The organism is Paracoccus marinaquae, assembly GCF_018860165.1.
In the GTDB taxonomy this organism is placed as follows: Bacteria; Pseudomonadota; Alphaproteobacteria; order Rhodobacterales; family Rhodobacteraceae; genus Paracoccus; species Paracoccus marinaquae.
This window is the reverse complement of record NZ_JAHKNG010000033.1, coordinates 1-42946: the sequence shown is the minus strand read 5'-3', so window position 1 is coordinate 42946 and position 42946 is coordinate 1. Positions and strand designations below refer to the sequence as shown.

Genomic DNA, 42946 nt, shown 5'->3' with positions numbered 1-42946 from the left:
CCTGGAACACATGCTTCGCCAGATCGAGCCCGACCGTGATAATCTCCGACATGACCGTCCTCCCTTGTGGATAATCGCAGACCCTCCTTGGCACATCAATGCCGTCGGGGGGCGGTCACATCATCAATGCCGATACACGGGGCTATTCATTCCACCAAGATTACTCGAACCCATACTCAAAACCTCCTTCCCCACCATTCACGGTCACCTTCCGCAATTCCTTCCCCTCCAGCCGATAGCCCAATATCCGCCGGCTCAGTTCCGGCATCAGCGTATTGGTCAGGATCGCGTCGATCATGCGGCCTCCGCTTTCGATCTCGGTGCAGCGATCCTTGATGACCTGCATCGCGCCTTCCCCAATCACCAATTCGGCCCCGTAACCCTCGCCCAGACGCCGCGCCAAGCTGCGCAGCTTGTGCCCCGCGATCGCCTCGATCATCGAATCCGACAGCGGATAATAGGGGATCGTCACCACCCGCCCCAGCAGCGCCGCAGGGAAAACCTGCAGCAGCGGCGCGCGTAGGGCCGCATTCAACCGATCGATATCCACGCCGGTCTTTCCATCCTCGGTCATCGTCATGATTTCCTCGGATCCCACATTGGATGTCAGCAGAATAAGCGTGTTCTTGAAATCGATTCGGCGCCCTTCGCTGTCATCCATCATTCCCTTGTCGAAGACCTGAAAGAAGATCTCGTGCACGTCGGGATGGGCCTTTTCGACCTCGTCCAGCAGCACCACCGAATAGGGCCGCCTCCGCACCGCCTCGGTCAATATCCCGCCCTTGCCATAGCCGACATAGCCCGGCGGCGCGCCTTTCAGCGTGCTGACGGTATGGGCCTCCTGAAACTCGGACATGTTGATCGAGATCATGTTGTCCTCGCCGCCATACATCAGCTCAGCCAGAGCCAGCGCGGTTTCGGTCTTGCCGACGCCCGAGGGGCCGCAGAGCATGAAGACGCCGACCGGCTTTTCCGGCGATTTCAGCCCTGCGGCCGAGGTCTGGATGCGGTTCGCGATCATCTCCATGGCGTGATCCTGACCGACGACACGCCCGGCCAGATTGGCGGCCAGCGACAGCGCCTTTTCGGTCTGGCTGGCCAGCATCCGTCCCATCGGAATGCCGGTCCAGTCCTGCACCACGGATGCCACCGCCGCCTTGTCCACCGCCGGCAGGATCAGCGGCGTCTCGCCCTGCGCGGCGACCAGATCGGCCATTCTTGCCTTCAGCATGGCCAAGGTCGCGGCACGGTCGAAGGGCGGATCCCCGGCCGGTGCTTCGCCCTCGCCCGGTGGTTCATCGGCCGGAACCTCCTCGGCATCGCCGATATCGCCGGTGTCATCCACGCGCGCGCCCGCCCGGCGCAATTGCGCCCGCAGATCGAGGATCCCGGCCACCAGCGCCTTTTCCGCCTCCCAGCGTTCCCGCGCGGCCTCCAGCGCCTGATGCGCCTCGGCCAGCCCGGCCTCGACTTCGGCCTTGCGCGCCTCGACCTCGATGCCGATGGCTTCCTCGCGCTCGATGATGCCCCGCTCGATCTGCAGGGCGGCCATCCGGCGTTCCAGGTCCTCGACCTCGGCCGGCGTCGCGTGCTGCGATACCGCGACCCGCGCGCAGGCCGTATCCAAGAGGCTGATCGCCTTGTCCGGCAATTGCCGCGAGGGGATATAGCGATGCGACAGTTTCACCGCCGCCTCGATGCTTTCGTCCAGCAACTCGACCTTGTGATGCTTTTCCAGCACCCCGGCGATGCCCCGGCACATCAGCACCGCCTTTGCCTCGTCGGGTTCGTCGATCTTGACTGTCTGGAACCGCCGGGTCAGGGCCGGGTCGGGTTCGATATGCTGCTTGAACTCGGCCCATGTCGTCGCGGCGATGGTGCGCAGTTCGCCCCGCGCCAGGGGCGGTTTCAGCAGGTTCGCGGCATCGCCGGTGCCCGCCGCGCCCCCGGCCCCGATCAGGGTGTGCGCCTCGTCGATGAACAGGATGATCGGCGTGTCCGAGGATTGCACCTCCTCGATCACCGATTTCAGCCGCTTCTCGAATTCGCCCTTCACGCTGGCCCCGGCCTGCATCAGCCCGATGTCCAGCATGTGCAGATCGACATTGCGCAATTGCGGCGGCACATCGCCGCGCGCCAGACGCTGGGCGAACCCCTCGACCACGGCGGTCTTGCCCACGCCCGCCTCGCCGGTCAGGATCGGGTTGTTCTGCTTCCTGCGCAGCAGGATATCGACGATCTGCCGGATCTCGGCATCGCGGCCCACCACCGGGTCCATCTTGCCGTCCCGCGCCCGCGCCGTCAGATTGGTCGCATATTGATCCAGCGCCGATTTCCCGCCCGGTCGCGGCTTGGCCCCTTTCGGTGCTTCGGCCTCGGCAGTGCTGGTCCGTTCCAGCGACTGCGCCAACAGATCGTCCAGCTGCGCCGACATGGCAGCCGGGGCCAGCTTGTCGAATTCCAGGCTGATCTTGAACAGCAACCCCTCCAGCACCGGCGCCTGCAGCGCGCCCAGCAGCACATAGGCCGAGCGCACCGTGTCATCGCCGAATTCCAGCGATCCGAAATTCCACGCCTCCTGTATTGCGCGGAAGATATGGTCCGAGAATTCCTCGACCGAACCCGCCCCATGCGGCAGCGCATCCGTGGCCTTCAGCACGTCCCCGTCAAAGCGGTGCCGGTCCACACCCGCCGCTTCCAGCAGGATCGCAACGTCCGATCGTTCGGTATCGGCCAGCGCGGTGATGAAATGCACTAGCTCGACATAGGGGTTCCCACGGCGCTTTGCGGCCTGCGCGGCTTCGGAAAATGCCTTCAGGCAGATCGGGTTCAGCTTGCCGACAAGTTCTTTTCTCTTGATGATCTGTTGTGATCCGCGTGCGGTCATTCGAAACGCCTCCGGAAACACCGGCCGAGTCCGGCGGTGATTGGCTCAGTTGCACAAATCGGCTGTAGGCCAGACTTCCCCTACGGTGGACAGACATATCCTACGGCCACCATGACGGGTCTGCCAAGGGCAGTGTAACGATCAGGCAAGCGAGACGACCCTGGATTCCCGCCAGCCGCCGCCCGAGGTTCCGGGCCATGAGAGATTGCCCCGGCAGCGGTTTCACAGGGTGCATCTGCCTTCGACGCGCCAGCGCCGCCAGACTGTGGGGCCAGGGGAACGCGACGCCCGCAGTCCCGTTGCGGGCAATGGCCCCCGAGACTCATTCCGGCAGGACGCCAGCATCAAAGCCGCCATTCCGCCAGCGTTCCAGCGCCTCGCTGAAATTCGGTCCCGGCAGCCCGTCCACATCGCTGGTGTAAAGTCCGGCCGCTGCCAGTCGCAGCTGAACCTGTGTCCTCGTGTCCCGCGACCAGTTCTCGGCTTGCTGGGTCAGTTCGGTCAGGATGGCGCCGTTATCCTCGGCCGCGCCCCGCAGCAGCATGTTCGCGGCTTCTGCCGGATCGCGGGGAACGAAGCCGCCGCCCTTGTCCAGCATGATCGCTGCCGCGCGATAGCCCAGATATTCGCCATCCCGCGCGGCGCGGCGAAAATAATCCAGCGCCTCGCCGGGTTCGCCGGTCTCGCCATTCAGCCGCAATACGCCCAGATTATAGGTCGCCTTGGCCGAGCCCTCGCGTGAGGCCCGTTCCAGGAGGGCGATGGCGCGGGCATCGTCCTTGGGCATCAGCTTGCCCTGGCTCAGCGTCACGGCGAGGTTGATCATCGCATCGAGGCTGCCGGCCTCGGCCGCCTTTTCGTAAAGCGCCAGCGCTCCGGCAATGTCCTGCGGCATGCCATTGCCGCTTTCCTTCAACTGGGCAAGGCTGACCATCGCCCGCAGATCGCCGCGCGCAGCCGCAGTCTCATAGAGCGGCACGGCCCGGCCCAGATCGCCCGACGCCACTGTCGCGCGGGCCAGAAGGGCGATGTAATGCGGCAGGTTCGGGGATTGCGTGACCGCCGCCGAACAGGCCTGGATGGCAACGACGGCATTGCGCTGCAAGCGTTCGAAGGGCACGCCGGAATTCTCGGCGGTGGCGTCGTTCGGATGGGTGGCCAGCCGCTCGCACAGGGCGGCGGGGGTGCTGTTCTGCAGATCGGGCAGAAGCTCAAGATACTTCCGCGCTTCTACCGCATTCTCACCGTCGGGATAGCGGTCGAGATAGAATTGCAGCAGCGGCCGCACGCGGCTGCGTTGCGCCAGGGTCCACAGCCGCTTGGCCTGTTCGGTGGAATCGCCGGGATCGATCGAGCGGGTCTGAGAGCCGGTTTCCAGCCATGCCAGCGCCTCGCCCAGATGCGCGCCCTGGGGATAGAGATCGACATAAAGCTGCATCAGCGCATTGTCGGGCGCGCCGGTCGCCACCTGATAGAACAGCGCCTCCTGCGAGATGCCGGGCGGGCGGGTGTCGAAGGTGAACTGCCGGGTCAGCGAGGAATTTTCCCAGGGGATCTGCTGACCGCCGGTCGCGGTCATCACGTCACGGCGGACAGCGATCATCATTTCCGAGATCGGCTGTCCGGGCGTATAGAGATGGTGCAGCAGCGCCTCGGAGAAAAAGCTGTTCCGCCCGGTCCCGTCATAGGCAACATTGCCGGGCTGGGTCGCATAGGCGAACATGAAATCGGCCTCGTTTCCGATCCGCGCAAGCCCGTCCGAGACGCGCGGATCGCCCTGCAGGCCGGCGCCGAAGGGATTGTTGCGGCAGGCATCCAGAAAGACCAGTTTCAGCGCCGGAGAACCTTTCAGCGCACCAAGCACCTCGGCCATGGCGACGGTCTGGCTGGTCGCCTCGTCGGGCCGGGTTATCCTGGCATCGGTCGGGACGAGATAGTTCTGGCCATCGACCTGAAAACCGTGACCGGCATAGAAGAACAGCGCCACATCGGCGTTCCTGGCGGCGGCAGCGAAATCGGCGGTCGATTGCTGCATCCCCTCGCGCGTCAGGTCGCGCCCAAGGATGACCTCGAAGCCTAGCCCCTCAAGTGCTACCGAGATATCCAGCGCGTCATTGCGTGGATTATCCAGCGATTCCACTGCCTGATATTCCGAATTGCCGATGATCAGGGCGACCCGTTCGGCCGCGAAAACCGCGCCGGCCCCGGTCCCGAGGACCACCAGCGCGACCAGTGCGGCAAGCCGCAGCGCGACCATCAAAGACCCACGGCGCGCGACAATTCGATGCCGACGGAATCGACGGCCTGGGCCACGCGGTTGATCGTCGCCGTCTGTACGCTGGCCAGTTCCGGGTCATCGGCGCGGACCAAGGTGATCGCCGCGCGGATCTCGGCCGAGGCGGTGGCGATGGCGCCCCGCGCCTCGGCAATGGCGTCGCGGCGGATCGCCTCGCGCTCGGCCGCGGTGGTGGCACCGGCAAGGCGCTGCTCGGCGCGGGTGCGGGCATTGTCGATATTGCGCCGGGCATCGCGGACGATCTGGGCGACATTCTCCATTCCCGGCGGCAGGTCGGTCGAGATCTCGTCCAGCTTGTTGGCGAAATCGTCCAGCGCGTCCGACAGGCAGGCCAGATAGCGGCTGACATCGGTATCGCTTTGCGAACAGCCTTGCGCGGCGATTTCCAGAACGGCGGCGAATTGATCCACCTGCTGCAATGTCCGGCGCGACGTCAGGACGGTCTGCGTGGTCGAAATCCCCGTCGTCAGGATCGTGCCCGGGATTGTCTCGCTGCCGGGGCCGAACTCAAGCTTGTCAATCGGGTTCGGCAGTTCCGTTGTCGGGAACGGGATCGGGCGCGGAATGTCGTCGATGTCGGCGGTGGCCACATCCATGCGGCCGGGCCGGTAGGTGATGGTGTAATTCGCCAGCCCGCTGCCCGAAGCGTCGGCGGCGTTGATCGCGTAAGAGCCGGCCGCAGCGGTCGTCGGGGCGCCATCGCTGGTCAGGGCAACCCGGTCGATGCCGTCCCATGACATCAGGCCGGAAGGGGTGAATTCGGTTCCGGCAAAGGCAAAGGTGTCGCCAAACGCCTTCGATTGATCATTCGCGGTGATGACAAGGCTGGCCGGATCGACAGTCATCGTTCCGTCGACATAGCTGATGTCGTAATTCGACAGACCCGTGCCGACGGCATCCGAGACCGTGATGTCAGAATCGCCCACGCTGGCGCGGGAACCGGCACCGTCGCTGGCCAGATCGACGCTGGTCAGCCTGTCGTCGTAGAACAGCCGCGTGCGTGTGAATTCATCGCCGTCAAAGACAAAGTTACCGCCATAGGTCTTGCCCTGGTCGTTTGCCCGGATGGTCAGCGGGGCAGGGGTGATTTCGTAATCCGCAGGCAGATCGACCACCCGATAGGCGTCACCGGCCGAACTGGTCAGCGATCTGGTCGCCAGGGTGAACTGACCGGTTCCGACATTCCGGCTGGGGAAGACCAGCCGGCCAAAGACGGGACCTGTCGCCAGTGTCTCTCCATCTTCGGCAAAGACATAGACCGAGGGGCCCCCGGCGACGGTGCCCGTCGCGCGGGCCGTCTCGGCCCCTCCATATTGCAGGGTCAGGTCATTCGGCCGGGCAAAGACCACGCGGTCGATCGTATAGATGGCGGGATGCGCCCCGCTGTCACCGGGCGCCCAGACATTGACGAAATCCCAGCCCTGCGATCCGGCCAGCGCGAAGAAGGCTGCGGTATCCTGAAACGTTCCCGTGGCCAGCGCCTGACCATAGCCCGGCAGGCCGTTCGGCGCCTGTCCGCTGGTGCCCCGGTCATAGAATGAGGCGGTGACGGTGGTGGCCGGCGCCCCCCCTGCGGAAGGGATTTCGTTATAGCCGATCAGCCCGCCGATCCGGGTCGCGCCCGTGCCGCTGGCGCGGACAGCGCCGCGGGCATAGGTATTTCTCACCTCGCCCTCGCCGGTAGACCCGATCAGCCCGCCGACATCCTGCGCGGCCGTCGAGGACGAGGTGACATTGCCGTCGGCATAGCTGTCGATGATGTTTCCGTTGTAGTTCTGTCCGGTATGACCGCCGACGCGCGTCGCCAATGACCCGCCGACGACGCTCACGTTGCCATGGGCGGCTGTCCGGATCATGGTCAGCCCAGTATCACCAGTTCCAGGAGGGATGGTATCAACAGGTGCGGGAGGGGTGGTATCGTGATAGCCGGCGAAACCGCCGACAGATACGCTGCCCGTGGCGGACGGAGCCGTAGCCGATTGGGTGAAGCTGACATTGCCGCTGCTATAGGCATCGGTGATCGAACCGCCCAGAAAACCGGTGAAGCCTCCGACGAAGCCATTCAGTGCATCGGGATGATCTGATTGCACCGTCACATTGCCGGTCGAGAAAGAGCGGGATACCTCGCCGTCCACGTCGATCCCGCCGGCGAGGCCGCCGGCGAAGATGAACGCCGGGCCATCTCCTCCTCCGAGATCGACGTTGACAGCCGCCGCCGAATAGGAATCGATAATACTGCCGCCCTGCATGGCGCCGACGAGCCCGCCCGCCACCTTGGTCCCGAATGAACCGGACACGGATACCGTACCGGATGCGCTGACATTCTCGATTGTGGTATCTTCGGCCACGACGACCAGACCACCGGCGTTGCCGCTGGCGCTGATCCGCAGGCCGGTCAGATCCAGGTTGCGGATCGTCGCGTTTTCCGTCTCGGCAAACAGTCCGCCGTCAGGTCTGATGTCGCCGACGAAAAGCTGGTCGATGCTATTGCCGCGACCATCCAGCGAGCCGGTGAATTCATTCTCGCCAACGCCGATTGGATCGAAGCCCCCGATACCGCCTAATGAATCGTCTCTGTTCCATTGGTCAGTAGCGCTGGCCTCGATATCGCCCGCCAAGGCGAAATGGCTGGCAAGCAAGGGGATCGAAGGGCCTTCACCACCATCGATATCGGCCGAGGAGTCCATGCCCTGCAGGCCATAGACATCGGTCAGCAGGTAAGGGTCGGTGGCCGTGCCGGTGCCGCCGCTGGCACGCAGGAATCGGGTGCTGGTATACAAGTCGCTGTCCAGGCGGAAATCCCTCACGTTGAAGGCCGGCAGCGTCGGATTGTTCTGGGTCCAGGTTCCGCCAAACATCGAGAAGACATCCGCCGTAACCGAGCCTGTCCCGCCGGTCTGGGTCACGCTTCCCCCGGACATATTGATCCCGGCGGCATTCATCGTCAGGCCATTCACCAGAACGGTTGCCGCCAGAAGATTGATGCTGTTCGTGGCGCCGAGGTCCAGACCGCCATTCGGCGCGATGACCGAGGTGTCGTCGACATTGATGTTATTGTCTGCCCGCAGCGCCAATGTCGTGGCGGTCGTCCAGTTCAGATCGCCCTCGACGTCGATGTTGCCCGCCGCCTCGCCCGCACCCCCGAAGGGCGGGGCCGACGTGTCCAGCGTCCAGTTGCCGGTGGCAAGGTTGGCCTCGACGGTGCTGGTGCTGACCGTAGCCCCCTCATCGTCGGAAATGATGATGTTGAGCGGGTCGAGCAGCAGCCTTCCCCATTCGCCCTTCGGGGCGCGCAGATCGGCGAGGCCTGCATATCTGACATCGCCTGCGCTGGAAACTTCGACAAAGCCGCCCTTGCCGCCACCGCCGCCGCCGCGGGCAGAGATGTTGCCGTGAAAGCCGGTCCGCCGATCCGACCACAGGGCGATCCGGCCACCACGGCCCTCGGTCAGGGCATCGGCAAGGATCCGGGTACCGGCATCGGCGCTGAGTGTGCGGGCATGGGGCATGGGGCCTTTGCCCGCGAAATCGCCGCCGATGCGCACCGTGCCACCACCCCCATCCCCGCGAACATCCAGCAGCGCGCCCAGCAGCATGATCTCGGCGCCGGTCATCTGGATCTGGCCGCCCTTCAGCCGGGGCGGCCGTTCCGACGTGTTCAGGCTGGTTCTGATCCGAGGCTGCCGGGGCGCCGCGGCCGAGACCTTGCCGCTGACCCGCACCGCGCCACCATTTCCGCCGCCCAGAACGATGGCGCCGTTCCGCATCGAGACCGAGCGCGCCTCGGCTACGCCCGACAGGTTGATCGCGTTGCGCGCCGCGTTGCGCGCGGTCGCGGCCTTCATCTCGATCCGGCCGCCATCCGCCGACAGCCGGCCCGAATTCTCGATCAGCGCGCTGTCGTTGCCATCATCCGCGGATGGCAGCGCGACCATCAGGAAACGGTCGCCCGACAGATCCAGCGTCACCCGCTCGCCCGCGCCCAGTCCGATCCGGCCAAGCGGTGCCGAGATCGTTCCAGCATTGTTGACCCGGCCACCGATCAGCGCCGCATAACCGCCGCTGCCGACCGTGATCGAGCCCTGATTGGTCACCGGGGCCGAGCGGCCATTGCCGCCAAAGGTCAGCCGGCCGGCGTTGAAATCCTGGTTCGAGACATCCAGCGTCGAGGCGACAAAACCGCCGCCGGTATTGATCGCACCGTTCCTGCCGATCAGAATGCCGTTCGGATTGACGATATAGACCTGACCATTCGCCGTCAGAGAGCCGTGGATCCGGCTGGTCGTGTCGCCGGTGACGCGGTTCATGATGGCGCTGCTGGTACCGGGCTGGCGGATATTGACCGAGGCGCCATTGCCGATGGAAAAGCTGTTCCAGTTGACCACGGCCCGATCGGATCCCTGCCGGATCACCATCAAATTGGCGCCGGGTGAATTGATCGAAACCTTGCCGCTGACGACCGACCCTCCGGTCGGCAGGTTCTGCGCGCGCGCAAGACCGGGCACGGCGATCAGCAGCGTCGTTGCAAGCAGCGCGGCCCTTGTCCTCAGCCGGGGATCAGAACCGAAAATTCCCGGAAAGGCTGACGCGTGAGTTGTCCGAGCCATATTCCCGATCTCCTCTGCCATATTCGATTCTCAGGGAATTCGACCGGAAGCGTGATCCGGTCTGCGACACAAGATCGACGCCGATCCCGAAGGCATCTGCCGTTTCCTTTGCTGCCTCGGAAATGGTTGGCTGTTCGATCCATACCTCTCCGATCCCGGCAAAGAGGTAGGGGCTGACGGTGAAGGGCGTTCCCCGGAACTCGACCGCGCGGGGCTGGGACACTTCGGCACGCAGGACCCATCCGCTGTCGCCGCGCAGATCCCCGGAATCAAAGGCGGACAGTTCGTTCGGGCCGGCAATGCTGAATTGTTCCGCCGTCACCAGAGGATCGCCGAAGGAGGTCTGGAACCGTCCCGTCACCCCAAGCGCAAAGCGTTCGCCCAGTGCGCGCTGATGGATTCCCGACCCGCCGAATTTGGTGAATGTCGCATCCGCACCCTGCCGCGACAGGCGAGGGTCCAAGGGATCGGAAAGATCGACATCCGATGCCGCTCGGGCGCCAAACGCATCGATCCCACGCGACAGGATCAACCCGGCTTCGGAAAATCCGCCATCGTCATGATTGTAGGACAGGCTCGTCGCCAGGCGCAGAACCGTGACCTCATCGCGGAAGAATGCAACCGGGGCTGCTTCCTGCGGTTCCATTTCGTCCTGTTCGAGATCCAGCATGAATTGCGAGGTCAGGTTCATCTTGCGCGACCGGATCCACGGATAGATCAGCCGGAAGGACTGGCGATCGAAATTCGAGCGGGTGGGCTGTTCGTCATTGTCCGGGGTCGTGTCGCTGGTGGTCACCTCCAGATTGAACGCCAGGCCCGAAGAGCCGATCGGCACGACCGCACCAAGCGCGAAGACGCGATACTGCGGATCGCTGGACAGCAGGTCCTTGGGTGAGACGGACAGCCGGCCATAGAGCGTCTCGCCATAGCCGAGCATGCTGTTCAGCTCGAATCCGGCGTTGAAGACCAGCCCCTGCAGATCGTCGGGCGCAATGACGCCCAGTTCCGGCGGGGCGAAATTGTCGAAGCCGACAAAGCCCGTGACCTTGCGGAACTGGGGATCAAGGGCGATGACCGTACCGCCGGGCCGCTGTCCCGTGGCCAGCGCCGAGCCAAGCGCCACGCCGGACACATCCCCCGCCAGCAAGAGCTGGCGTTCAAGCTGGGTCATGGTCAGGCCCTTGCGATCGATCAGCGGGCCGGTCAGCGTCTCGATCCGTCGCCGGATTTCGGGCGGCGCCTGCGAGGTATCGATGGATTCGACAAAGCCGTCGACGACGTTGACCCGCAAGGCTCCGCCGTCGCGCAGGGTCTGCTGCGGCAGGACCACCCGCGCCAGCACATAGCCGGCCCGGGCATAGGCCGCCTCGAGATCCGCCGAAGCGGTGAACATTTCCGAAACCGGGATCCGGCCTCGGGTCAATCTCTGTTCAAACGCGGCATTGGCGGCGGCCATCTGCGGAAAGCCGCCTTCCAGCGTCACCCCGGACAGGCTGATCCCGATCCGGTCCGATCCCGGCGGCGCCTGCGTTCCGGTATTTTCGCTGAACACCACCGAGCCCGCGAGGTTCTGCAAGGGCGGCTGGAATGTTTCGGGCGTGACCGAACTGGCCGTCTGGGACAGGGCCGACGGTGATGCGAGGCAAAGTGATGCGGCACAGGCCGTCAGAACCCGCTTCCAGGGAAAGGCGGTGCCAATGGATCTGGCGTCAGTGGTGATCATACTGAATCCATCCAAGCATTATATCAAATTGGGTGGATTTCAGAATAACCGGAACAGTGCTTCTGTCTAGCCGTCTCGCAATGGACATTCACGGCTTGTGGCCGTAAAAATATCTTTTTGCCGGTACTATATATACGCACGATAAATCATCGGCGCATAATGGCCGGTTTTATCGTCCAGATAATCGTCGATATCGTGTTTTCGAGCGCTATTTGCGGCGTCTGATTCATCAGTATCAGGTTAAGTCCGCGCGACGATTGTCCCCTCTTTGTCAGATCGGCTGGATGGTTCCGAAATATCATGCTTCGCGAATCGGCTACCTGCCACCCTAGCTGAGCGCCTGAAACTCGACCCGCCGATTTTCATCCGCGCGGGTATTTTCAGCGTTGAACGGAAGGCGTTCGCCCATGCCCACGGGGTCCAGCCTAGCGGCGCCGATGCCGCAATCATCGACCAGAAAGCGTTTAACCTCGTTCGCCCGCAGCAACGACAGCTTCTGGTTATATTCATCGCTGCCGGCGGTGTCGGTATGGCCGATGATGCGGAATACCTGCACGTCGCTTTGTTTCATGGCCTGACAGATTTTCTGCATCTTCGGCTTTTCGTTTTCAGCCAGGGCTGCGCTGTCGAAGCCGAAATTGATCTGGAGATTGACCTGCAATTCGGGCGCCAATTGCCCGACCAGCATGGGCTGGACGGCTGCGCTTGCCGCAACAGTTGTGCCCGCCGCGCTTGTCAGCGGCCTGTTCGGGTCGGTCGGGGCATCGGTCGCATCTGCGGTCGTTGGGGCGACGGCAACCGAGGCGCCGGCTCCGGGCTGGGCGGCGTCCCTCGCCGGCTCGTCGATGGTGATGATTTCAAGGCCGCGGGTCTTGCCCAGCCCGTTTGTCTGCGCCTCGCGAAAGAGGTCCTTCTGCTTGTCCCACAGCCCGACCAGATCATCGACAGACAGGTCATCCTGCGCCGATGCCGGGAGCGCCGCCGCCACCAAGCCGAGAGTTGCAGCGAAAGAGAAACAGAGCATGAAACGCATGTCGGCACCGAAAAGGGAAAAGCTGTGATATGACCGGCTCCTAGGCTATCATCAATCAGATCGAAATTCAGCCGTTTTCCGAGGGCCTGAATGACAACCGCGTCACCACGGGAAGGCAAGCGCTGGCCATGACCGGACCCGTCACCCGCCACCCGCCGATCCTGCCCACCAGCGCGCCCATCGTGTTCCGGGGCAGCGGCCTGACGCATGCCGGCCGCGTCAGGGAAAGCAACGAGGACGCGATCCTGACCGATCCTGACGGGGCGCTCTGGGCGGTGGCCGACGGGATGGGCGGTTATGGTCATGGCGACATGGCGGCCGATATCGTGGTCGACCGGATCGCGAATCTCGCCGATGACGCAATGCCAGCGCCCGGTCTGCGGATGCTGATCGAAGAGGCGAACCGGATGATCCTGGCACGCAGCGCCGAACAGGGCATTGCCCGGATGGGCGCGACGGTCGTGGCCGCAATGATCCAGAACTGCGTGGCAACGATTGCATGGGTTGGCGATTGCCGCGCCTATCTGTGGCGGGGTGGACAGTTGCGGCAGTTGACCCGCGATCATTCGGTGGTCCAGGAACTGATCGATTCGGGCCTGCTGCGCCCCGATCAGCGCGAGACCCATCCCCAGCGGAATGTCGTGACCCGTGCCGTCGGGGTCGATCCGCGAATCGAGATCGACACGATGTCGCTTCAGATGCTGCTGCGGGACAGGCTGATCCTGTGTTCGGACGGGCTGACGACCTGCGTCAGTGATGCCGAGATTGCCGCCATCATGGCACGACCCGCCGATCCCAGAACAACCTGCCGCGCCCTGGCCTTGCAGGCGCTGGAAAACGGCGCGCCCGATAATGTATCCGTGGTCAGCATCTTCGCGCAGGAGGCATGGTGATGCGTCAGGGCGCGCTGATCGGGCCCATTATCGTGGCTATCGGCCTGGTGATCGCCGCCATTGCCTTCGCCGTGGTCGGAGCCCTTCTGGAAACCGCCGATGGCAGCGCCGAATTGCGGCTGAGCCGGAACGAGGCGGAACTGGCCACGCAGCGCGGCGATATCGAAAGCCTGCGGGCCGAATTGCGCGATGCTCAGATCGCGATCGAGCGGCTGGCCGAGGATCTGGCGATGCAGGCCTCGCAGGCACCCTTCGTCGCGCCCGCCCCGGTACCCTCGGTGACGATAGCCACTCCCGAACTGGCCGGCGATGAAGAGGTCGAGGATCACGGCGGCACCGACCAGATGACCGAGGTCATGCGTCTGGCCAAGGCGCGCTTCAACATGGGCATCACCCAGCCCGGCAATCGCGTCATGCTGGAGGTCCTGGGCCCTCCGCGCGACAATTATTCCACCGAATGCCAGTCCGTGACCCAACCGCGCCTGAAATCGCTGCTGGAGACGCGCCAGATCGGGCCGATCAGGGTGACGATGGTCAAGCCGGCTCTGGACAGCCTGGGACGGATTCTGGCCGAACTGCAGCAAAGCGAGCCCGATATCTACAACGCGCTCGGCACCGCGGGGGCGATGTGCGCCCGGTTGATCCGGGGATCGCGGACGGCGGTATCGAACCATTCCTGGGGCACCGCGATCGATCTTAAGCTGGAAGGTCAACTGGACGGCTTTGCCGATGGTGGCACGCAATTTGGGCTGCTGCTTCTGGCCGAGTTGTTCAACAAGGAGGGATGGTTCTGGGGGGCCACCTATAGCCGCGAGGATTCGATGCATTTCGAGGTCGGCGTCGAGACGATGCGGAAATGGCAGGCCGAGGGCCAGATCTAGTCGATGGCCGTCGGACGCGTGCAGCCTTCAGCCTTTGATCGCGCCGCCGGGCCGATGCTGGACATGATCGACGATCTCGACCTGCGCGCCCGGCGCGGGGAGGCCCGCCTGATCGACGAGGCGCAAAGGCTGCTGGACCGGTTCGAGGCCGATGCCTTGCGCGGAGGCGTGTTGAAGCAGGCGGTCAAGCCGGCGCGATACGGGCTGGCGGTGCTGCTGGATCACCGGGCGCGCACCCTGCCGCGCATCGAACTGGGCACATGGTCGGTCCTGGCCCGGCGGCAGTTGTTCGACGGGCGCGACATGTCGCTGGCACGCATCCGCGATTTCCGGGGCACCGCGGCGGCGCAGGGCGACAGCTTTGCCGATCTGGAACGGTTTCTGGGCGATCTGCTGTCGCGTGCCGAAAGCGTCCGCGACGCCCATCACCGCCGGGACAGTGGCGGCTGGGGCTGGAAAGTCGCGGGTTTCGTGCTGGTACTGCTGCTGGGGTTGACCGGCTATGCCGGATTTCTGGAATATCGCTATCACCAGCGGATCAATGCCGGTTTCGACGCCGAGGCTCTGGTCATCGGGCTGGACCGGCCGCGCAGCGGTGCCGATCTTGTCCGCCGGCTGGACGACATGCGCGCCGCCGTCGGCCGGGTCTCGGATGCCGCCGCACAGGCGCCGCTGAAACGGATGATCCGGCTGCCGGTCTATGACAGCGAGGCGCGGGCCGAGGCGGCCTATGCCGAGGCCGTTCGGCGCCATGTTCCCACAGCCATCGCCGAGGGCATCGAGACAACCCTAGCCTCTGAAGGCGAGGGGCTGGTTCTTTACGACGCGCTGCGGGCCTGGGCGGTCCTGACCGGAGAGGACGCCTGGACACCGGGCTATCTGGCCGGCTGGCTGGAGGATAACGGCGCACGCGTCGGGCTGGCCGGGCTGGGCGCGCATGTCGGCCCGCTGACCGGTCCCGACACGGCGATCACACCGCGCGATACCGAACTGAGGGATCAGGCCCGGGACTTTGCCGCCGAAATCCCCGAGGCCGACCGCGCATGGCTGGAATTGCTGCGCGCCGACCAGATGCGGGCGCTGCCGGCCTGGAACCCCGAAATCCGGGTGCCGGGGCTGTCGCAGGTGTTGCTGCGCCGCTCGGGCCTGCCGCTGGACACGCCTTTGCCGGGGTTGTTCACGCAGGATGGATGGGATTATGCGCGCGATTATGGCGTGGGCGTCGCGGTGCAGAAGGCGCGGGCCATTGCGCCGATCGTCGTCGACAGGCAACTGCCAGCGCGGAACGCGACGCCGGATCTGCTGATGGACCGGCTGCTGGACCAGACCATCGCGACATGGGACGCATGGCTGGCCGATCTGAGGGTCCAGCCCTTCGCGCAGCGCGAGACGGCGATCGTCGTTTCGGGCGCGCTGGCCCGGCCCGAGAACCCGCTGACCCGCCTGTTCCGCGAGGTCTGGCTGCAGGCCGGCGGTCTGGACCGGCAGCGCAGCCACGAACAACAACTGGAACTGGCGCGCGAATTCGGACCGATCATCCAATATGTCGAACAGGGTCGCATGGCCGAGATCTCGGCGCTGTTCGCCTCGCTGAACGTGGCCCTTGGGGCGGTCGATCTGGATCAGCACCGCGGGCTGGACCGGCTGATGAGCATCGGCGATCGCGCACGTTCGATCACCGCGCTTCAGGCCGCGCCGCGCATCGTGGTGCAGATCGCCGAGGACGTTCTGGCCCAGTCCGCCGCGCCGCAATCGGCCATGGCAGAGGGTGGCAATCCGCTGACCCGGCAATGGCAGCAGGAGGTCTTTCCCGTCTGCCAGCAGATCGTGCAGGGCCGGTATCCCTTTGCCGATGGCGGCCCCGATACGACGATGCCCGAACTGGTCGCGCTGCTTGGCCCGCAGGGCACTCTCAGCCTGTTTCTCGGCAGTAACGCCCTGCCGCTGCTGGAAACGGATGAAACGCCCTGGCGCTGGAAACCCGAGGCGCGCTTCGAGGGTCTGACCCCGGAAAGCGCCGAGTTCTTCGAGCGCGCGGTGCAGATATCGCAAGGGCTTTTCGGTGCTTCGGGTCTGATCGACACGCCCCTGACGCTGAGCGCGCTTGCGGAACGCGGACAGACCCTGGTCGCCCTTGGCGGTGTCGCCCGGCCGGTGCTGGCCAGCGGCGCCCCGGTGGAACTGTCATGGCCTGGCCCCTCGCCCGATGCCGGGATCGAGGTCAGCTTTCGCGAAGGCACCGATGCCGGGCGGCTGATCCATTCCGGTCCCTGGGGCCTGCTGCGCCTGCTGGACACGCTGCGCTTGCGGCTGCGCGATGAGGGGATGCGGGTTCTGCTGGATCTGCGCAGCGATACCGGACGGGTATTTCTGGAAATGGCCTTTTCGGACAAGCTGAATCCGGTTTCCGTGCGAGGCGCGATGCGGGGATTTGAATGCCCGCCGAATCTTTGATCGTCTCGTTTCCCGAATTGCATATTCGGCTGTATAATCGAGCCGGAAACATATGGGCCTGAATATCTTGCGACTTTCTGGAAAGGAACGGCCGTGCCAATCGAAACCTTCGCCCTGCTGAAGACCCCTCTGCCGACCGAGGAGGCGCTGGATTCAACGCAGATGGTGGATTTCAAGGGGCTGGTTTTCATGGCGATGCGCGGCCATGATTCCCTCAGCCGTTGTTTCGAGTTCGATATCAGCGCGATCAGCGGATCACCCGACATCAGCGCGGATGATCTTCTGGGCCAGCCGCTCAGCCTGACCCTGCACGCAGATCCCAACAGACCGGAGAGGCCGCGCTTCTTCCACGGAATCGTCGACGGCTTCCGGTTTGCCGGCTCGGATGACGAGGGGCATTGGCTTTATCACCTGATTGTCCGGCCCCGGCTCTGGCTGCTTGGCAAGGCGACCGACAATCGAATCTTCCAGCAGATGACGGTCATCGACATTGTCAGCGAAGTGCTGGATCAGCACGGCTGCTCGGACTATCTGTGGGATTTGAACCGCAAGCCGCCGCCGCGCGAATATTGCGTTCAATATGGCGAAAGCGACCTCGATTTCGTCCAGCGGCTGCTGGAACATGAGGGCATCTTCTACTATTTCCGCTTCGAAGAGGACAAGCACACGCTGGTTCTCAGCGACAATCTGGACCTGCTGGAACCAGCCCCGGAATATGATGCGCTGAAACTTCGGGAAAGCCGGACCGGCCATGCCTCGGGAATCGGCGTGATCGCGGGGTTCAGCCGGCTGGACAGCATCGTTTCCGGCAGCCACGATCTGTGCGATTACGATTTCGAGAAACCATCGGCGGACCTGACGGCCCGGTTCCAGAACACGCTCAACCACAGCGACCGCGCGCGCTACAGCTATCCGGGGAACTATGTCGAGCTTGGGCGCGGCGACGCTTTGTCCAAGCTTCGCAATCAGGAAGATCAGTCTCATGCGCATGTGATCACCGCGCTGTCGACGGCGCCGGGACCCGCTTCGGGCAATATCTTCGCGCTGAAAGAATCTCCGCGCGAAAGCGAGAATGATACCTATGCGGTCGAGAGGGTCGAATACGACATTCGCGGCCTGCGCCTTCGCACACGGACGCGCGGCACCGAACAGCCAGCCGGCCAAAGCCTGTCGATGCAGGCCAATCTTGCGCGCGAGGCGCAGGGGGGCGGGTTCTCGGCGCTCTATACGCTGGTGCCGATATCGACGACCTATCAGCCGTCGCGCCTGACACCCCGGCCGATCATGAAGGGGCCGCAGACTGCGGTGGTCGTCGGTCCCGGCGGCGAGGAAATCTATACCGACAAATACAGCCGGGTGAAGGTGCAGTTCCACTGGGACCGCAAGGGTCAGCGGGACGAGAACACCACCTGCTTCATCCGCGTCAGCTCGGCCTGGGCCGGATCGGGCTGGGGCTTCATCCAGATCCCGCGCATCGGGCAGGAGGTCATCGTCGATTTTCTGGAAGGCGATCCCGATCAGCCGATCATCACCGGCCGGGTCTATAATGCCGAACAGATGCCGCCCTATGCCCTGCCGGGCAGTGCCACGCAATCGGGCTGGAAGTCCAATTCCAGCCCCGGCGGCGGCGGCTGGAACGAATTGCGCTTCGAGGACAAGAAGGGCAGCGAAGAGGTCTATTTTCAGGCCGAGAAGGACCATAACGAACTGGTCAAGAACAACGAATCCCGCCATATCGGCAATGACTTTTCCGAAGAGGTCGTCCGCGACGCGACGCAATGGGTCGGCCATGACCGGACGGAATCGGTCGATAACAACAAATCGACCACGGTCGGCGTCAACCGCACCGTCAGCATTGGCAACAACGACGATGAAACAGTCGGCAATAACCGGTCTCTGACAGTCGGCACCAACGAGACGATCTCGGTCGGCAGCAACTCGACCGAGACCATCGGGGTCAATCACAGCCAGAGCGTGGGCTCGAACCAGACGATCGTTGTCGGCATTGCCCGCAGCGACACGGTCGGCGCGGCCGAGACCCGCGTGGTCGGTGCCGCCCAGACCAATACGATCGGGGCGGCGCGGGCCGTGACCGTGGGCGCCGAGCAGCAGCATGTGATCGCCGACGACGACGGCTGGACCGTAGGCTCGAACCAGACCATCAGCGTCGGCAGCGACCGTTCGCTTGATGTGGGCAAGAACAGCACGCTGAACGTGGGCGAGAACAGCACCATCACCATCGGCAAATCGGCCAGCGAATCCATTGGCGAGGATCTTGCCGTGAAGGCGGGCAAGAGCATCTTGATCGAGGCGGGCGACAGCATTGTCCTGAAATGCGGCAGCGCCGCCATCGCGATGAAAAAGGACGGCACGATCACCATCGAAGGCAAGGACATCACCACCAAGGGATCCGGCAAGATCAACGTCAAGGCCGACAGTGATGTCACGATCAAGGGCAGCAAGATCAACCAGAACTGAGGCGGCGCGTCAGTTCTGGTCCATCTGTTGCAGAAAGGCGGCCGGGTCCACCGGCGACAGGCCCTTTGCCCAGATCAGAGGCGGGCTCGGCGCCGTCCCGTCTGCGGGCGGTTGCTGGCGCTCCAGCAGGGCGAACAGATCGTCGGCATCCAGATCGCCTCGGCTGGCGCGCCTCAAAGCGGGCAGGATCTGATCGGCCCAGGCATCCACCTGCGCCTGTCCGGTTTGAGGAACCCACGACACGGCGGCCAACGGAAATGCACGGCCCGACTTGTCGCGGCTTGGCAGGATCAGCAACGCCAGCACGCCCTCTCCGTGGGTGATCAGGCCGCGCAATCCATCCTCGGGCCATGCCTCGGGCAGCCGGGCCAACGGCGCCAGAATGCCCGTCAGCCAGCGATCCACCACCGCGCGGGCGCCCGACGGCAGGCCCCTTGTCACGAAATCGCCGCGCAGGGGCAGCTTGCCGAAGAAGCCTGTCGCCATTGGTCAGAACCCGACCGGGCAGTTGAAGCCTGAGAACATGGTCAGATCAAAGGGGTTCTCGACCGAATTGGCGCGCAGATCGAAGCTGGAGGAAAAGCCGCGCGCCGACAGTCGCAGGGCGAAGACATCGGGCTGCGCGGTCTTCGACAGCGCGCCGCCGCGGATCAGCCGCAGAAAGGCCCAGCTGCCGCTTTGCGAGGTGATGATCTCTGCCGCGCCATCGACCGGCGCAAAGCTGAGCGTGATCATGTTCGTTCCGTCGCGGCCCGGCCAAGTCATCGGCTCGGGTCGGGTTGCGGCGTTGAAATAGGTCAGCACCTGCCCATCGACGTTCAGCGTCACCCGGCTGGCATTGGCCGACAAGTCGGTGGCCTGAAGGGTGAATGCCATGACCGGCCCCGAGCCGCCGGGGAACAGCGCGTCGCGCATGGAACGGGCGCGCTGGAAGGGCGCCAGCAAACCGGCATCCAGACCGAAATCGGCCCGCCATTGCCATGGCCTGACGGTGTTGTCGACATAGGCTGCCAGATTGTCGTTGGTGAAGGTGTCGATCAGGCCGCCCGGCCCGAACAGGCGCTGGAAATCCTGTGTGTTCACGTCTATGGCCGAGGCCTGGTCGAAGGGATAGCGCCCGCCGGTCGCCGATCGGCAGAAGGGCAGCACATCGGCCCGCCAGCGTGCATTCAACTGGGCGATGACCGCCTCGCGCGTGACGCTGATCGTATCGCCGGCGATGCCTGCGACCCATTTGTCGATCGGGTCAGGCAGGCGTGCGGCCTCATTGGCGATGGCACCTGTCAGTTGCGGCAGACCGCCCCGCGCCAGCAGCGCCGATTGCGGATCGGGGCTGGCGGCGACCGTCTGCAATTCATTCGACAGCGCCGTCAGCGCGGCCACGGCATCACCCAGCAAGGGCGGCTGGCCATCCACCTCCTGCACGGTGCCGCGGATCGCGAGGAAATGGTCCGAGACCGGTTTGCCCGGCGGCGGTGGCGGCTCGGCATCGGCGCCGCCGCCGGTCTTCCGGGCGATCTTCGCCCCGGTCTTGACCAGTTTGCCCAGCTTGCCCAGTTTCGAGGCGGCCTTCATGCCGGCCTTTTGCGCCGCCGCATTGTCGCCGCCGCCTTCTTCCTCGACCGGCCGGGCCAGATCGGTTTCGGCCACGACCGAATCCAGGAGCCGCTTCAGGGCGCTGTCGGCGGATGACAGATCCTTCAGATTGGCCTGCGCCGCAGCCAGATCGCCGATCGGAGTCAGCCGGATATCGCGCAGGAATCCGTCCCATTGCGCAATGAAATCGTCGTAATAAAGCTTGAGGATATCGGCCTCCAGCGTGTCCTCGGAGGCCTCGGCGCTTTCATTGCAGCCACCGGCAAAGACGGCGCGGTCCAGGGCGGCCTGCGCCGCGACCTCGGGCACCAGCGGCAGGACGGTGTTGTGAAATCCGTCATAGGTGAAGGCACCGGGCAGACCCGCGCGCAGGGATTTCTCCGACAGCCGGGTCAGGACACGGGCGCCGTTCGGGCCGGTCTCCTCGGCGGGAACCCATTCCGGCAGCCCGGCCACGGCGGGGTCCGAGCGCAGGCTGCGATAGGCCCTGACCGCCAGCGGGATCGTGCAGATGCTTTGCAGCGCGACCGACAACAGTTGCGGATCGGGTTCGATCTTCGACTCCTCGGACCGCATCCGGTCCAGCGCGGCAAGCTGGTGGTCAACGCTCTCCTCGGTCGGGAAGGGGTCGATCGGGGCATATTCCGGCAGTGCCGTCTGCCACCAGACGCCCAGGAATTCGGCATCATAGGGCGCCTGTCCGGTCAGCATCTGATAGGCCTTCAGCGCGTCCAGCAGGAAATCGGGGTCGCGGCTGTGGCGCCACATCGTCGCCTCGACCATGGCAACCATCCGCGGCTCAAGGATGTTCCGCAGCGTCCGGTCATAGGCGATGGTGTGAATCTGTTCCAGTTCGGGCGCGGCACCGGGTCCGGCCATCGTCAGGGTATCGTCGGGGGCGGGTGTCTGGGCCAGCGCGGTCGCATTCGCCGCATCCAGCGCAAGATTCAGGTCCAGCGGATCGGTCGGTGCCTCGCGCGCGGCAACATTGGCCAGTCGCGCATTCAGGTCGGCAAGCTGACGTTCCTGATCGCCAAGCGCGCCGTTCCAGCGCAGATAGGAGAACAGGAACAACGTCCCCAGCAGTACGACCGAGGCTGCCGAGGCCGCCAGCGCGCCACGCCACAGCCAGCGACGGCGCTCCTCGGCGCGGGGGTCGAAACGGCCAAGACCGGCCTCGGGGAAGATGAGGTCGGTCAGCAGGTTGCGCAGGAAGAAACTGCGCTTGTCGCCATGGCGGCGTTGCTCGGGCGGCGGGGCGGACAGGCCCAGCGACCCGGCGATGCCGACGATCATCTGATCGATGGGCGATCCTTCCTGCGTGGCCGATGTCAGGTAGATACCGCGCAGCCAGGGACTTTCCTCGTAACGGCTTTCGCCGAAGGCGGCATCGATCAGCACTTTCAGCGGGCCGGTCAACTGGTCCAGTTGCGAGGGAAAGCGGAAGATCGCGGCGCGCTGTGGCAGGGGCAGGTCATCGGCGATGCGGTCGACCAGCCGGTTTTCCAGCGCCGCCTGCAATCCCTGCATCTCGCGCTCGACGGTCAGCCCGTCCACACGGTCGGCGGTGCCAAGGGTCGCGCCCCAGACCTGTTCGCGTTCGCGCGAATTCAGATCGCCGAAGAATTCCTCGAAGCCCGGGATCAGATCGGCCTTGGTGATCATCAGATAGACCGGCAGTTTCAGCCCGGTCTGTTCGCGCAATTCGGCCAGCCGCTTTCTGATCTCGCGCCCATGTTCGCGGATCGAGGCATCGTCGCCCGCCAGTTCCTGCACCGACAGCGTCAGGATCACGCCGTTCAGCGCCCTTCGCCCACGATGCTTGACTAGCAGATCCATAAAGCCCTTCCACTCGGCCGCATCGACTTCGGGGTCGGATTGCTGCTCTACATAGCGCCCGGCGGTGTCGATCAGGACTGCATCCTCGGTAAAGAACCAGTCGCAATTGCGGGTGCCGCCGACGCCTTTCAGGTCGTCGGAAAGGTCGATCGGGAAATGCAGCCCCGACTGGCGCAGGGCCGTGGTCTTGCCGGTGCCGGGGGGGCCGATGATGACATACCACGGCATGTCGCGCAGGAACTTGCGGCTGCCCAGCTTGGACCGCTTCATCTGTTCCAGAACGCCCTGGAATTTCGCCTGTACCTCGGCCAGATTTTCCTCGCCCGGCCCGCGTCTGACCTCGGGCGGCGGGGCGGCCAGTTCCTGCACGAAGACGCGATTGGCCTTTGCCGCGCGCATCTGGCGGATCAGCATCGACAGAAGCCACAGGATGATGATCACACCGATCACGACGATCCTGGTCAGGTCCGAGGCCAGCGGCTGCATGGCGCCGAAAGAGATCAGCGGGCCATAGAGCCAGATCAGCACGCAGAGGATCGCGACCCCGATCAGCGTCCAGAGACACCGCGAGAACAGGAAGCCGAAGATCTTCTTGAGCACCGTCATCGCCTAGACTTTCTTCTGCAGGATGATCTCGACCCGGCGGTTGCGGGCCCGGCCCTCGCGTGTGCCATTATCGGCGATGGGTTCGGTCGCGGCCTTGCCTTCCGAGGCGACCAGCCCGGCCGGTACGCCCGCCGCGACCAGCATGTCGGCAATGGTCTTGGCGCGGGCTTCGCTGAGGCCTTGGTTGGAGTGGAACGGGTTCGATGTCTGGACGGGGATGCTGTCGGTATGACCGACCACACGCACCGAACCGATCAGTTCGGCATTGTCCTTGATGACCGCCGCAACCGATCCGACCAGCGGCCCATAGATGTCATTGATATCCGCCTTGGCCGAGCGAAAGACCTCGGGGTCGCTGGCCTGCACGACGACGACTGCGATGGACACGTCCTCGCGCCCGGTCAAGGCACCTGCAGTATTCTCGGGCGCCGCTTCGGCAAAGAGCGGCAGCAGTTCAAACAGCAGGGGATTGGCCACCATCTGCGGCTGTTCCACCGTTTCGATCACGGGGCGGAAAATCGCGGTCCTTTCGGGCGGCGGCAGGACCCCGGCCAGGGTGAACAGATCCTCGCCGCGATCCGACAGGCGGACGGAGAGGCCGACATAGATCGCCGTGATCAGGGCAATGGCCATCAGCCCCAGTGACCAGATCGGGACGATGAACCTGCGCTCCTCGTCCTCGGCCGCCACACCCTGCCAGTTGGGCGACAAGGGCGCATCGGCGGCATCCCGGTCATGCATCACCCGGGCCATCTGGGCGCGCAGACCGGCGATCTCGGCCTCGCCCGCAGCAGCACCGATCCGGTGCTTGCCGCGAAAGCCAAGCGACAGGCACAGAAACACCAGTTCCAGCAATTGCGGATCGCGTTCGGGATAGCGCAGGAGTTCCTCGGCCAGATCAAAGAACCGCTCGCCGGAATCGACATTGCCATACATCGCGGCGACGATGGGCTGGCGTGGCCAGCCGCTGGACCCGCCCCATGGCGTGTTGATCGCCACATCATCCAGCAGCGCGCCCACGAACCACGCGCCCTGATCGGCGCGGGTCAGCGGCACGCCCATCGACACCGCCGCATCGCGGGCGTGGGTGAGGTTGTCCTGCAACCTCGTGCGCAGGACATCGGGGTTGTCGGGGGCGACGGCGCGCTGCAATTCGGGCGCAATGCCCAGAAGCGCCGCAAAGGCGCGGACCATTGGGTTGTCGCTGGCGCGTGCCGCCTTCAGCGGCGCGGTACGGGCGATGTCCGGCGCCGCCGAGGGCCGCGCATCGCCCGTGCGCCTCGGGCGGACCCGCGTGCGCCCGGCATTGTCATCCAGCCCAAAAGGATCCTCGTTGGTCATGTCGGTCCTATCGGTTCACCGCGTAACAATCGATCTCCGGTTCGCGATCCAGCTTGCCGGCCACGCCCAGAACGAAGCCCGGCGCGTCGGCCAGCGCGGCGTAATGGTCGGACCCGCGATCCAGTTCCAGACACAGCCGGTCGCCGTCATAGGGAATCTCGCGCGGCTGCGAATTCAGCGGCTTCAGGGCAATTCCGGGCAACTTGGATTTCCACAGCTTGTCGAAATCGCCCGCCGCACCCACCGTCGCCTGATCGACGAAGATCTTGCGCATCATCGCCTCGGACATGTCGCCGCCGATGCGCAGGACGATCCGGCTGGACTTGATGATCTGGGGATTGTCGATGCGGACGGTCCAGATATTCTCGGAATGGCGCGAAACCAGAAGCGCGCGGGACTTCGGCTCGACATGGCGCAGCGACAGCATCAGCGAACGCAATGTGTCGGCCAGCGCCGCATAGGCCGCCTGCGGATCGCCATGGTCATAGACCGGCAGTTCGGTCATCCGCCGCGACGAGGCGCCATAGGTCGCCATCTGTCCGGCCAGCCCGGCCAGTTCGCATATCAGATCCGAAGGGTGGCAATCGTTCTGGGCCAGCAGATGTGCGATCCTTGGCCGGGCGCGGTTGGCCAGTTCAAGGATCAGCAGGTTTTCCATTGAGGCACCCGCGCCGCCCAGAACCATCGAGCCATGCGCATCGGCGATCCGGTCCAGCCCCGTGACCAGTTCTTTCAGCAACTGCCCATACCAGGGCACCGCGCCGATGATCAGTGAGGGAACCAAAAACCCCTCATCCAGCGCAACCGCACCTTCGGCAGTCAGCCCGGTCAGGCGGGCCAGCGGCAGCGTCGTATAGCCCTGTGTTTCCTGCCCCGGCAGCAGCAGTTTTGGGGCCAGTCGGGCGATCTCGATTTCGCTGGGTTCGGCGCCACCGACGATGGAATCGCGGACAGTCGTGAACTCTCCGCGATAGCGCATCCCCGAAGGATCCTGATGGGCTGGGTCGATTTCGGCCCCGCCGGAGGTTTCGGACGGGATTGCAAGATGAACCAGCCCTGCTTCGGTCCTGGCCGTGACGGCCACCGGATCGACCGGCAGGCAGGTCTCGGTCGCCGAAAAGACTGTGCCATCGGGCATGACCCCATCGGCGACCTGCAAGGCGACCTGCCCCGCATCCAGCGCCGCCGCGTCAAGCTGCAGGGCGGTAAAGCCAAAGCTTTGCAGCGGCGTGGCCCTCAGGGCCTGCCGCACCAGCCAGCCCAGATGCCGGTCCTGCTGTTGCAGATGCTGGGTCCGCAGGTACAGTCCTTCGGACCAGACGACCTTGTTTCTATCCGTCATGCGTTTCCCGCCGCTCGGGCCTCAGCCACCACTTACCGACAGCCCGCCGGACCCGACCGAGATGGTCACCGGGGACGAGGCGGCGGGAACCGGAATTTTCTGACGCACGGTCCGGCCGGTCGGATCGCGGAAGCCGGCCGTGACGCCGATGGCGGTGACGCCTGCCTGCACGGGAACCGACCGCACCACCGTCGCGCCGGGTGCCAGCACGATCTGATCGGCCTTGACCAGATCGGATCCAAGCGCCGTCGCCGGATCCTGCAGGGCAAGGTAATCGGCGGCGTCGAAGGCGCCGGTGCCCGACAGCTGCAGCACATTCACCGTCACCGGGCGGTCGACGCCATCCGGGCCGGGATTCATGCCCGCCGATCCCTGCGCCGTGACGGCCAGCACAGTCGGCGGCGTCTCGCCTCCACAACCTGCCAGCAGCAGCGCGGCGGCGCCGGCAGCAGCAAGAAGGATTCGTCTGTTGAAATGGATCTTCATCGTGCTAACTCCTTCCACTTTCATAAGCTTCGCGAAAATCGGCCCCGACCTCGCCCAGAAACTGATCTTCGGCCGAACGGGCGATCTCGCGATAGCGTTCTTCGTAAAGGCGCCACAGCTTGGCGCTGCGGCCACCCGCGATCAGGCTTTCCAGAAGGCCGACATCCGCCATCGCCTTTTCGATCTCGGCCGGGTCGAACCGGTCGATCATCCGCCGCAATGCCGTCTGCAATGCCGCCCAGGTGCGCAGTTGATGGTCGGTGAGGTCGCGGAAAGCCTCGTTCAGCGCATCCTCGGCGCCAAGATAGCCCCGGCTGCGCGGCTGGACCAGACTGGTCAGCACATCATCCGGGGTGGCGAGGAATTTCAACGGGTTCACATCGGAACTGGCAACAATCGTCTGCGCGACCCGCGCCTTCTGCTTGGCCATCGCTCGGGTGCGCAACTGCTGCATCAGGCCTTCGACCAGAATCCGCATGGACCGGCCGATCTGCTCGGCCTGCTGCACCGGATCGCCGCCGAATTGCGCCGGGTCCAGACCCATGCCGCGCAGAAGTGCCTCATAGGGGTCTTGGCCGATGCCGGACGGCGTCGCGGCCTGCTGTTGCCGGAAGTGCGGCACCGGCTCCTGCGCCGGGGCCGCAACGGGCCGCGGGCGCGACGCCTCGGGTTCGGGCATGGGCGCAGGTTCCAGTTGCGGCGCCACGGAGGTGTGGGGAAGATCGGGCGGCAGATCGGCGGGCGCTCCGTCCCAGTCGGCAAAGATATCCGGCTTCCGGGCGGGCATCGGCGCGGGCGCTTCGACCGGCGTGTTCGGCGGCACCGATGGGGTCGGCGACGGGCTGTCGAAATAGTCGCCCGTGTTCTGGCGCGGCTCGGGGCGTAGGGGTGCCGGTGTCGCAGGCTGCTCGAAGGCACTGCGCAGATCGAGGCCGAAGGCATCCTCCTGATCCAGCGGCTTCGGCGGCGCGGCTGGGCGCGCGCGTTCGTGACTGCGGGCCTTGCTGGACAGGCCGAAGGGATCGGGCAGATCCTTCGGGCGCGGGACGGGTTCGGCGGCGGGTGGCTCGTCCTCGCGGCGGCTGAAATCGAAGACCATGCCGCTGCTCTCGGGCGCGCGCGGCGCGGGCGCGGTTCCGGTCAACGCCTCGACGCGCAGCACGAAATCGCCCATGCGCAGTCGCATCCCCGGCTCGATCGGCACCGATTTGCTGGCGCCCACGGGATGCGCGGCGTTGTCGATGAACAACCCGCTGCTGGAGGCATCCGTCGCCATCACCTGGCCGTTCTGTTCGGTCAGGATGCAATGCTGGCGCGAGACATACATGTCAGGGTCGTTCAGCGACCAGTCGGCATCATCGCTGCGCCCGATGACCAGCCGCCCGCCGGTAAAGACGCGCTCGGTCACTGCCTGCGCGTGGGGAGAGGACTCAATGACCAGTCTTACACTCATGCCGCATCCCGTTCCGCTTTGGGCACCTCAGCTTCGCCGTTGACCCGAGTATAGCAGAGATCATCGGCATCGCGGTTTTCCTTGGGGTCGATCCATGTGGTCAGGCCCAACCGGCAATGCCCAAGCCGCGCACGCGGCACCTCGCCGGCCGCCAGAACCAGCCGCAGATCGAAATCGATATCGTTTCCCTGGGCAAACACCACGGCCTGCCGCAGGCGTGCCCGGTTGCGCGGATCGTCTATGAAGTGGTCGAACTGTGCGCGTGTCAGGGGGCCAAGCCGGATCTCGGCCCGGGACTGGCGGTCGAAACGCCGCCCACCGACCATCGCGCCGGCATTCAGCCGGTTATGCTGAACCCCGATCCGGGTCTGCAGGTGATCTGGAATATCCAGCCAGACGCCCACGAATTCCGACAATGCGACCGGAACGCCCAGCACCGATTGCAGGAACGAGATCAGCCGGTCGGGTCCGCGCACCTCCTGCGCCAGCGATGTCGCATGCCGCAGCTTCGCGCCGTCGATGCGCGGGTCGCTGCTGCGGCTGCCCGGCAATCCGATCCCGGCCAGCGCCCGCATGATCGCCAGGACCCGACCGCCATCGTCGTGGGCGATCTGAACCGAAGGCCGGGCATCCGCCCAGGCACGCCAGTAAAGCGCCATCATCCGGTGCTGCATCATGTTGATGAAATCGAGAAAGGACGTATCCGCCGTGGCGCCGCTGCTGTCGGCGCCGGCGAACCAGCGGCTGGACTGGCGCGCGATGATCCAGCGGGTCAGATGCAGGGGCATCGGACCCTCGGGGCCGATCAGGCCCAGCACGTTCACCGCGATCTGCGGCTTGCGCCCGTCGCGGCCCGGCGTGAACTCGGCCAGATCGCTGGCGGCGAAGGATTGCCGTGGCTGCTGGGCCAGCCGCGCGGGTTCGGCCGCCGCGCCGCCCGCCCGGCCAAACCGCATGGTCGCGGTTTCAAGCTGCCGCAGCAGTTCGAAGAAATCCATGTCGGCAATCTCGGGCACCGTCGCGTCGTTGGGATCTGCGGTCAGATCAGCGCCCGGGTGCCGGTCGTCATCGGCCATACCACCTCCATCTGCGACTGAACCAGCCTCGTCTTCGACCGGACAAAGGAATTGATCGCCGCCTGCCGGCTGAACAGCCGTGCAAGCAACGCCGAAAGCAGCAACTGGCTGCCACCGGACAGCAATGCTTCGTTGATGCCCAGCGTGATCTCGGTCCCATGCGCAAAGCAAAGCGGCCCGCGAATATCCAGCCGGTCCACCACGGCGCGGGATGTCACGCGGGTCAGCGCCTCGCCATGCTGGGCCAGGGCCGGATCGCCGCGGTCGGCATAAAGCCGGATCAGGGCGCGCAGCGGCTCGGCATCCTTGTCATCGACCGCCAGTGACAGGTGATTGAGGCTGAGCTGCGAGATCCAGCGCCAGGTCAGATCATCCATCTTCCGGTCGTCCGTCGCCCCCGAGGGCAGGCTGGCACGCAGCGAGGGGCGCGGACGCCGCATCGGGCCAAGCAGCCTGACCTGCTGGACCGGATCGCCCGTTTCCAGCGTCAGGGTCGGTCGGTCGTCAAGGATCGGCAGGTCGCGATTGGTGCAGAGCGCGCGGATATCCAGTTGCGTGATCGGCGCGGCCCGGGGCGTGCCGGCGGGGCGCGCGACGGAGATATAGAAATCGTCCCCGGAATAGCTGGACCGGGTCTGTCCACGCCGCACCTCTTCGGTGTCGGGCCGGCGCGGGCGGCGCTCGGTGGTATAGACATGGCCATTTTCTGTCCGCGCCTCGACCGAGATCAGCGGGGCAAGACTGGCTTGCGCGCCTTCGGCGGCGGCATCATCGACGCGCAGCAGCCGGAAAATCTCGAAATCCTTGGGGCGGGTCCGGTCGGCATGGACCGGATGGGCCGACCGGCCCTGCCGCAACTCGACGATATTGCATTCATGCTCGAACAGATTGACCAGAGGGGTGGCGAACAGTCTGAAATCCGCGGCTGAGATCCCCGTCAGTTCAGCCCTTGGCCGGGACAGCAGGATCACGATCTCGACCGCCATCTGGACCTGGCTGCAAGCCTGCACGGCGCCCGACAGGCCGTTCAGGCGGACAAAGTGAAACCGCTCGGGCATCAGGAAATATTCGCGCAGCAGCCGGTAGCCCTCGAAGGATTGCCGGACGCGGGGAAGCAATGCCTCGTCATCCTTGATCCCGACCATCGCGGGCTGTCCGATCATGGTAAAGACCGACTTGCCATCGGCCGGTCGCGCAACCGCGCCCGCGCCGAAGCCGAAGATCGCATCGAAGATCGCCCCGCCACGCTGTCCGGCGCCGAAAAAGACCGGCAGGGAATCCAGCGACAATTCCGACAGCGGGCCGACGCCGCGGCGCGTAATCTTCAGCCGCAGTCCGGCGCTTGCATCGCGGGTCGCGCGCTCGGACAGACCGGCCTGCATCAGCGCGCCCTTGTCCTGCAGATAATCCGCAGCCATCAGCCGCAGCGGCCACATCCGCACCGCCTGCGCGGTGGTATAGGTGCAGCGGGTCCTTGTACCCTCGCGCAGCGAAGATACCAGCCGCGTTCCCCGCCGCACGACATGGCCTTCGACCATCACATCGACCTGCGGCCCCGGCGCGAATTCGGCAATCGTCATCGCCGGGGCCGGCCCCGCCAGATCGGGATAAAGCGTGTCGATCATGTCGCGGACAAAGCGGCTGGATTCCGCATCGACCTTCAGCCGGGTCCGCGCCGCCAGAAAGGCCACACCTTCCAGCAACCGCTCGACATAGGGGTCGGGGCAGGGCACCGAATCCATCGACAGGTTGCGCGCGACATTGGGATGCAGCGCCGAAAATTCTGTCGCAAGCGAACGGATATGCTGCAGTTCTTCTTCGTAATAATCCAGAAAGACGCGGTCCATCACCGCTCCTCCATCGAGGTCACGGCGCGGCCATTGTCCAGATCGATCATGGTGGACAGCCGCAACCGTTCCGGCACCGGCGACAGCATCAGAAGCGCGTCGATCTCGATCCGCAGACCCGTCTTGTCGCTGGTCGAAACCTTGACCTTGATCGTGTCGCGCCGCAGACGCGGCTCGAAGATGCGCAGCACCTCGACCAGTTCCCGCGACAGGGCGTCGGGATCGAAATCCGACCCGTGCCGTCCCGAAAAGGACGGAACCCCGTAATTCACCACCGAACGGCGCACCTCGGGGTAATCCCGCAGCAGATCCTCGGGGATGGTGGTTCCGCTCAACTCGCGCTCGCTCAGCAGATAGGCGGCCTCGAAACGCTCGATATTGAACAGCATCTCGATGTCGCGGCGCACGGCCTCGCGCAGGACATCGGGCGTGACGATCACGCCGCCTTCCTCCAGCCGTTGCTGACGCTGGACAAGACGGGCCAGCCGGTGCGCCCGCCGTTTCGTCTCGTCATCCAGTGTATCGTCGGCCTCGATCGCGCGCGCGCCTTCGGCCAGCAACGCTGCGACCGGCTGCTCTCCTCCCAGCTTTCTGGCCAGATCTCGCCGCAGCGCCGCCGTTTCAGCGCCCAGCCCATGCAACTCATCCACGAGGCGATCCCACAAAGAGGGTTGAACCGCCTCGCGAAGGGAAGGCTGCATGTCAGTTCGCTCGGCCACCTGTCAGCCCTGCCCGCGGGCAACGCTCATTTCGCGGCCAACACGTCGTATTCGACCTCATGTTCGCCGCCGGCCGTCAGGTCGTCGGCATCCTGCACATATTTGACCTTGATCGAGTCGAAGCTGAGCGACAGGCTGTCGACCGCGTTGCCGCCACCACCGCCCGAGACCTGATAGTTTTCGACCAGCGTATTGGTCAGGGTCATGGTCAGATAGTCGGAATGCTCGTCACCCTGGTCCTTGCGCAGGGTCAGCACCACGTCGCCAAGGTTCTTGGCCTTGATGCAGGCCAGTGCCAGATAGGGCGATGAGGCGTCATAATCCTTGCTGATCGACACGGACTGAACCTCGGGCAGACCGCTCTCGCGCTGGCCGCCCGAATTGCGGAAGGCCGCCCGCATCGCCCCCCAGGAAAATGACGAGATGACGATCTCGTCCTCGTGGCCCGCGCGCTTGCTTTCGCCGGGAACGTCTTCGATTTGCAGATAGCCACTGAATGCCATTTACTTGTCCTTTCACTACCAGGTTGTGGGTCTCAAGGTCCAAACTCGACCGCCGGAGGCCGCCGGAAAAATGACAGGCCAGAATCCGGCCTGCCGCCGATCATGTGGCGGCCAGGGCCGCATCCCGCCGCTAGCCCTTGACCGACGGCAGTTCCGAGACCAGCCGGAGGCTCGCATTGATGCCCTCCAGCTGATAATGCGGGCGCAGGAAGAAGCGGGCATTGTAATAACCCGGCCGGCCCTCGACACTGTCGACCTGAACCTCGGCCGCCGCCAGCGGGCGCTTGGCCTTGGCCCGGTCGTCGGCCATGGCGGGATTGGCCAGCACATAGCGGTTGATCCATTCCGACAGCCATTTCTGCATGTCGTTGCGTTCCTTGAACGTGCCCACCTTGTCGCGCGCGATGGCCTTCAGGTAATGCGCGAACCGAGACACCGGGAACAGATAGGGCAGGTTCGCCGACAGCCGTTCGTTCGCCTGTGCGTCTGGATCGACCAGCCGGCCGGCGCGGGCCTCGTCATCCTGCAGGCTGTGCGCGCCGATGAAGGCCGCGACATCGGTATTCTTGCGGTGCAGGATCGGCATCATCCCCAGCTTGGCCAGTTCCGCCTCGCGCCGGTCGTCGATGGCGATCTCGGTCGGGCATTTCATCGCCACGCTGCCATCATCGGTCGGGAAGGTATGGACCGGCAGATTCAACACTGTGCCACCCGATTCCACGCCCCGGATCTGCGTTCCCCAGCCATACAGCTTGTGGCTGCGGTTGATGTTGACGCCCATCGCGAAGGCAGCGTTCATCCAGACATAGTGGTCATGCTTGCCGTCGATCCGTTCCTCGAAGTCGAAGCCCTTGACCGGCACCGTATCGGCACCATAGGGCAGCCGCCCCAGGACACGCGGCATGGCAAGGCCGATATATCGCGCATCCTCGCTTTCGCGCAGGGATTGCCAGCTTGCGTATTCCGGCCCCGACACGATCTGCTGCAGATCCTGCGGGTTCGGCAGCTCCTGCCAGCTTTCCATGCGGAACAGCTGCGGCGCGGCGGCGGCGATGAAGGGCGCATGGGCCGAGGCACAGACGCCTGACAGGTTCCGCAGCAGGCCGACATCCTTCGGTTTGTGGCCGAACTCATAATCGCCGATGATGCAGCCGATCGGCTCGCCGCCGAACATGGAATATTCGTCAGTGTAGATCTTCTTGAAGACCGGCGACTGGTCCCACATCTGGCCTTCATAGTCCTCCAGAACGTCGGCCAGTTCGTCCTTCTTGATGTTCAGGACGCGGATCTTCAGCTTTGAATCGGTCTCGGTATTGTTGACCAGATAATGCAAGCCGCGCCACGTCCCCTCGATCTTGCGCAGCTTCTCGTCATGCAGGATCTCGTTCATCTGCTTGGACAGCATCTGGTCGATCCCGGCGATCAGCGACTTGATCGACTTGATCGCATTGCCCGAGATCGTCGCCGTGCCCGATCGTTCCTTGGCCGCGACCGCGAGGTTCGAGACCAGTTCCTTCAGCTTTTCGCCCTCGCTGTCCTTGACCCGGAAATCCTTCTCAAGAAGCTCGCTGAACTCGGCCAGATCAATGGCTTCCGCCTCGGCTACACCGGCTGCGGCTTCCTTTTTCTCCTCGGCCATGCTCAGCCCTCCTCACCGGATTTTGCCGCGGCCATGGCCTGTTCGGCGGCCTGTTGCAGCAAGGGTTCGTTGTTCAGCAACTGGGCGATGCGCTTTTCGGCATCGACCTTGCCATCCATATAGCTCAGCAACTGTTCCAGCTGCTGGCGCATCTTCAGCAATTCGTTCAGCGCCGGCACCTGCTGGGCGATCTTGTCAGGGGCAAAGTCGCTCATGCTCTTGAAGCTGAGATCGACGAACAGTTCTTCCTCGGCATCCTCGCCTTCGGCGGCGGGCAGGGCATTGGGCACCCGCGTCTTCACCCGTGGCGCCAGGGCCTCCATGAACTTGCTGAAACGGCCGGCATCCGTCTCGACGAATTTGCGCTCACCAACGGGCCTGCTGGCTTCGGCCGTTTCGGATTCGCCCGCAAGATCAGCCATGACACCCATGACAAAGGGCAGCTCAATGGTCGTCGGACTGCCATAGTGCTCAACGTCGTAAGCGATCTGGACGCGCGGCGCCCTGTTTCGCTCGATCACCTTCTGCTTGCTCTCGCTCATCCGCGGACCCTTTCTAGTTTCCGGCACTCTCTATTAATAATTACTTCTTATTATCGTCCAATCCAGCGATATTCCGAAATTCTTTTAATCCAGATGGCGCGATTTCGTTCATCAATTGCAGGAAATCCATTGCAACCATGCGACGAAGTCGGCGCGCGACATGCGGAATGGGGCTTGACGGTTCGGTGCGTTCATAAAAGGCAACGATCCGGTCCAGCGCGATCTCGACATCTCCGCGCGAATTGATTTCTCCCAGTTTTCCTGCGGCGCCATTGCCCACAACCGCAGAGGGTGCTGGTTGAGGCGATTGTGCCGCCGCGGCGGGACCGGGCTCGGATGACGCGCCGGTGTCGGGTTGGGTCGCGGCGGTCGTTGCATTGGCTTCGGCAACAGCGGTTTCCAGCGATTTGCGGCAGCTTGCCAGAAAATCGCTCAACTCCCGTAGGGAAAGACCGGACGCCCCGTCGCTGCCGGCTTTCTCGGCGAAAACCGAAATCAGCGCCTCGATGCCCGCTAGACAGGTGCCGATTTCCGCCGCCATGGCCGCCACGTCCTCGCCCTGCTCGGCGGCCATGGCCCGGCAGGCGGCACGGGCGCGATTTGCCCGCTCTTGATGCCGCGCCAGTTTGGCGTCCTTTTCGTCCTTGCTCAGCCCCGAGGCCATCCGGGATTGCACGTCGAAATCCGACAACGGGATGCCTGCGACATCATCGAATGTCACTGGTCCGATACCCCGCGGGCTGAAGGCGATCCCATAGCGGAGGTCACCCAGCAAACCGTTGTCGTCATTGTCCAGTTGCCGCAGCGCATTGCTGCGGGCGATCGCCGCCATCTGCGGGTCGTCTCGGTCGCGCAGGCGCGGATAGAGACTGTCCCAGAAATCCCCGACGCTGCGCTGCAACAGGCCGATTCCCTGCGACAGCCCCTTGAACCCCTCGGTCGCATAAAGCCCCCGGACCAGTATCACCAGTAGCCGCAGATCCCGCCCCTCACGGGCCAGTTCCTCACCCTGCGACAGCACCGAGGACCAATCCACCGGTGCGGCGGAATCGTTGATCGAACCGTCGGCCTTGACGCGATGCTGGCGTGACGCCGGCTCCAGCAGGCGTTCGATTGAATGGAACCGGGCGTCATTGCGCAACTCAACCCCAGAGGGTTGTTCTCCGGCCAGCGGAGCAAGGAGACTTTCCAGATCCATTCGGTCCCCGCCTTCACCATCTCAAAAGATAACTCATTAATTATCTTGGCTTTGAGAATTAGGCCATAATTGCAGACGGTTGCGATTCTTGCAACGATCTTGGTTTTGATGCGCGGATCGACCGAGGGAATTCATGCTATGAATCCAGCGTGATAGATTGCGGCTTGAGCCGACCGACGCGTGCTATCCACAGGACCAGGAACCGGCCGGGCCACCATGAAGTACTCAGGCGCCGGGTTCTGACTTTCGTCAGGGCCGGGCGTCGATGATGCGTGAGGCGACGCCGATGATCTGGTCCTCGCGGCCGGCAAGGGTTTCGCTCAGGGCCTCGGCCACGGATTGTACGCTTTCGTCGCGCGGGCGCCGTAGATCGAAGAGCGGGGTCTTCGACAGGATCGCGATGATCTCGGATTTTCCGTAATTGCCTTCGGTCACCCTGACGGCAAGGCGTTGGGGATTTTCCTGCATCTCGTCCAGCGACCACAGCACCCGGACCCGCCGGACCCCGCTGTCGACGGCTCCCAGATCGTCAACAAGGGAGGCGGGCTGATTGATATTCGGCAGGATATGAAAGACCTTACCGGTATTGTCGACCACCATCACCCACAGCGACGCGCCGGTCACGGTGGCGGAGAACTGCACGTCCACCACGGGGTTCTGCCCGGTCTGGAACACGCCGTTCAGCACCGCCTCACCGGTATCGCCGCGGCCCATCCACAGCGACATGCCGCCCGAAGCGGCGACCGGCAGGACCGCACGAATCCTGCACAGATCCTCGTTCAGCACATTCGCCTCGACGCGCAGATCGCGGTCGCCGATCACCGAAGCCAGCGCGCTCTGGATCGCCTCGGCATCATCGACACTGGCCAGATCGCCGATCACGGTGATGCGCTCGCCCAGCCCGAATTCGGCCGGTTGATCCGCCGGCGCGGTCAGCGGCCCGCAGGTCGCCAGGCGGTCGAGATGCGGTTGCAGCGTGGCCCAGGTCAGCCTCTCAGGCCCCGCCGCCAGATCGGTTTGGACCGACATTCCGGAGTCCGGCTGCCACCCTTCCAGCGTTGCCAGCAGCGCATCGCGGGTGGCCGCATCGGGTGCAAGTCCGGACAGGCGGGCGCTGCTGTCGCTGACGGCAAGATCCCAGCGGGTCAGGGCCGAGGCCAGCACCATCAGATCGGCCATATTGTCGGGCCATGTCTCGCCCGGCATCCCGCGCGCCAGTGTCAGCGCATTCTGGGGTGGGCTGATCCCCGTCGCCTCGCCGAAGGCGGCGCGCAGGGCGGCGGCGATCTGCTCATCCGGGGCATTGCCGGACAACGCGCCGCCGCCATCGGCCACAAGGCTTGCGTTCAGGCGATAGGGAACGGCCTCGGGCAAGTCGGGCGCGAAAACACCGGAAGTCCACAGCCACGCGCCCAGACCGGCCAGCAGGATTACCGCAGCGCCCAGAAGCAACTGCAGGCGCCCCTTGCCGCGAGGTTTCTGCTTGCCGGTGCCGACCCGCGCCGTATCGGGTTTCAGCCAGCCGTCCAGACGTTCCAAGGCCTCGGACGCGTTTTGCGGGCGGCCCGCCGGATCGGGATCGGACAACCACTCGATCAGATCCTTCAAGGGCGGCTTCAGCCCCGAACTGTCCAGGGGATTGTGCTTGAAGCGGACGACCTCGCCGGGGCTGCTGCCGACCTGCGGAATCTCTTGCCGCGCCGCTGCCAGAAGCAGGGCGCCCAGAGCATATAGATCGGCGCGATAGTCCGACTTGCCGTCAAGCTGTTCGGGCGCGGCATATTCGTATTTGCCGGCGAATTCATTGCCGACAATGGTGCGTGCGCCCGCCGCCGTATCCTTGGCGATGCCGAAATCGATGATCGTCGCCCGCTCGGGGCGGCCGTCGCGCAGGATGACATTGTCGGGTGACAGGTCGCGGTGAACGATGCCACGACTATGGGTTGCGACCAGCCCCTCCAGAACCCGATGGGCGATGATCAGCAGCGACCTGTCGTCGAGGCGGCGTTCCAGCATGACCTCGTTCAGGGATGGTCCCTCGATATAATCCATCACCAGAAAAACATGCCCGGCATCCGAGCGAGAACATTCCGAATAGCGCACCACCGCATCATTGATGATATCGCGCATCTGCTCTTCGCGCTTGATCAGTTCCACATAATCGGAATTGGCCGAGAAGCGCGCATTCAGAGCCTTGATGGCGACATCACGGCCGACGACCTGATTGCGGGCCAGATAGACCTCGCCAGTGCCGCCGCGTCCCAGGACCCGGATGATTTCATAGGTATTGTTGAGAATCTGGCCGGGGCTGAAGATATCGGACTGCATGGGGAACCTTCATCAGGCGCGCTGTCGGCGGATTCTGTCAATATTGTCGCGTGAAACCTGATATTAGTCTATCATATCCAATGGCGCGCCCTAGATACGATCATCGCCTGTCCGCCATATGTTGCCTTGTTGTTCGGAGGCTTTTTGCAGACGATTGCACCCCTATGGCGGAAAGGCCCTGTGGCGGATGCGGCAGCCGCCTGCTGCCCAAAGCTGCATGGTCGCTGCAATTCGCGCAGGACGGGGCAGGAATGAGGGTTCTCAACCAGACCCGCTTTGTCCACCAGTTCACGATGGGCATGGACAAGTCCGGTCGCGAATACCTGTCCTTCGTGGTCAAGGGCACATTTGCCTTTCCTGACAGCCCCTCGGAAAGGCCGCGGCCCGCGCCGGCGCAGCGCCCGCTGGTCATGGCCGATGAATATTTCGGTGAGCCGGGCTTTTCGGCGCCGCTGTGGGAATCCGATTTTGCCTTCCGCAAGTCGCGCTGCGATGTCGTCCTGCAGGGCGCGGCCTATGCGCCGGGTGGCAAACCGGCCGAACGTGTCCGGGTCGGGTTGAAGGTCGGGCAATGGTCCAAGCAATTCGACGTGGTCGGGCCACGCGAATGGCGGGTCATCGGCCCGGCCATCACCGCAACCCGGCCCTATCCCTTCGCCCGTCAGGTCTTTTCCTATGGCACGGCCTTCGGCGGACCCGACCGCACCGACCCCGAAGACAAGGCGCCGCCCGCCTATGCCCGGAACCCGGTCGGCATGGGCTTTGCCGGCGTCAGGTCGCAATCGAGGCTGTCGGGTCAGCCGCTGCCGAATACAGAAAAGGTGGACCAGCCGGTGACCTCGCCCTATGGCGATTACCGGCCGATGGCACTCGGCCCGATCGGGCGCGGCTGGCCGGAACGGATCCGCTATGGCGGAACCTATGATCGGAACTGGATCGACAATGTCTTCCCGTTCCTGCCCGCCGATTTCGACGATCGTTATTTCCAGATGGCGCCCGAGGATCAGCAGATCGATTTCCCCGAGGGCGGAACGCCGGTCACGCTGGTCAATCTGACGCACACCGGGCGCGAAGCCTTTCGCCTGCCCGACACCGCCCTGCCGATCCGCATCTTTCGGGGGCGGGACATCTGCTTCGACGCAGCTCCCCGCCCCGATACGCTGATCTTCGACCCCGAGGCGCGGGTCTTCATGATGGTCTGGCGCGTCTGGGTGCCAATGCAGCGCATCATCACCGAATTCACCGAAGGCTGGCTCGGGGCGCCGACACCGGCGATGAAACGCGCCTTCGCGACCGGCAAGCGCTATATCCGCAGCTTCGCCGAGGAGCCCGCATGAGTACGCCCCTGCATATCCGCGCGGCCGGAATGGTGACGGCGGTCGGGCTGGATTGCGCCTCGGCCGCCGCCGCGATGCGGGCAAGGCTGGACGGGTTTCGGGAAACGCGCTTCATCGGCGCGGGCGGCGAATGGCTGATCGGCGCACCGGTGCCGCTGCCCCGCAACTGGATCGGAGAAAAGCGGCTGGCCCATCTGGCGGCGGGCGCAATCGTCGATGCCTTCAGCAGGGCCCCCGAGGCGCTGAGCGATTGCACCCTGATCCTGTGCCTGCCTGAAAAAGACCGCCCGGGCCGGCCGATCCGCGACGACGCTGCCTTCGCCGGGCAGGTAAGGGAATGCGCCGGGCTGGCACAGACCATGAGGACCCATATCGTTGCCCACGGCCGCCCCTCGGGCTTTGTCGCGCTGGACCAGGCACGCCGGATGCTGTCCGAGGGCCGGGCGGAGAACGTTCTGGTCCTGGGTGTCGACAGCTATCTGACAACGCTGTCTGTCGCGCACTACCTGTCCGAAAACAGGCTGTTGACGCCCGCCAATGCGAACGGGTTCATCCCCGGCGAAGGGGCGGCGGCGGTGCTGTGTTCGCGCCGGGGGGCGCTCAAGCTGACCGGGCTGGGGTTGGCGCGCGAAAAGGCCCATATCTATAATCGTCTGGACAAGGACGGGCTGGACCTGCCGCTGCGCGCGGACGGGATGACGGCGGCCTATCAGGCAGCGTTCATTCAATCGGGGCTGGGGCATTCGGATATCGGCATCAAGATCGGCGATCTGATCGGCGAATCCTTCTGGTTCAAGCAGACCGCCCTGTCGATGCTGCGCACACAGCGAGAGCGCAGCGGGGTTCAGCCGATCTGGCCCATCGCCGCCAGCCTTGGAAATATCGGCGCCGCCGTGGTACCGCTGATGCTGGGCTGGGCGTTCGAGGCCCAACGCAAAGGCTATAGCGGAGGCCGCCCGATCCTCATCGAGGCCTCCGCCGACGACGGCGCCTGCGCCGCAGCAATCGCGGAGGTAGCATGACAGTTTTCGCCAACGGGCTGGAGATTTCTGCGAAAAAGCAGGGCTGCAAGGTCATCGCGGCGTTTCCTGACACCTGCTTCACCCCGCCCCAAACGCCCGCGACGCCGCCGGGCGTGCCTGTGCCCTATCCCGATTTCGGCCAGGATGGCGACCTGACCTCGGGCACGGGAACGGTCACAATCGGAGGTGAGACAGTCAGCCAGGAGAATTCCAGCAAACTAAGCAAATGCACGGGCGACGAGGCCGGGTCGGCACCGAAGAAGGGCATCATTACCTCTAAAAATACCGGCGCCGTATACGCTCAGAAATGGTCGATGGATGTAAAGTTCGAAGGCAAGGGCGTCGTGCGTTTTGGCGATATCGCCACCTCGAACCATGCCTCCACTCCCGGGGATAGCGCGCCAACCACAATTACCGGGAAAGGCACCGGGGACTCCGAAGCAGAACATCCTGGGCAGACCTGCACCAACAAAGAACTGCGGGAAAGGACAGCAGAGGTAGAGGCCGCCAAAGCCCTACCTCAAGAACCGATTTTGGGTAACAAACCCGGCACGCCTTCCCAAGACCAACTGACTCGTTGGTTGAAGAAAGGAAAGAACCAAGGAAAGCAGGCAGATGTTTGCAAGAAACTGCGCTCAAATCGTGATCGGATAAACAAGATAGTCGAAGCCCGCGAACGGCGGGAAACTACTTGTTTCCATGAAAGACCTGGCGAAGCAACGGCGAGAACAAAGAAAAAAGTGGATCATATGGAGGAAATTGAACGAGAAAAGGTGAACAGAGATAAGCTGGATAGTCTGATCAAGGGGAATTGCACATGACCTTTGACCTACAGGAGCGGCTTCTGACCGCAATCGAGGACCATGACGAGACGCTCGTGGCCAGACTTTTGGATTCTGGCGCGGACCCCGATCTTGGTACGAAAGACGCACCCAGTTGGCGGCCCCTGCTTGCCTCTGCGGAAGAGTTGTCAGAGGGAGGAAAAATAGGCATCGTCAGAAATCTGATCAAGAAGGGCGCCGATGTTAACGCATCCGATGATGCCGGAAACTCCGCACTTCTGATTTCCACACGTGACGGAATGTGGGATGCGACTTACGCTCTGATCGATGCCGGTGCCGATCCATCGCTGCGCAATATCGATAACCTCTGGCCCTTGGCCATAGCGGTCGAGTACGGCAATCATGACGCCGTGCAACGGATGCTTGGAACCGGCAAATGCGATAGCAACAATCTGAATGCATGGGTCGGATTTACCGGCATGACGATGCTTGGAATGGCTGCTGCCCAAGTGGACGCAAAAATGGTCGCGTTGCTTATAGATGCGGGAGCGGACATCTACGTCAAGGATGATCAAGATCGCTTGGCGATACAGTATCTGCCCGAGCCGGATGAATCGCACCCAAACGAATGGGAGCGATCAGTGGAACTTCTTAGCGACGGACGTCCGTGATCAAATCACCTCAGGACGATTCTGCGGCATGGGCAAGATACTGTCTGACCCTTTCTACGTTCAATGCTGCAATCTGCAACCCCGCCGCCCCCGGCTGTAACATCCTGATCACAAACAATTCTCCCGCCTCGGAATATTGGGCATAGCGTTCCTCGGCCACGCGCAAACCATCCGCCCCGGCGATCCGCAATCCGTCGATATGGGCGTCCATACGCTCGACGAAGCGAGCCATGCGTTCTTCGTCCATCTCGGGGTTGTCGTCGGGGTGCAGCAGGTTCTGATCATAGACCGTCCACAGAAAGGCCGCCTGCTCGGCGTGCTGACGCAGCATTTCCTCGATAACCGGGGCGCGGTATTCCATCAGTTCAGGTTGACCGAGCCGCCGCGGATGCGGTTCGAGGCCGAGGCGTGGCTGACAAGGTTGGTGCCGCGGATGGTGATATGGCCGTCCTTCTCCATGATGATCGAGGACTTGCCGACCCGCAGTTCGATCCGCTGTTCGGCAGTGATCTTCACCGTTTCGCCGTCGCGGATGACGGTGGCGGCCCTGTCGGCCTCGCGGCGGGGTGGCTGGATGATCCGGCCGATGATCAGGGGGCGGGCAAGATCGCCGTCCTCGAACAGCAGCGCGACCTCGGATCCGGTCTCTCTGGCGGCAAGCGGGGTCAGGCTGCGCGCCGGAATCGCGTGATCCCTCGCATTCGAGGGGAACACCACCAGCGGCGCACCATCGCTGAACCCTATCAGAAGCCCGATGACCACGCCGTTCAACCGATCCTTGACGTCCATGATCCGCCTCTTCATCCGCGACGTGACGACATCATCATTATTCCACAGGGACGACAATTCACCAAGAGCCCTGACCTGGTCTCGACCGAGTTGCGACGGGTTCATGAGCGATCCACGGATCGGTACCGGTCGCGCCGAGGTTCAGGAACGGCGCGCCATCGGGTCTCAGAACACGCGCGATTTCGGCGGCAATGTCGCTCATCCGGGCCAGATAGGTGTCGCGCGGCATGTCGTCGTTGTGACGGCTATAGCCGATGCCGATATCTGTTCCGCGACCGGTTGTCGTTCATGCGGTTCCTCGGCCTCGGGCTGGAGTATCGGGTACCCGGCTTGATCCCGGCAGGTAGAGGTCAGGCCGCAACGGCCGATTGCAGCATATGACAGCAGGCCGGCGTTGTTGCAGAACTCGGCGCTGGAAGGATTCACACTGCGAATCCGGTAGGTTAAGAAGCTCGACATGAGCAAGCCCGAGCCCGCCCGTTACCGCACGACGAACTGGAAATCCTACAACGAAGCGCTGAAACGGCGCGGGTCGCTGCTGATCTGGCTCGACAAGGATATGGTGTGGCTCGCCCCCA

29 protein-coding genes and 1 pseudogene are annotated in these 42946 nt (G+C 64.1%); 9 read left to right on the top strand and 21 right to left on the bottom strand.

Annotated elements, in window-relative coordinates; all coding sequences use genetic code 11:
- Positions 1-160: 160 nt before the first annotated feature.
- From tssH to KNW02_RS20900, 5 genes are all read right to left on the bottom strand, one after another.
- Positions 161-2887 (bottom strand): type VI secretion system ATPase TssH, encoded by a 2727-nt coding sequence (gene tssH / locus KNW02_RS15480; protein WP_216034185.1) that lies wholly within the window; start codon positions 2885-2887, stop codon positions 161-163.
- A 322-nt stretch (positions 2888-3209) separates the two neighbouring features.
- Complete coding sequence (locus KNW02_RS15475) at positions 3210-5144, bottom strand: caspase family protein (protein WP_216034184.1); 1935 nt, start codon at positions 5142-5144, stop codon at positions 3210-3212.
- Positions 5144-9790, bottom strand: a complete 4647-nt coding sequence (locus tag KNW02_RS15470) for a two-partner secretion domain-containing protein (RefSeq protein ID WP_216034183.1) — start codon at positions 9788-9790, stop codon at positions 5144-5146. The genes KNW02_RS15475 and KNW02_RS15470 overlap by 1 nt, the downstream gene beginning before the upstream one ends.
- Positions 9741-11513: a ShlB/FhaC/HecB family hemolysin secretion/activation protein gene (locus KNW02_RS15465; RefSeq protein WP_216034182.1), complete on the bottom strand. Its 1773-nt coding sequence runs from the start codon at positions 11511-11513 to the stop codon at positions 9741-9743. The genes KNW02_RS15470 and KNW02_RS15465 overlap by 50 nt, the downstream gene beginning before the upstream one ends.
- Before the next feature lie 328 nt (positions 11514-11841).
- Entirely contained in the window at positions 11842-12537 is a 696-nt protein-coding gene (locus KNW02_RS20900; protein WP_252733960.1) for an OmpA family protein, read from the bottom strand.
- A 137-nt stretch (positions 12538-12674) separates the two neighbouring features.
- On the opposite strand from KNW02_RS20900, the gene KNW02_RS15455 reads away from it, so the two are divergent.
- The 4 genes from KNW02_RS15455 (at position 12675) to KNW02_RS15440 (ending at position 19252) form a co-directional block, all read left to right on the top strand.
- Complete coding sequence (locus KNW02_RS15455; RefSeq protein ID WP_216034181.1) at positions 12675-13439, top strand: PP2C family protein-serine/threonine phosphatase; 765 nt, start codon at positions 12675-12677, stop codon at positions 13437-13439.
- Positions 13439-14320, top strand: a complete 882-nt coding sequence (locus KNW02_RS15450) for a M15 family metallopeptidase (protein WP_216034187.1) — start codon at positions 13439-13441, stop codon at positions 14318-14320. The genes KNW02_RS15455 and KNW02_RS15450 overlap by 1 nt, the downstream gene beginning before the upstream one ends.
- A 3-nt stretch (positions 14321-14323) precedes the next feature.
- Positions 14324-16774, top strand: coding sequence for an ImcF-related family protein (locus tag KNW02_RS15445; protein WP_216034180.1), 2451 nt, complete (start codon positions 14324-14326; stop codon positions 16772-16774).
- Positions 16775-16867: 93 nt separating this feature from the next.
- Complete coding sequence (locus KNW02_RS15440) at positions 16868-19252, top strand: type VI secretion system Vgr family protein (protein WP_348524745.1); 2385 nt, start codon at positions 16868-16870, stop codon at positions 19250-19252.
- 9 nt (positions 19253-19261) lie between these two features.
- On the opposite strand, the gene tagF is transcribed toward KNW02_RS15440, so the two are convergent.
- The 14 genes from tagF to KNW02_RS15370 all read right to left on the bottom strand — a co-directional run bounded on the left by tagF (position 19262) and on the right by KNW02_RS15370 (position 37767).
- On the bottom strand, positions 19262-19738 hold the full coding sequence (gene tagF, locus KNW02_RS15435; RefSeq protein WP_216034179.1) for a type VI secretion system-associated protein TagF: 477 nt from the start codon (positions 19736-19738) through the stop codon (positions 19262-19264).
- Between the two features lie 3 nt (positions 19739-19741).
- Complete coding sequence (tssM, locus tag KNW02_RS15430; protein ID WP_216034178.1) at positions 19742-23293, bottom strand: type VI secretion system membrane subunit TssM; 3552 nt, start codon at positions 23291-23293, stop codon at positions 19742-19744.
- A 3-nt stretch (positions 23294-23296) separates the two neighbouring features.
- Positions 23297-24634: a type IVB secretion system protein IcmH/DotU gene (gene icmH / locus KNW02_RS15425; protein WP_216034177.1), complete on the bottom strand. Its 1338-nt coding sequence runs from the start codon at positions 24632-24634 to the stop codon at positions 23297-23299.
- A gap of 7 nt (positions 24635-24641) precedes the next feature.
- On the bottom strand, positions 24642-25976 hold the full coding sequence (tssK, locus tag KNW02_RS15420) for a type VI secretion system baseplate subunit TssK (protein ID WP_216034176.1): 1335 nt from the start codon (positions 25974-25976) through the stop codon (positions 24642-24644).
- Between the two features lie 21 nt (positions 25977-25997).
- The gene (gene tssJ, locus KNW02_RS15415; RefSeq protein ID WP_216034175.1) at positions 25998-26462 is read right to left on the bottom strand and encodes a type VI secretion system lipoprotein TssJ; all 465 of its coding nucleotides are present in this window, start codon (positions 26460-26462) and stop codon (positions 25998-26000) included.
- Between the two features lie 4 nt (positions 26463-26466).
- Positions 26467-27915 carry a type VI secretion system-associated FHA domain protein TagH gene (gene tagH / locus KNW02_RS15410; RefSeq protein ID WP_216034174.1) on the bottom strand — a complete coding sequence of 483 codons (1449 nt, stop codon included), beginning with the start codon at positions 27913-27915 and terminating at the stop codon, positions 26467-26469.
- Complete coding sequence (gene tssG / locus KNW02_RS15405; protein ID WP_216034173.1) at positions 27912-28991, bottom strand: type VI secretion system baseplate subunit TssG; 1080 nt, start codon at positions 28989-28991, stop codon at positions 27912-27914. The genes tagH and tssG overlap by 4 nt, the downstream gene beginning before the upstream one ends.
- On the bottom strand, positions 28955-30838 hold the full coding sequence (gene tssF / locus KNW02_RS15400) for a type VI secretion system baseplate subunit TssF (RefSeq protein WP_216034172.1): 1884 nt from the start codon (positions 30836-30838) through the stop codon (positions 28955-28957). Before tssF ends, tssG begins: the two co-directional genes overlap by 37 nt.
- A complete protein-coding gene (gene tssE, locus KNW02_RS15395) occupies positions 30838-31488 on the bottom strand; it encodes a type VI secretion system baseplate subunit TssE (RefSeq protein ID WP_348524744.1) in 651 nt (216 codons plus the stop codon). The genes tssF and tssE overlap by 1 nt, the downstream gene beginning before the upstream one ends.
- A 95-nt stretch (positions 31489-31583) precedes the next feature.
- Complete coding sequence (locus KNW02_RS15390; protein ID WP_216034170.1) at positions 31584-32060, bottom strand: Hcp family type VI secretion system effector; 477 nt, start codon at positions 32058-32060, stop codon at positions 31584-31586.
- Between the two features lie 130 nt (positions 32061-32190).
- On the bottom strand, positions 32191-33699 hold the full coding sequence (tssC, locus tag KNW02_RS15385; protein ID WP_216034169.1) for a type VI secretion system contractile sheath large subunit: 1509 nt from the start codon (positions 33697-33699) through the stop codon (positions 32191-32193).
- A 2-nt stretch (positions 33700-33701) separates the two neighbouring features.
- Complete coding sequence (gene tssB / locus KNW02_RS15380; RefSeq protein WP_216034168.1) at positions 33702-34241, bottom strand: type VI secretion system contractile sheath small subunit; 540 nt, start codon at positions 34239-34241, stop codon at positions 33702-33704.
- A 40-nt stretch (positions 34242-34281) separates the two neighbouring features.
- Positions 34282-35439: a type VI secretion system protein TssA gene (tssA, locus tag KNW02_RS15375; protein WP_216034167.1), complete on the bottom strand. Its 1158-nt coding sequence runs from the start codon at positions 35437-35439 to the stop codon at positions 34282-34284.
- 249 nt (positions 35440-35688) lie between these two features.
- The gene (locus tag KNW02_RS15370) at positions 35689-37767 is read right to left on the bottom strand and encodes a serine/threonine-protein kinase (RefSeq protein ID WP_216034166.1); all 2079 of its coding nucleotides are present in this window, start codon (positions 37765-37767) and stop codon (positions 35689-35691) included.
- Positions 37768-38018: 251 nt separating this feature from the next.
- Between KNW02_RS15370 and KNW02_RS15365 the strand changes: the two genes are divergently transcribed.
- Genes KNW02_RS15365 through KNW02_RS15350 form a run of 4 tightly spaced genes read left to right on the top strand, consistent with a single transcriptional unit; the run spans position 38019 to position 41579 of the window.
- Positions 38019-39104, top strand: a complete 1086-nt coding sequence (locus KNW02_RS15365) for a DUF2169 family type VI secretion system accessory protein (protein ID WP_216034165.1) — start codon at positions 38019-38021, stop codon at positions 39102-39104.
- Entirely contained in the window at positions 39101-40126 is a 1026-nt protein-coding gene (locus KNW02_RS15360; RefSeq protein ID WP_216034164.1) for a beta-ketoacyl synthase N-terminal-like domain-containing protein, read from the top strand. The genes KNW02_RS15365 and KNW02_RS15360 overlap by 4 nt, the downstream gene beginning before the upstream one ends.
- Complete coding sequence (locus KNW02_RS15355; RefSeq protein WP_216034163.1) at positions 40123-40947, top strand: DUF4150 domain-containing protein; 825 nt, start codon at positions 40123-40125, stop codon at positions 40945-40947. Before KNW02_RS15360 ends, KNW02_RS15355 begins: the two co-directional genes overlap by 4 nt.
- Positions 40944-41579: an ankyrin repeat domain-containing protein gene (locus KNW02_RS15350; protein ID WP_216034162.1), complete on the top strand. Its 636-nt coding sequence runs from the start codon at positions 40944-40946 to the stop codon at positions 41577-41579. The genes KNW02_RS15355 and KNW02_RS15350 overlap by 4 nt, the downstream gene beginning before the upstream one ends.
- 10 nt (positions 41580-41589) lie before the next feature.
- Here the strand turns inward: KNW02_RS15350 and KNW02_RS15345 are convergent, their stop codons facing one another.
- Both KNW02_RS15345 and KNW02_RS15340 read right to left on the bottom strand, forming a co-directional pair.
- Positions 41590-41940, bottom strand: a complete 351-nt coding sequence (locus tag KNW02_RS15345; protein WP_216034161.1) for a hypothetical protein — start codon at positions 41938-41940, stop codon at positions 41590-41592.
- Positions 41940-42368 (bottom strand): DUF6484 domain-containing protein, encoded by a 429-nt coding sequence (locus KNW02_RS15340; protein WP_216034160.1) that lies wholly within the window; start codon positions 42366-42368, stop codon positions 41940-41942. The genes KNW02_RS15345 and KNW02_RS15340 overlap by 1 nt, the downstream gene beginning before the upstream one ends.
- 457 nt (positions 42369-42825) lie before the next feature.
- Here KNW02_RS15340 and KNW02_RS15335 point away from each other — a divergent pair.
- A pseudogene (locus KNW02_RS15335) lies at positions 42826-42946 on the top strand (IS5/IS1182 family transposase); the annotation flags it as partial.

Excerpts from the sequence above, each read along its gene's own strand:
- tssH (WP_216034185.1), bottom strand. The coding sequence starts at position 2,887 with ATGACCGCACGCGGATCACAACAGATCATCAAGAGAAAAGAACTTGTC.
- KNW02_RS15475 (WP_216034184.1), bottom strand. The coding sequence starts at position 5,144 with ATGGTCGCGCTGCGGCTTGCCGCACTGGTCGCGCTGGTGGTCCTCGGG.
- KNW02_RS15470 (WP_216034183.1), bottom strand. The coding sequence starts at position 9,790 with ATGGCTCGGACAACTCACGCGTCAGCCTTTCCGGGAATTTTCGGTTCT.
- KNW02_RS15465 (WP_216034182.1), bottom strand. The coding sequence starts at position 11,513 with ATGATCACCACTGACGCCAGATCCATTGGCACCGCCTTTCCCTGGAAG.
- KNW02_RS20900 (WP_252733960.1), bottom strand. The coding sequence starts at position 12,537 with ATGCTCTGTTTCTCTTTCGCTGCAACTCTCGGCTTGGTGGCGGCGGCG.
- KNW02_RS15455 (WP_216034181.1), top strand. The coding sequence starts at position 12,675 with ATGACCGGACCCGTCACCCGCCACCCGCCGATCCTGCCCACCAGCGCG.
- KNW02_RS15450 (WP_216034187.1), top strand. The coding sequence starts at position 13,439 with ATGCGTCAGGGCGCGCTGATCGGGCCCATTATCGTGGCTATCGGCCTG.
- KNW02_RS15445 (WP_216034180.1), top strand. The coding sequence starts at position 14,324 with ATGGCCGTCGGACGCGTGCAGCCTTCAGCCTTTGATCGCGCCGCCGGG.
- tagF (WP_216034179.1), bottom strand. The coding sequence starts at position 19,738 with ATGGCGACAGGCTTCTTCGGCAAGCTGCCCCTGCGCGGCGATTTCGTG.
- tssM (WP_216034178.1), bottom strand. The coding sequence starts at position 23,293 with ATGACGGTGCTCAAGAAGATCTTCGGCTTCCTGTTCTCGCGGTGTCTC.
- icmH (WP_216034177.1), bottom strand. The coding sequence starts at position 24,634 with ATGACCAACGAGGATCCTTTTGGGCTGGATGACAATGCCGGGCGCACG.
- tssK (WP_216034176.1), bottom strand. The coding sequence starts at position 25,976 with ATGACGGATAGAAACAAGGTCGTCTGGTCCGAAGGACTGTACCTGCGG.
- tssJ (WP_216034175.1), bottom strand. The coding sequence starts at position 26,462 with ATGAAGATCCATTTCAACAGACGAATCCTTCTTGCTGCTGCCGGCGCC.
- tagH (WP_216034174.1), bottom strand. The coding sequence starts at position 27,915 with ATGAGTGTAAGACTGGTCATTGAGTCCTCTCCCCACGCGCAGGCAGTG.
- tssG (WP_216034173.1), bottom strand. The coding sequence starts at position 28,991 with ATGGCCGATGACGACCGGCACCCGGGCGCTGATCTGACCGCAGATCCC.
- tssF (WP_216034172.1), bottom strand. The coding sequence starts at position 30,838 with ATGGACCGCGTCTTTCTGGATTATTACGAAGAAGAACTGCAGCATATC.
- KNW02_RS15390 (WP_216034170.1), bottom strand. The coding sequence starts at position 32,060 with ATGGCATTCAGTGGCTATCTGCAAATCGAAGACGTTCCCGGCGAAAGC.
- tssC (WP_216034169.1), bottom strand. The coding sequence starts at position 33,699 with ATGGCCGAGGAGAAAAAGGAAGCCGCAGCCGGTGTAGCCGAGGCGGAA.
- tssB (WP_216034168.1), bottom strand. The coding sequence starts at position 34,241 with ATGAGCGAGAGCAAGCAGAAGGTGATCGAGCGAAACAGGGCGCCGCGC.
- tssA (WP_216034167.1), bottom strand. The coding sequence starts at position 35,439 with ATGGATCTGGAAAGTCTCCTTGCTCCGCTGGCCGGAGAACAACCCTCT.
- KNW02_RS15370 (WP_216034166.1), bottom strand. The coding sequence starts at position 37,767 with ATGCAGTCCGATATCTTCAGCCCCGGCCAGATTCTCAACAATACCTAT.
- KNW02_RS15365 (WP_216034165.1), top strand. The coding sequence starts at position 38,019 with ATGAGGGTTCTCAACCAGACCCGCTTTGTCCACCAGTTCACGATGGGC.
- KNW02_RS15360 (WP_216034164.1), top strand. The coding sequence starts at position 39,101 with ATGAGTACGCCCCTGCATATCCGCGCGGCCGGAATGGTGACGGCGGTC.
- KNW02_RS15355 (WP_216034163.1), top strand. The coding sequence starts at position 40,123 with ATGACAGTTTTCGCCAACGGGCTGGAGATTTCTGCGAAAAAGCAGGGC.
- KNW02_RS15350 (WP_216034162.1), top strand. The coding sequence starts at position 40,944 with ATGACCTTTGACCTACAGGAGCGGCTTCTGACCGCAATCGAGGACCAT.
- KNW02_RS15345 (WP_216034161.1), bottom strand. The coding sequence starts at position 41,940 with ATGGAATACCGCGCCCCGGTTATCGAGGAAATGCTGCGTCAGCACGCC.
- KNW02_RS15340 (WP_216034160.1), bottom strand. The coding sequence starts at position 42,368 with ATGGACGTCAAGGATCGGTTGAACGGCGTGGTCATCGGGCTTCTGATA.